47 protein-coding genes, 1 tRNA gene and 1 pseudogene (1 of these 49 only partly in view) are annotated in these 46,951 nt (G+C 64.3%); 28 read left to right on the top strand and 21 right to left on the bottom strand.

From position 1 onward, the window contains the following. The 6 genes from AC3WJU_RS05485 to dhaM all read left to right on the top strand — a co-directional run. On the top strand, positions 1–1,551 hold a 1,551-nt coding region (locus AC3WJU_RS05485), incomplete at its 5' end, for an ATP-dependent Clp protease ATP-binding subunit (protein ID WP_492259340.1). Between the two features lie 149 nt (positions 1,552–1,700). Beyond that, positions 1,701–3,803, top strand: coding sequence for a S9 family peptidase (locus AC3WJU_RS05480; protein ID WP_492259339.1), 2,103 nt, complete (start codon positions 1,701–1,703; stop codon positions 3,801–3,803). A gap of 28 nt (positions 3,804–3,831) precedes the next feature. Beyond that, a complete protein-coding gene (locus AC3WJU_RS05475; RefSeq protein ID WP_059388339.1) occupies positions 3,832–4,341 on the top strand; it encodes an amino-acid N-acetyltransferase in 510 nt (169 codons plus the stop codon). A gap of 489 nt (positions 4,342–4,830) precedes the next feature. Further along, positions 4,831–5,832: a dihydroxyacetone kinase subunit DhaK gene (dhaK, locus tag AC3WJU_RS05470; RefSeq protein ID WP_059388341.1), complete on the top strand. Its 1,002-nt coding sequence runs from the start codon at positions 4,831–4,833 to the stop codon at positions 5,830–5,832. A 2-nt stretch (positions 5,833–5,834) separates the two neighbouring features. Continuing rightward, complete coding sequence (gene dhaL, locus AC3WJU_RS05465; RefSeq protein WP_284990896.1) at positions 5,835–6,485, top strand: dihydroxyacetone kinase subunit DhaL; 651 nt, start codon at positions 5,835–5,837, stop codon at positions 6,483–6,485. Then, positions 6,482–7,177 carry a dihydroxyacetone kinase phosphoryl donor subunit DhaM gene (gene dhaM / locus AC3WJU_RS05460; RefSeq protein ID WP_492259338.1) on the top strand — a complete coding sequence of 232 codons (696 nt, stop codon included), beginning with the start codon at positions 6,482–6,484 and terminating at the stop codon, positions 7,175–7,177. Before dhaL ends, dhaM begins: the two co-directional genes overlap by 4 nt. 69 nt (positions 7,178–7,246) lie before the next feature. On the opposite strand, the gene AC3WJU_RS05455 is transcribed toward dhaM, so the two are convergent. Continuing rightward, positions 7,247–7,735 (bottom strand): hypothetical protein, encoded by a 489-nt coding sequence (locus tag AC3WJU_RS05455; protein WP_492259337.1) that lies wholly within the window; start codon positions 7,733–7,735, stop codon positions 7,247–7,249. Between the two features lie 270 nt (positions 7,736–8,005). Here AC3WJU_RS05455 and AC3WJU_RS05450 point away from each other — a divergent pair, with 270 nt between their 5' ends. Then, positions 8,006–8,386, top strand: a complete 381-nt coding sequence (locus AC3WJU_RS05450; RefSeq protein WP_492259336.1) for a class I SAM-dependent methyltransferase — start codon at positions 8,006–8,008, stop codon at positions 8,384–8,386. Between the two features lie 22 nt (positions 8,387–8,408). On the opposite strand, the gene AC3WJU_RS05445 is transcribed toward AC3WJU_RS05450, so the two are convergent. Continuing rightward, on the bottom strand, positions 8,409–9,395 hold the full coding sequence (locus AC3WJU_RS05445; RefSeq protein ID WP_492259335.1) for an HhH-GPD family protein: 987 nt from the start codon (positions 9,393–9,395) through the stop codon (positions 8,409–8,411). Between the two features lie 309 nt (positions 9,396–9,704). On the opposite strand from AC3WJU_RS05445, the gene AC3WJU_RS05440 reads away from it, so the two are divergent. Then, on the top strand, positions 9,705–10,277 hold the full coding sequence (locus AC3WJU_RS05440) for a hypothetical protein (RefSeq protein WP_476910747.1): 573 nt from the start codon (positions 9,705–9,707) through the stop codon (positions 10,275–10,277). On the opposite strand, the gene disA is transcribed toward AC3WJU_RS05440, so the two are convergent. Continuing rightward, the gene (gene disA / locus AC3WJU_RS05435; protein ID WP_059388344.1) at positions 10,274–11,350 is read right to left on the bottom strand and encodes a DNA integrity scanning diadenylate cyclase DisA; all 1,077 of its coding nucleotides are present in this window, start codon (positions 11,348–11,350) and stop codon (positions 10,274–10,276) included. The genes AC3WJU_RS05440 and disA overlap by 4 nt on opposite strands. 235 nt (positions 11,351–11,585) lie before the next feature. Next, positions 11,586–11,873: a hypothetical protein gene (locus AC3WJU_RS05430; protein WP_492259334.1), complete on the bottom strand. Its 288-nt coding sequence runs from the start codon at positions 11,871–11,873 to the stop codon at positions 11,586–11,588. Between the two features lie 334 nt (positions 11,874–12,207). Here AC3WJU_RS05430 and AC3WJU_RS05425 point away from each other — a divergent pair, with 334 nt between their 5' ends. Further along, a complete protein-coding gene (locus tag AC3WJU_RS05425; RefSeq protein ID WP_059388347.1) occupies positions 12,208–13,821 on the top strand; it encodes a peptide chain release factor 3 in 1,614 nt (537 codons plus the stop codon). A 1-nt stretch (position 13,822) separates the two neighbouring features. Here the strand turns inward: AC3WJU_RS05425 and AC3WJU_RS05420 are convergent, their stop codons facing one another. From AC3WJU_RS05420 to AC3WJU_RS05410, 3 genes are all read right to left on the bottom strand, one after another. Further along, positions 13,823–14,446 (bottom strand): Pr6Pr family membrane protein, encoded by a 624-nt coding sequence (locus AC3WJU_RS05420; RefSeq protein ID WP_492259333.1) that lies wholly within the window; start codon positions 14,444–14,446, stop codon positions 13,823–13,825. 64 nt (positions 14,447–14,510) lie between these two features. Further along, positions 14,511–15,884: a DNA repair protein RadA gene (gene radA, locus AC3WJU_RS05415; protein ID WP_492259332.1), complete on the bottom strand. Its 1,374-nt coding sequence runs from the start codon at positions 15,882–15,884 to the stop codon at positions 14,511–14,513. Positions 15,885–15,925: 41 nt separating this feature from the next. After that, entirely contained in the window at positions 15,926–17,056 is a 1,131-nt protein-coding gene (locus tag AC3WJU_RS05410) for an FUSC family protein (RefSeq protein WP_284990887.1), read from the bottom strand. Positions 17,057–17,338: 282 nt separating this feature from the next. Here AC3WJU_RS05410 and pstS point away from each other — a divergent pair, with 282 nt between their 5' ends. The 4 genes from pstS to pstB all read left to right on the top strand — a co-directional run bounded on the left by pstS (position 17,339) and on the right by pstB (position 21,467). Then, positions 17,339–18,457, top strand: coding sequence for a phosphate ABC transporter substrate-binding protein PstS (gene pstS / locus AC3WJU_RS05405; RefSeq protein WP_059388351.1), 1,119 nt, complete (start codon positions 17,339–17,341; stop codon positions 18,455–18,457). Positions 18,458–18,597: 140 nt separating this feature from the next. Further along, positions 18,598–19,530, top strand: coding sequence for a phosphate ABC transporter permease subunit PstC (gene pstC / locus AC3WJU_RS05400; protein ID WP_284990886.1), 933 nt, complete (start codon positions 18,598–18,600; stop codon positions 19,528–19,530). Then, entirely contained in the window at positions 19,530–20,639 is a 1,110-nt protein-coding gene (pstA, locus tag AC3WJU_RS05395; protein WP_059388352.1) for a phosphate ABC transporter permease PstA, read from the top strand. Before pstC ends, pstA begins: the two co-directional genes overlap by 1 nt. Before the next feature lie 48 nt (positions 20,640–20,687). Beyond that, complete coding sequence (gene pstB / locus AC3WJU_RS05390) at positions 20,688–21,467, top strand: phosphate ABC transporter ATP-binding protein PstB (RefSeq protein ID WP_059388353.1); 780 nt, start codon at positions 20,688–20,690, stop codon at positions 21,465–21,467. Between the two features lie 108 nt (positions 21,468–21,575). Here the strand turns inward: pstB and AC3WJU_RS05385 are convergent, their stop codons facing one another. From AC3WJU_RS05385 to AC3WJU_RS05375, 3 genes are all read right to left on the bottom strand, one after another. Beyond that, positions 21,576–22,589, bottom strand: coding sequence for an inorganic phosphate transporter (locus AC3WJU_RS05385; protein WP_441433756.1), 1,014 nt, complete (start codon positions 22,587–22,589; stop codon positions 21,576–21,578). Between the two features lies 1 nt (position 22,590). Then, on the bottom strand, positions 22,591–23,208 hold the full coding sequence (locus tag AC3WJU_RS05380) for a DUF47 domain-containing protein (protein ID WP_234753923.1): 618 nt from the start codon (positions 23,206–23,208) through the stop codon (positions 22,591–22,593). A 238-nt stretch (positions 23,209–23,446) separates the two neighbouring features. Beyond that, positions 23,447–24,106, bottom strand: a complete 660-nt coding sequence (locus AC3WJU_RS05375; RefSeq protein ID WP_078106945.1) for a hypothetical protein — start codon at positions 24,104–24,106, stop codon at positions 23,447–23,449. A 244-nt stretch (positions 24,107–24,350) separates the two neighbouring features. Here AC3WJU_RS05375 and AC3WJU_RS05370 point away from each other — a divergent pair. Further along, positions 24,351–24,423 (top strand) — tRNA-Lys (locus tag AC3WJU_RS05370). Positions 24,424–24,476: 53 nt separating this feature from the next. Here AC3WJU_RS05370 and AC3WJU_RS05365 read toward each other — a convergent pair. Beyond that, the gene (locus tag AC3WJU_RS05365; protein WP_492259331.1) at positions 24,477–25,868 is read right to left on the bottom strand and encodes a CoA transferase; all 1,392 of its coding nucleotides are present in this window, start codon (positions 25,866–25,868) and stop codon (positions 24,477–24,479) included. A 96-nt stretch (positions 25,869–25,964) separates the two neighbouring features. On the opposite strand from AC3WJU_RS05365, the gene AC3WJU_RS05360 reads away from it, so the two are divergent. From AC3WJU_RS05360 to AC3WJU_RS05320, 9 genes are all read left to right on the top strand, one after another. Further along, complete coding sequence (locus tag AC3WJU_RS05360) at positions 25,965–26,573, top strand: DedA family protein (RefSeq protein ID WP_059388356.1); 609 nt, start codon at positions 25,965–25,967, stop codon at positions 26,571–26,573. 204 nt (positions 26,574–26,777) lie between these two features. Beyond that, positions 26,778–27,080 carry an urease subunit gamma gene (locus AC3WJU_RS05355; RefSeq protein ID WP_284990846.1) on the top strand — a complete coding sequence of 101 codons (303 nt, stop codon included), beginning with the start codon at positions 26,778–26,780 and terminating at the stop codon, positions 27,078–27,080. Positions 27,081–27,089: 9 nt separating this feature from the next. Continuing rightward, positions 27,090–27,476, top strand: a complete 387-nt coding sequence (locus AC3WJU_RS05350; protein WP_307053818.1) for an urease subunit beta — start codon at positions 27,090–27,092, stop codon at positions 27,474–27,476. Next, positions 27,473–29,218, top strand: a complete 1,746-nt coding sequence (gene ureC, locus AC3WJU_RS05345; RefSeq protein ID WP_332602622.1) for an urease subunit alpha — start codon at positions 27,473–27,475, stop codon at positions 29,216–29,218. Before AC3WJU_RS05350 ends, ureC begins: the two co-directional genes overlap by 4 nt. 20 nt (positions 29,219–29,238) lie before the next feature. After that, on the top strand, positions 29,239–29,724 hold the full coding sequence (ureE, locus tag AC3WJU_RS05340) for an urease accessory protein UreE (protein ID WP_306964211.1): 486 nt from the start codon (positions 29,239–29,241) through the stop codon (positions 29,722–29,724). 42 nt (positions 29,725–29,766) lie between these two features. Beyond that, a complete protein-coding gene (locus tag AC3WJU_RS05335; RefSeq protein ID WP_492259330.1) occupies positions 29,767–30,435 on the top strand; it encodes an urease accessory protein UreF in 669 nt (222 codons plus the stop codon). Between the two features lie 16 nt (positions 30,436–30,451). Next, entirely contained in the window at positions 30,452–31,069 is a 618-nt protein-coding gene (ureG, locus tag AC3WJU_RS05330) for an urease accessory protein UreG (RefSeq protein ID WP_492259329.1), read from the top strand. After that, positions 31,066–32,106, top strand: coding sequence for an urease accessory protein UreD (locus tag AC3WJU_RS05325; RefSeq protein ID WP_492259328.1), 1,041 nt, complete (start codon positions 31,066–31,068; stop codon positions 32,104–32,106). The genes ureG and AC3WJU_RS05325 overlap by 4 nt, the downstream gene beginning before the upstream one ends. Continuing rightward, the gene (locus AC3WJU_RS05320; protein WP_059388361.1) at positions 32,106–33,149 is read left to right on the top strand and encodes a HoxN/HupN/NixA family nickel/cobalt transporter; all 1,044 of its coding nucleotides are present in this window, start codon (positions 32,106–32,108) and stop codon (positions 33,147–33,149) included. The genes AC3WJU_RS05325 and AC3WJU_RS05320 overlap by 1 nt, the downstream gene beginning before the upstream one ends. Here the strand turns inward: AC3WJU_RS05320 and AC3WJU_RS05315 are convergent. Continuing rightward, positions 33,146–34,171: a PHP domain-containing protein gene (locus tag AC3WJU_RS05315; protein WP_492259327.1), complete on the bottom strand. Its 1,026-nt coding sequence runs from the start codon at positions 34,169–34,171 to the stop codon at positions 33,146–33,148. The genes AC3WJU_RS05320 and AC3WJU_RS05315 overlap by 4 nt on opposite strands. Before the next feature lie 356 nt (positions 34,172–34,527). Between AC3WJU_RS05315 and malQ the strand changes: the two genes are divergently transcribed. After that, entirely contained in the window at positions 34,528–36,720 is a 2,193-nt protein-coding gene (malQ, locus tag AC3WJU_RS05310; protein WP_492259326.1) for a 4-alpha-glucanotransferase, read from the top strand. Positions 36,721–36,873: 153 nt separating this feature from the next. Here the strand turns inward: malQ and AC3WJU_RS05305 are convergent, their stop codons facing one another. Genes AC3WJU_RS05305 through AC3WJU_RS05285 form a run of 5 tightly spaced genes read right to left on the bottom strand, consistent with a single transcriptional unit; the run spans position 36,874 to position 41,673 of the window. After that, on the bottom strand, positions 36,874–37,944 hold the full coding sequence (locus AC3WJU_RS05305; RefSeq protein WP_492259325.1) for a lactonase family protein: 1,071 nt from the start codon (positions 37,942–37,944) through the stop codon (positions 36,874–36,876). 32 nt (positions 37,945–37,976) lie between these two features. Beyond that, entirely contained in the window at positions 37,977–38,807 is an 831-nt protein-coding gene (locus AC3WJU_RS05300) for an aldo/keto reductase (protein ID WP_059388362.1), read from the bottom strand. Between the two features lie 19 nt (positions 38,808–38,826). After that, on the bottom strand, positions 38,827–39,831 hold the full coding sequence (locus AC3WJU_RS05295) for an SDR family oxidoreductase (RefSeq protein WP_307053826.1): 1,005 nt from the start codon (positions 39,829–39,831) through the stop codon (positions 38,827–38,829). Further along, a complete protein-coding gene (locus tag AC3WJU_RS05290; RefSeq protein WP_284990833.1) occupies positions 39,828–40,799 on the bottom strand; it encodes an aldo/keto reductase in 972 nt (323 codons plus the stop codon). The genes AC3WJU_RS05295 and AC3WJU_RS05290 overlap by 4 nt, the downstream gene beginning before the upstream one ends. A 28-nt stretch (positions 40,800–40,827) precedes the next feature. Further along, on the bottom strand, positions 40,828–41,673 hold the full coding sequence (locus AC3WJU_RS05285; RefSeq protein WP_492259324.1) for an aldo/keto reductase: 846 nt from the start codon (positions 41,671–41,673) through the stop codon (positions 40,828–40,830). Between the two features lie 164 nt (positions 41,674–41,837). Here AC3WJU_RS05285 and AC3WJU_RS05280 point away from each other — a divergent pair, with 164 nt between their 5' ends. From AC3WJU_RS05280 to AC3WJU_RS05270, 3 genes are all read left to right on the top strand, one after another. Further along, the gene (locus AC3WJU_RS05280; RefSeq protein ID WP_284990830.1) at positions 41,838–42,758 is read left to right on the top strand and encodes a helix-turn-helix transcriptional regulator; all 921 of its coding nucleotides are present in this window, start codon (positions 41,838–41,840) and stop codon (positions 42,756–42,758) included. Positions 42,759–42,903: 145 nt separating this feature from the next. After that, the gene (locus AC3WJU_RS05275) at positions 42,904–43,110 is read left to right on the top strand and encodes a hypothetical protein (protein WP_492259323.1); all 207 of its coding nucleotides are present in this window, start codon (positions 42,904–42,906) and stop codon (positions 43,108–43,110) included. Further along, entirely contained in the window at positions 43,107–43,379 is a 273-nt protein-coding gene (locus AC3WJU_RS05270) for a hypothetical protein (protein WP_059388368.1), read from the top strand. Before AC3WJU_RS05275 ends, AC3WJU_RS05270 begins: the two co-directional genes overlap by 4 nt. Positions 43,380–43,384: 5 nt before the next feature. Here the strand turns inward: AC3WJU_RS05270 and AC3WJU_RS05265 are convergent. Beyond that, positions 43,385–43,540: pseudogene (locus AC3WJU_RS05265) on the bottom strand (dodecin); the annotation flags it as partial. A 178-nt stretch (positions 43,541–43,718) separates the two neighbouring features. Next, complete coding sequence (locus tag AC3WJU_RS05260) at positions 43,719–44,441, bottom strand: HAD hydrolase-like protein (RefSeq protein WP_492259322.1); 723 nt, start codon at positions 44,439–44,441, stop codon at positions 43,719–43,721. A 75-nt stretch (positions 44,442–44,516) separates the two neighbouring features. Between AC3WJU_RS05260 and AC3WJU_RS05255 the strand changes: the two genes are divergently transcribed. Next, positions 44,517–44,975, top strand: coding sequence for an Lrp/AsnC family transcriptional regulator (locus AC3WJU_RS05255; protein ID WP_059388371.1), 459 nt, complete (start codon positions 44,517–44,519; stop codon positions 44,973–44,975). An 11-nt stretch (positions 44,976–44,986) separates the two neighbouring features. On the opposite strand, the gene AC3WJU_RS05250 is transcribed toward AC3WJU_RS05255, so the two are convergent. Then, positions 44,987–46,396 (bottom strand): aspartate ammonia-lyase, encoded by a 1,410-nt coding sequence (locus AC3WJU_RS05250; RefSeq protein WP_059388372.1) that lies wholly within the window; start codon positions 46,394–46,396, stop codon positions 44,987–44,989. 4 nt (positions 46,397–46,400) lie between these two features. Continuing rightward, a protein-coding gene (locus AC3WJU_RS05245) for an aldehyde dehydrogenase family protein (RefSeq protein ID WP_492259321.1) crosses the window boundary here: on the bottom strand, positions 46,401–46,951 show its end. The gene runs 871 nt beyond the window's last position; the window shows 551 of its 1,422 coding nt (coding positions 872–1,422); its start codon lies off the right edge, out of view — the gene reads right to left on this strand; it ends in the stop codon at positions 46,401–46,403.

Raw genomic sequence — 46,951 nt, 5'->3', positions numbered from 1 at the left:
GAACTCCAGACCATCGGGGCCACCACCTTGGATGAGTACCGCAAGCACATTGAGAAGGACGCCGCCCTTGAGCGCCGGTTCCAGCCGATCCAGGTCAAGGAGCCTTCCGTCGCGCATGCGATCGAAATCCTCAAGGGCCTGCGTGACCGTTACGAGGCGCACCACCGGGTGACCATCACCGACGGCGCACTTGCCTCTGCGGCAACGCTGGCCGAACGCTACATCTCGGACCGCTTCCTGCCGGACAAGGCGATCGACCTGATCGATGAAGCCGGTGCACGTCTTCGCATCCGCCGCATGACGGCTCCGCCGGAGCTCAAGGCCATGGATGAGCGCATCGCCGAAGTGAAGATGGAGAAGGAATCCGCCATCGACGCCCAGGACTTCGAAGGCGCTGCCTCGCTGCGCGACAAAGAGCAGAAGCTCATTGCCGAGCGCGCCGAGAAGGAACGCAACTGGAAGTCCGGCGGCATGGACGATATCTCCGAGGTGGACGAGGAGCTGATTGCCGAAGTCCTCGCGAACTCCACCGGCATCCCGGTCTTCAAACTCACCGAGGAAGAATCCAGCCGCCTGCTCAAGATGGAGGAGGAGCTGCACAAGCGCGTCGTCGGCCAGGACGAGGCAATCCGTGCCCTCTCCCAGGCGATCCGTCGCACGCGTGCCGGCCTGAAGGACCCCAAGCGTCCGGGTGGCTCGTTCATCTTCGCCGGCCCCACCGGCGTCGGCAAGACCGAGCTCGCCAAGGCGCTGGCCGAATTCCTGTTCGGTGAAGAGGACGCCCTCATCACGCTGGACATGTCCGAGTACTCCGAGAAGCACACGGTCTCGCGTCTCTTCGGTGCCCCTCCGGGCTACGTCGGCTACGAAGAAGGCGGGCAGCTGACCGAGAAGGTCCGGCGTCGTCCGTTCTCCGTGGTGCTGTTCGACGAAGTGGAGAAGGCCCACGCCGATCTCTTCAACTCGCTGCTGCAGATCCTGGAAGACGGCCGCCTGACCGACTCCCAGGGCCGCGTGGTGGACTTCAAGAACACGGTGATCATCATGACCACCAACCTGGGCACCCGCGATATCTCCAAGAGCGTCGCAACGGGCTTCCAGTCCGGCACGGACACCACCACCGGGTACAACCGGATGCGGGCACGGGTCACCGAGGAGCTCAAGCAGCACTTCCGTCCCGAGTTCCTCAACCGCGTTGACGACGTCGTGGTGTTCCCGCAGCTCACGCAGGACGAGATCATCGAGATCGTTGACCTGTTCGTCACGCGCCTCGAGGGCCGCCTCAAGGACAAGGACATGGGCATCGAGCTCACCACGGCCGCCAAGGTCCTCCTGGCAACCCGGGGCTACGATCCCGCCATGGGTGCCCGGCCGCTGCGCCGCACCATCCAGCGTGAGATCGAGGACCAGCTCTCCGAGAAGATCCTCTTCGGCGAACTGCACCCGGGCGACATCGTGGTGGTCGACGTCGACGGCGAAGGCGACGAGGCCAAGTTCACCTTCGCAGGCAACGCCAAGCCGCGCATCCCGGAAATCGCTCCAAGCGCCTAGTTTCCGGCTCCGCCGACTCAAAGGCCCCGTCCGCTCCCGAAAGGAGCGGGCGGGGTTTTTGCGTTCCCCAGGCCGCAATATCTGAAATAAGTGTTTCACTCTCAGTGAACCTTCTGTGATCTGCGGCACATTGCGTGTTGAATCAGAGCATGGATTCGAATGCCCCAGAGGCCCCGAGCACACAACCCGAAACTCCTTTCCACGATCTCGACCACTACCTGGCCATCCCCCGGGTCGGGGGCCTGGCTCTCAGCACGGACGGAAGCCGCCTGGTCACTACGGTTTCCACCCTCAACGCCAAGGGCACTGAGTACGTCACTGCCCTCTGGGAGCTCGATCCTGCGGGAAAGAAGCACGCCCGCCGCATCACGCGCAGCGCCAAGGGAGAAACCGGCGCGGTGTTCGCCGCCAACGGCGACCTCTACTTCACCTCAGCCCGGCCCGATCCGGACAGCCCCGAAGCGGACCCCGTGAGCGCGTTGTGGCTCCTGCCCGCCGACGGCGGTGAGGCGCGGGTGGTCCATTCCCGCGCGGGCGGCGTCGGCGGCGTCATGGCCGCGTCAGCCGCGGATGCAACTTTCGTCACGGCCTCGGTCCTCGGCGGTTCCACGGATGAGGACAATGACGAGGAGAGGCGCAAGAGCCGCAAGGACAACAAGGTAGCGGCCATTTTGCACACCGGCTACCCGGTCCGCTACTGGGACGCGGATCTGGGGCCTGCCCAGCCCAGGCTGTTTGCCGTGGAAAACGGAGATACGGCCGGGTCCGGCAAGCCGGCGACCGTTGACGCTACGGCACCCCTGAAACTGCGCAATCTCACGCCCGACGTCGGCGGCAACCTCCGCAACACGCACGCGGTGGTCAGTCCGGACGGCAAGACGATCTATACGAGCATGGCCAAGCCGCTCGCGAAGGCTGACACGCGCTTTGTGCTCGCCGCCGTCGACGTCGCTTCCGGCTCGATCAAGGTGCTCCTCGACCATGACGGAATGAGCTATTTCCCCGGCCCCGTCAGCCCTGACGGCAAGATGCTCTCGGTAGTCAGTGAAAGCGACAGTACTCCCCGGCAGGCGCCCCAGGTCAAACTCCACCTCTTGAATGTCGGTGCTGGAGAAACCCTTGACCTTGAGCCGCTGGCGCCCTCTTGGGACCGCTGGGGCAGCCCCGCGGCCTGGCTTCCGGACGGGCGCTCGCTCCTCGTCACGGCCGACGACGACGGCGCGACGCCGGTCTTCCGGATCGCCGTCGCCGACGGTACGGTTACCCGGGTGACGCAGGACGCGGCAGCGTACACCGACGTCGTGGTTTCCCCCGATGGGCTGAGCGCGTTTGCGCTGCGCAGCTCGTATGAATTCCCGGCTGAAGCCGTCCGGATCGATCTCGCTTCGGGTGACGTCGAGCGGCTTCCCGCACCGGCTGAACGTCCCCGGATCAAAGGTTCGTTGGAACGGGTGGAAACGAGTGCGGCAGATGGTTCGAGGGTTCCGGCTTACCTCGCGCTCCCGGAGGGCGCGTCGGAGGCGAACCCGGCGCCCCTGCTGTTGTGGATCCACGGCGGGCCGTTGGGCTCGTGGAACGCCTGGACCTGGCGATGGAATCCATGGCTGCTCGTGTCGAAGGGATATGCCGTGTTGCTACCGGACCCGGCACTGTCCACCGGATATGGCCAGCAATTCATCCAGCGCGGCTGGGGTGAATGGGGCAAGGCGCCGTATACGGACCTCATGTCCATCACCGACGCGGTGGTCCAGCGGTCCGACATTGACCAGACGCGGACAGCCGCCATGGGCGGCTCCTTCGGCGGCTACATGGCCAACTGGGTGGCCGGGCACACGGACCGTTTCAAGGCGATCGTGACGCACGCCAGTCTGTGGGCCATGGACCAGTTCGGGCCCACTACGGACGCTTCGCAGTATTGGCTCAAGGAAATGACCCCGGAGATGGCGCTGGACAATTCGCCCCATCTCCATGTCGCCAAAATCAAGACGCCCATGCTGGTGATCCACGGTGACAAGGACTACCGGGTGCCGATCGGCGAGGGCCTGAGGCTTTGGTACGAACTTCTTTCCAGTTCCGGGCTGCCCGCAGATGAGAACGGCGAGACCCAGCACCGCTTCCTGTACTTCCCTGACGAGAACCATTGGATCCTGCAGCCGCAGCACGCCAAGGTCTGGTACGGCGTCGTGGAGCACTTCCTTGCCAGGCAGGTACTTGGACAGGAGGTTCCTGTTCCTGGGGACCTGGGGCTCTAGGCGCCTTTCGCCTCGTAAGATTGGGGCTGTGACTTCGACCTTCAGTATCCGTCCTGCCCGCACCGGCGATGTTGCCGCGATCAAGAGGCTTGTAGCGCCACTGGCAGAGCAGCGAATCCTGATGGCCAAGGAGACCGTTGCCTACTACGAGAGCCTCCAGGAGTTCCGGATTGCCGAATCGTCCGACGGCGAGGTGATCGGTTGCGGTGCGCTGCACGTCATGTGGGAGGACCTGGCAGAGGTGCGCACTTTGGCGGCGGACGACAATTGGCGGGGCAAGGGCGTGGGTCACGTCCTTGTCCAGCAACTCCTGGAGGACGCCCGGGCCTTGGGCGTTGCGCGGGTCTTCTGCCTGACCTTCGAAGTGGACTTCTTCAAGCGCCACGGCTTCGAAGTCATGGCGGACCAAACCGCCGTCGACCCCCAGGTCTACTCGGAATTGCTGCGCTCCCACGACGAAGGCGTGGCCGAGTTCCTCGATCTGGCCCGCGTGAAGCCCAATACCCTGGGCAACACCCGCATGATCAAGGTCCTTTAGCTCCGGGTTCTTCCCCCGTCCCTGAATGTGCCGGTCGCCAAAGTCTTTACGTATATCAACTTGATGGATAAACTAGTTGAGGCTCGGTTGCGGCGGGCCAACCATACTGTGGAGGCGAGAAATGAAGTACCACGTTATGTTTCCGGACTTTTCAGGTTTCCAAATCGACATGCCGCGTCCCGGCTCTACACCGGAGTCGCGCAAGCAGGGGACCGGGGGTTGCATGCGGTCCGCGTGCACCGATCTTTGGCCCGACTCGATGGCCAAGGACGCAACAGCCCAAGACTTCAGCATCGGCCGTCTGACGGTGGGCGGACCGCCCCACTAAGCAGGCGGATACCGGAAGGTTTTTCAGAAGGGACAACCATTGGGGGTTGTCCCTTCTTCGTTTCGGTTCCGGACTTTCCACATACGGACCGTTCCCCTACCGTGCCCGGGGCGCTGGTAGTAGGGTCAAATCACCTACCAGCAACGCCCCAGGAGCGCGCCATGAAAAAGCTCATCAACGATCCCCGCTCGGTGGTGGACGAGTCTGTCGAGGGTTTCGGCATGGCCCATGCCGATCTCGTGGATGTCCATACGGACCCCATCTTCGTCGTTCGAAAAGGAGCGCCCGTAGCCGGCAAGGTGGCGCTTGTGTCGGGAGGCGGGAGCGGCCATGAGCCGCTTCATGCCGGCTTTGTGGGGCACGGAATGCTCGACGCCGCTGTGCCGGGCGCCGTCTTCACCTCGCCCACGCCTGACCAAATCATTCCGGCCACGGCGGCCGTCGATTCCGGGGCCGGCGTCATTCACATCGTGAAGAACTACACCGGTGACGTGCTGAACTTCGAGACCGCGGCAGAGATGGCCCAGGCTGAAGGAATCAGCGTCCGCTCGGTTCTCGTCAACGACGACGTCGCGGTGGAGGATTCCCTGTATACGGCAGGCCGCCGCGGCGTGGGCGGCACCGTGCTGGTCGAAAAGATTGCCGGCGCAGCAGCGGAGCGTGGGGATTCGCTGGAAGCCGTCGCGGGCGTGGCGGAGGGAGTTGTCCGCAACGTGCGCACCATGGGCGTCGCCCTGTCCGGCTGCACCGTGCCGCATGCCGGGGTACCCAGCTTCGAGCTCGCCGAGGATGAAATCGAAATCGGCATAGGCATTCACGGTGAACCCGGCAGGCACCGGATCGCCATGGAGGGCGCCGACGCCATCACCAGCCGCCTCTTGGACCCTGTCCTGGAGGACCTTGGGATCAAGGCCGGTGAAGAAGTGCTGCTCTTCGTCAACGGCATGGGCGGTACGCCCCTTAGCGAGTTGTACATCGTCTACCGCCGGGCCGCCCAGATCCTCGCGGAAAGAGGAGCCAAAGTGGAACGCTCCCTCGTGGGCAACTACGTCACGTCGCTCGAGATGCAGGGCTGCTCCATCTCGGTACTGCGTCTTGATGACGAACTCACGGCCCTTTGGGACGCACCCGTCCATACTCCGGCCCTGCGTTGGGGGATGTGACAGTGGGCCTGGGGGTCGAATGGGCGGTCGAATGGTTGACGCTCTCCGCACGGCTCATGGCCGAGCACCGGGAAGAGTTGATTGCTCTGGACCGCGCGATCGGCGACTCCGACCACGGTGAAAACATGGACCGGGGATTCCAGGCCGTCATGGAGAAACTTGCCCAGACTCCACCCGAAACGCCCGGTGCAGCGCTGAAGCTGGCGGCGATGGCCTTGATGTCCAAGGTGGGCGGGGCAGCCGGACCGCTGTACGGAACCGCGTATCTTCGGGCGGCCACGGCGCTGGGAGAAAGCGCGGACGTTGATGCAGCGGCGCTTGCAGGAGCACTGACTGCGGCTCGGGACGGAATTGTTGCCCGCGGAAAAGCGGAGCTGGGCGACAAAACCATGGTGGATGCCTGGTCTCCCGCCGTCGAAGCGGCGGACGAGGTCCTCGTGGCTGGAGGAGATGCTGTGGCGGTGCTGGCCGCGGCGGCCGAGGCTGCCGAGGTCGGGGCCGTGACGACTGATCCGTTGGTAGCCCGCAAGGGGCGCGCAAGCTACCTCGGTGAACGCAGCGCCGGTCACCGAGATCCCGGGGCTGCGTCTTCTGCGCTGTTGTTGCGCGCCGCCGCGACTGCCGCCGGATTCCCCGAAGGGTCCGCTGAATGACGGTGGGCTTGGTGGTGGTTTCGCACAGCCGGAAGATCGCGGAGGGCGCGGTTGAACTGGCCGCGCAGATGGCCCCCGATGTGCGGTTCTACGCCGTCGGCGGGACGGAGGATGGCCGGATCGGCACCGACCTAGAGAAAGCGATCGCCGCATTCGAGGCAGGACTTGGGGAGGCTTCAGGGGATGGCGTGGTGGTTCTGACGGACCTTGGTTCCGCGGTCATGACGGCAGAATCAGCGGCCGAGTTCTGCAGCGAACCGGACAAAGTGCTCCTCGCCGACGCTCCCTTGGTGGAGGGCCTGGTCGCCGCAGCGGTGGCCACCCAGGGTGGTGCCCCGGCCGCCGCAGTGAAGGCCGCCGCGGAGTCGGTTCGATTCGGCCCGGAGCCTGTTTTTGAGTCCGCGGGGACAGCCGAATCCCAAGGAAGGGGCGAACCGGCGGAAAGCGGCGAGTTCGAGCTCATAAACCCCATGGGAATGCACGCCAGGCCTGCGGCGAAGATTGCGGGCGGACTGGCCGGGATGGATGTCGAGGCAACGGTAAACGGCGTCGATGGCACCTCCATCATGGAACTCATGAGCCTCGCCGTGGGCCAGGGCGGCAAACTCAGGGTCGAGGCTTGGGGCAAAGACTCATCGAAAGCCGTGGACTACGTCAGGCGGCTGGTGGAACAGGGATTCGGCGAGATCTGACGTCGTCCGATATGTGCCTGCACGCCGATATGTCGCCGCACGCCGAGATTTGCCGTGCCGCGGAGGTGTTCAGGACTGCCGCAGACCATGGGCATCGAGCAAGAGGCTCGCCGTAATGGCGGTCTGGCACTGCTCGCCCCACGGTTTGGTACTTTTCGGCGTGAAGTTGAGCGTCCTGGTGGGCAAGGTCCCGCCGTTTGTGTCCAGGCCAGTCACTTCGGCATCGATGGGCGAGGAGGTTAGCGTTCCCATGTTGAGGAAGCCGTAGCGGGTGCCATCCGGTGACGCGACGGCAGAGCATGACCCTTCAGGTTCCGGCCCGCAGGATTGAGGGAGCGACACGCTGCCCGGGCGCAGCTCCACATCGCCCTCGCGGCATTTCCCGTCCTGGCATGCCTTCAAATGGACGGTTTTGACCGTCGGCGCGTAGTCTGCCGTGATTGTCAGGGAGACCACGGGGGCCATCGCAATTGCCGGGCAAACGGTGACTTGGGGTTCGCATCCCGACCAGAGCGCGGCCGTCGTGGTCAATGCAATGGCGGCCCACAACCTGCGCATACTTGAGAATAATCCCGCGGCCGACGCCCGGGACGGGATGCCCGCAACTGGCAGGCACATCGTTACCGACATCTGCGGATCGTTGTGGCTCCGCGACCTCGGGCTAAGTAACGGCCGGGTTTTCCGTGGAGTCCAGGAGCAAGCCGGCCACAAAGAATAGGGTTCTTTCCATGACTGAACCCTCGGATGTGCATGCCACTCGCGCCGCATACAACACGGTAGCCGTCGATTACGCCGAACTCCTGCGCAACGAACTCCACACCAAACCTTATGACCGGGCCATCGATGGAGGCACTGGAGTTGGCGGACGGCACCCTGGACGGCATCGTCGCCTGGTATTCGATCATCCACACGCCGCCGGCCCGTTTGCCGCGGGTGTTCGGGGAATTCCACCGGACCCTCCTGGACGGCGGCTTGCTGCTGCTCGCGTTCCAAGCCGGTCACGAGCCCAGGCACTTGGGCTTCGCGTATGGCCACGAGATCGACCTCGATGCCTACCGCTTGCCGCCGGACCACATCTCGGAACTCCTCCTTCAGGCCGGCTTGGTCGTCGAGGCACAGCTTCTCCGCGAACCGGACGACAGGTACGAGAAGACCCCGCAGGCCTACCTTCTAGCCCGCAAGCCAGCCCGCAAGCCGGCCACGGCGTGAAGGACGCGGCGCAAACGGAAGCCTAGGCCGGGAGCCGCAGTCCGCCGTCGTGCATCTCGGCCAAACCGTCGCGCAGGAGCCCCTCAAGAGCGCGTTCCAACTGCTCCGGGGCCGAATTCAGGCGGTGCAGGGCAGCCAGCGGCACGGCCGTGCCCTCGGCGTCGAAGCCGAGGTCGGCTGCGGGGCGCTCGAACAGCTCAGGGGCTACCGGCGAATCGGCCACGCGCAACACGGCCATGACGGCACCCCGCAACTGCCGGTCCGTGCCGTGCCACGCCTGGCCCTTGGGGGTGTACGTCGGGGGCGGTTCACCTGCGGCAAGCCACGCGCAGGAGTCGCGGACGGGGCAGTCTGAGCACTTGGGGGAGCGGGCCGTGCACACCAGCGCTCCGAGTTCCATGACGGAAGCGTTCCAGCGGACGGAGAGCGTGACGTCGTCGGGCATGAGCGATTCGGCAAGGCGCATCTCCGACGCGGTGAGCGACGGCGCCGGCAGGGCGAGTCCTGAAACGAGCCGGGCGTGCACCCGCCGGATGTTCGTGTCCACCACGGTTTCGCGGCGCCCGAACGCAAAAGCAGCCACCGCCGCTGCCGTGTAGTCGCCGACGCCGGGAAGGCTCAACAGCGATGCGTGCGTGTCCGGCACCTTGCCGCCATGCTGTTCCACGATCGCGACGGCGGCCGCGTGGAGCCTGAGCGCGCGGCGGGGATAACCGAGCCTGCCCCAATGCCGCACGGCCTCACCCAAGGGCTGCTCCGCGAGGTCCGCAGGTTCCGGCCAGCGATCCATCCAGTCTTCCCACACCGGCAGGACGCGAACCACCGGAGTCTGCTGCAGCATCACCTCGCTGACCAGGATTCCCCATGGACTGCAGTCCGGGGCCCTCCACGGCAATACGCGGGCCACCTCGGAGAACCAACGGTCCATGGAGTGGTGCAAGTCCGTGAGGGGATGGGTGCCGGCAAGTTCAGCGGCGCTGGCAATCTCGGCGGAGCCGGGCAGTGACATGAAGATCCTTGCTGCGGTTCGTGGCGGGCCCTGTTGGCGGCCGATTCCTGCCATCCACTGTAGTGGAGCCGGCCCGGAATGACGTAGGTCATACTGGCCCCGATCAGGCCCCGGCGGCGTGGTGCGGTGCCATCCGGGCCTTGCGTTGCCTAGCCTAGAAGCATGGTCAACAAGGGCAAGCAATCGCCGAGGGCGCGCACGTCGCCGTCGGCAAAAAGCCCTGCCCGGACCGCAGGAGCAAGCCGTTCCGCGAATGGGGTCCGGCCCCAAAGGCGGCGGACAAGCCCTGCCGTTTACCGGCGTCGAAGGTTGGTTGTCTTCGGTGCCCTCCTGGTGGTCCTGGCGATGCTCGTTGCCGGGGTCGTCGCCATGAGTTCATCCCTTGCAGGCAAGGCTGATCCCGGCGCAGCCAAGACCCAAGCGGTGGGAGCCGCTCCTGCGAGCCAGACGCCTTCGACGGATTCCATCGCGCCCACCACGACACCCCCGGCCACCCCTGTGTGCGACCTCAACCTGGTGACGGTAACGGCGTCTACAGACCAGCCCGCTTATGCGGCCGGACAGAACCCCGTGTTGAGCATGAAGATCACCAACGGCGGAGCAGCGCCGTGCCAGGTCAACGTCGGCACGTCGCAGATGGAGTTCCTGGTAATGAGCGGCGAGGACCGGATCTTCTCCTCCAAGGACTGCCAAGCGAAGGGCGATGACCTCGTGAAGCAGATCGATCCGGGCAAGAGCGAGATCGCCAACTTCCCCTGGCAACGCAACCGGACGACGGAGGGTTGTGGCGTCATCTCGGCCAAGCCGGCCACCGGCACCTACACCTTCAAAGCCGTCTTGGGAAACAAGGCGAGCACGAAGGCGGTCTTCCAGCTGGGCTAGAGGAACCGGTCCAGCAAGCTGGCTTCGGCCATGCGGCTGAGCCCTTCACGGACGGTCCGGGCACGCTGGTCGCCGATGCCGTCCACGGTCATGAGATCGTCGATAGTGGCGGCCATGAGGTACTGGAGTCCGCCGAAGTGCTCCACCAAACGGTCGGCCACGGCTTTCGGAACCGACTTCAGCCCGGACAAGAGGCGGTAGCCGCGCGGCTGCACACCGGCGTCGAGCACGTCCATGCCTCCGGCGAAACCGATGATTCCGGCGATCTTGCCCAGGTCGATCAGCTCCGCCGGGCCAAGATCCAAAAGGGCCTGCACAGCGCCGTCGATGTCCTCGGGCGAAGCGTCGGCACCGGCGTAGTCCCGGATGATCACGTCGCTGCCCGGGCCGCGGCCGGTGGTGAGCTCTTCCAACTGCAGCGAGAGCAGCCTGCCGTCCTCACCCAGTTCCAGGACATACTGGGCGATTTCCTCGGCGATGCGCCGGACCATTTCCTGGCGCTGGAGGGTGACCGCCACATCCCGGACGGTGACCATGGCCTCGATTTCGAGGGCCGATAGGGCGCTGGTGACCTGATCCAATCGGGCGCTGTAGCGTTCGAGGGTTGCGAGAGCCTGGTTGGCGCGGGCCAGGACCTTCTCGGAGCCCTCCAGCACGTGCCGCAGGCCGTTGACGTAGAGGGCGATGATCTGCATGGACTGGCTGACCGAAATCACCGGAACACCTGTCTGGATGGCTACGCGCTCGGCCGTCCTGTGACGCGTTCCTGATTCCTGGGTCTCGATGCTGGAGTCCGGCACAAGCTGTACTGCTGCACGAAGGATATTCCCGGCGTCTTTGTCGCAGATGATGGCACCGTCCATCTTCGCGAGCTCACGCAGTCGCGTCGGGGAGAAATCGATGCCGATTTCAAAGCCGCCTGAACAGATGGATTCGATGGTCCGGTCCGTGCCCAACACAATCAGGGCACCGGTGCGCCCACGGAGGATGCGTTCCAGACCGTCGCGCAACGGTGTTCCGGGGGCCACCCTGCCCAGAGTCGCCTTGAGCGAATCTTCGGGGCTCCGAGCCATAGGTGTTCCCTTCAAAGGTGCACGCAGGCGCGCCCGCAAGTGTGCCGGTTTTCAGCAATAAGTCGGCGGGATCAAAATGCCATGTTTCCCGCAAGCTCAATGATAGAGGTATAGACCGGCAACAACCGCACGGGCAAGCCTTAAAGTGCCCCAAAAAAGGTTAGGTGACGAGGCCCCGGAAACGCGCTCGACGGCGGTCGCAGGACCGCCGCTTTGGGCTCGGTCCCCGGGACCGTCATGGAGCCGTCCGAAGGCGCGCGAGTCGCTCAAGGTCGCGCCGTACACTCTGCAGCGCGGCTTCCCTGGCCGCCGCCCTTCCGGTGTCCGGATGCGTTTGCCTCGCTGGAGAGTGGGTTCCGCCGCCCGTGCTCGCGTCCGGGCGGTGTCCTTGCTGGGGCCAGCTCCTGGCCGCGGCGGAGTTCGATTCCGTGAACCCTGTGGAGTTCGCCGGCGTGAACCCTGTGGAGTTCGCCGCGGGGGAGGGGCCGAGGGGATCGTAGAACAAGCCATTCCCTGGTTTCATTGATGCCCTGTTCCTTTCATGCCATCGTCGGCTGCTCAGTTTTTCCGGGCGGACGGCTCCAACGCGGGCCGGAGGCGTCCGCCATTGCTCCAAACTATCGGCCGGTGATTTCGGAGGTTTGTGCACCTCGTTTCGATCCTGTTAAGCGCTGGGTTGGGACGCTGCCTCCGGCGTGGTCCCGGGCTGCGATAAACTTGGTATCTTGGCTGGCGCGCAAATCGTGCCACTCCCTGAGTTGGCCCCGGCCCACGCGGGGCCCGTATCCAGCCTCCATTCCACGTTCGGCCCGTCGTTCCAGTGCGGGCAACGCCCAGATCGCAGCGAAAGTAGCACCGTGTCCCAAGAAGTCCTGAGCCCCGCCCGAGTCCAGGAAATTCACCATGAGGCCTCCCGGCGTCGGACTTTCGCGGTCATCTCGCACCCGGACGCCGGCAAGTCCACGCTCACGGAAGCCCTCGCCCTGCATGCCAAGGTCATCGGCACCGCCGGTGCGTCGAGCGGCAAGGCCAACCGCAAGGAAACTGTTTCCGACTGGATGCAGATGGAAAAGGACCGCGGTATTTCCATCAGCTCCGCGGCGTTGCAGTTCTCCTACCGGGACACCGTGATCAACCTGCTGGACACCCCGGGCCACGCCGACTTCTCCGAGGACACCTACCGCGTCCTGGCCGCCGTCGACTGCGCAGTGATGCTGGTGGACGCCGCCAAGGGCCTGGAAACACAGACCATGAAGCTCTTCGAGGTCTGCAAGCAGCGCAACCTGCCGATCATCACGGTCATCAACAAATGGGACCGCCCGGGCCTCGACGCGCTCGCACTGATGGACGAGATCACGGAACGCACCGGCCTCCAGCCCATGCCCTTGACGTGGGCCGTGGGCATTTCCGGCGACTTCCGTGGAGTCTGGGACCTGCGGAATGACCGCTTCGCACGGTTCGCTCGCAACAACGCCGGCGCCAACATCGCCATCACCGAGTACTTCACCCCGGAAGAAGCAGCCGAGACCCAGGGCGACAACTGGAGCGACGCCGTCGACGAAGCCGGACTCGTGATCGAATCAAACCTCGAGTTCAACGTGGAGAGCTTCCACGCCGGAACGGCAACGCCCATCCTCTTCAGCTCGGCGGCCTTGAACTTCGGGGTCAAGGAGATCCTGGATGCCCTGGTGGATTTCGCGCCCCCGGCAGCACCCCGCCCCGACGTTGACGGCGAGCCCCGTTCCGTTGACGCTCCCTTTGCCGGGTTTGTCTTCAAGGTCCAGGCCGGCATGAACAAGGCCCACCGCGACCACGTTGCCTTCATCCGGGTGTGCTCCGGCGTCTTTGAGCGCGGCATGGTGGTCACGCAGACCCGCACCGGGAAGTCCTTCGCCACCAAGTACGCCCAGCAGGTGTTCGGGCGCGAACGCGAAGTCATCGACGAGGCCTATCCCGGGGACGTTGTCGGCTTGGTGAACGCGTCCTCACTCCGCGTTGGAGACAGCCTTTTCCTGGAAGAACCCGTGGAATTCCCCGCCATTCCGCTCTTCGCCCCCGAGCATTTCCAAGTGGCCAGGTCCCAGGACCCCAGCCGCTTCAAGCAGTTCCGCCGCGGCATCGAACAGCTTGAGCATGAAGGCGTCATCCAGGTGCTCCGTTCCGACGTCCGAGGCGACCAGGCACCCGTGCTCGCCGCTGTGGGTCCCATGCAGTTCGAAGTGGTTGAAGACCGCATGGCCCACGACTTCAACGCCCCGATGCGCTTGGAGCGCCTCCCGTACTCAATGGCGAGGATCTCGACGGCGGAGGCCATGCCGGCGCTTGCCAACGTCCCGGGCGCTGAGGTGCTGTTGAGGTCCGACGGCGAATACCTCGCGTTGTTCAACGATGTCTGGGCTCTCCGCCGCATCGAGAAGAACCACCCGAAGCTCACGCTGGTCCCGATCGGCACGCACAACCCCGCGAAATAGTTCAGTAGCTCACTTGGCGTTCGAGCTTGTTTCCCAGCCCCAGCATGGCGAGGCTCACCGCGAGGAATCCTACGGCGATCGCTACCGCAAAAACCGCCACTCCGCCCCAACCGCCGGCGCGCACAGGGTCGATGAACCAGTAGGCGTACCAGTTGACGAATGAGCCCCGGACCAGGCTGTAGACGAGGTATGCAACCGGGTAGAGCAGCCAGTACCAGAGGTGCTTGACGGTCAGCCTGGAGCGCGGAGGCTGGAACAGCCAGTCGGCCACCATGACAACCGGCATGAGGTAGTGGACTACGAAGTTGACCCAGGGCAGCAGGGAGCCGAGGTCCTGTCCTGCGAGGAGCGCGCCGAAGACGAGTCCCACGACAGCCATGGCGATCGTGGCAGTGCCCCGGGTGGCGTCGTCGAGTTCGCTTGGCCGCTTGCCAGCCAGCACGCGGTAGCCGCTGATCAACAGCACCACCGACGCGAAGATGTTGGACAGGTTGGTGAAGTAGCTGAAGAAGTTCCACGGATCAAAGCCCAGGCCGATGTGGACCGTGAGCTGCGTCCCGACCGCTGCAAGGGTCAGGAGGGCAAAGAAGAGGCGTCCCCCAATGAGCACATTTCTTTTGGTCATGGAGACAATCTTCCGGTGGGCGCGGCCAAGCCATGCGCCCGACACTCCGAGACCAAGCCAGCCGCTAGGTGATCAGCAACTCCAAAGCCTCGGCCAGGTGTGCCACTTCGCGGACCGAGAAACCCTCCGGGATGGGCCCCGGTCCGTTGGGACTCGCGGGCACCACCGCGTGGGTGAACCCAAGCCGCTGCGCCTCGTGGATGCGCTGGTTGATCCCTGGAACGGGACGGACCTCGCCGGCCAGGCCAACCTCGCCGAAGGCAATGAGCCGCTGAGGCAGTGCCTTCCGCGCCTTCGCCGAGGCCACGGCAAGCGCTACCGCAAGGTCGGTGGCCGGCTCGCTCAGCTTCACTCCTCCGACTGTGGCCACGTAGGAGTCGTCCTTGTGCAGGATGCAACCGACCCGTTGTTGAAGGACAGCCAGGAGCATGGCGACGCGCGAGCTGTCCAGGCCGCTCGTGGCCCTGCGCGGCTGTGAGCTGGCGCTTTCGGCCAGGAGCGACTGCACTTCGGCCAACAGCGGGCGCCGGCCTTCCATGGTCACGGTGATGCAGGTGCCGGACACCGGCTCGCGTGTCCGGGACACAAAAAGGCCACTGGGATCGGCGAGGCCTTCGATTCCGGCTTCGTTCAGGTCGAAACAGCCGACGTCGTCCGTGGCCCCATAGCGGTTCTTGACGGCGCGCAACAAGCGCAATCGCGAATGGCGCTCGCCTTCGAACTGGCACACGACGTCCACCAGATGCTCCAGGAGACGCGGACCGGCAATGGAGCCGTCCTTCGTCACGTGGCCAACCAGGAGGGTGGTCATGTTGCGGCGCTTTGCGGCGGCGATGATGGACGCCGCGACTTCCCTGACCTGAGAGACTCCGCCCGCGCTACCTTCGACGTCGGCGCTGCTGAGGGTCTGTACCGAGTCCACGATCAGCAGCTTCGGCTCGAGCTTCTCCACTTGCCCCAGGGCCTGCCCGAGGTCCGTTTCCGCCGAGAGATAGAGGGTATGCGCGACCGCGTCAATCCGTTCCGCGCGGAGCTTGACCTGGGCCGCCGATTCCTCGCCCGTGACGTACAGGACGTCCTGGCCCGTGCGGGCGAACTTCGCCGCGACATCGAGCAGGAGGGTGGATTTCCCGACGCCGGGTTCCCCGGCAAGAAGGATCACCGCGCCGGGAACCAGCCCTCCGCCCAGGACGCGGTCCAGTTCGTCGACTCCGGTGGGCAGGAATGCGGCGGTGGTGCCGTCTACCTCGGCAATCCGGCGAGCCGGCTCCAAAACCGTTGTGGCCGCCGTCGTACGCGCTACTGTGGCGCCCGTTTCCTCCACAGTCCCCCACGCCTGGCACTCGCCGCAGCGCCCCACCCACTTGACAGTGGTCCACCCGCATTCGGCACATTTGTACGCGGGTGTCTTGGAGGTGCGTGAGGTCTTGGAAGCCATGCGTACAAGGCTAGTGGAGGGGTAGGACAGTCAAGCGCGCCTCACTGCAAGGGAGGAAGCACGTCCCGGGCTTCCCGGGGGTCCATGCCCGCGGCTTCGAGCAGGTCCACCATGAGCGGGCGGAAGAGCATCACCACTGTTTCGCCCTCGAGCTTCTGGACGTGAAGCATTTTGGGGTGCAGCCGGGTGGCAATGTCGGCCAAGTCCTGCCGTGCGCCGCGCAGGTGGGCCCGGCGGGCGCCGTCGTGCACTTCCGCGAGGCCGAGCGACAGTTCCTCGACGGCGGCGGACGTGTCCTGCAGGACCTCCGAAATGCTGTCCGTCGCCTCGTCGGTCAATGCTGCATGGTTGATGGCGCTCGTGAGCCGCCGCGCGAACACCCGGCTGTTGCGGAGGGCGAGGTCGATGGAATCCAACGACTCCTCCAGCATGGTCAGCTCGTCGCGGTGCCGCCGGTACGCCGGGGCGAGCGTGGCCACTTCACCGGATGCCTTGAGGGATTGGCGCATCCGGTCCACGAGCGGCTGGCAATTCCGCCCGCGGATGAGGGCATGCCAGGCCTGGGTGGAGTCGCTGTTGATCAATGCGTCGGCACATTCACGGAGGACCTCCGAGAGTTCGTGCAGGAGTTTGCGGACGTCCTGGCGCGGCTCCCTGCGCGGGTCCTTCGGGACCAGCATGGTAACCAGTAGCGCGAAAACCCCGCCCACAACGGCGTCGATGCTTCGGGTGAACGGCCCCCCGGCCGGCGCGGGCAGCAAGACCACGAGAAGCGATTGCAGGCCCAGTTGGGTGGTGAAGATGGTGCCACTGTCCAGGAACCGGGCCAGGAGGATGGAGAAAAGGAGCACGACGGCGGCTTGCCAGATTCCCGAACCCAGCCAGTGGAGCAGAAGATCGCCGATGACGATCCCGAGGGTGCAGCCAAGCCCGACCTCCACGACCCGGCGAAGCCGCGGATCCCGCGAGAAGCCGAGCGCGATCAGCGACGAAGTCGCGGCGAAAAGGGGTCCTGAGTGCCCAAGGATGTATTCAGCGAAAGCGTAGGCGCCCACGGCGCACACGGTCATCTGGACGGCCGGGACCAAGGAGTTCCGGCTGCGGACGAAGCCAGTTCGCAGCCGCGCCCGCAGGAATTTCTTGCTCGCTGAAAGTCCTTGGGGGGCGGTCATGGCTCAAGTCTATTCAGGAGCTGCCTAGTAAATGAGGCTCGCCGAAGGAACCGCAAAGTGAGGGGCGTCACTTAATCCCTTATGACTCGCCAAGCGCAAGGGTGACGCTGCACATGTAAGCCAATGGTCCACAGCCGTTCACCTCCCGTTCACTTTGGACCGCCGATCCCTTTACCTGCGACTCCTACCGTCGATAAAGGTACAAACACGTACGCAAATCTTTCGTATGCCGACTTTCTCCCTCGGTACGCATCAGAGAATCCCTGGAAGGGGTACATCCCAGTGAAGGCAACTCGCTTCGGCCGCAACGCGGCAATCGCGGTCCTCGCAGTCGGCGCCCTTGCGCTGACCGCTTGTGGTTCAGACAACGCAACCGGCGCCCCGGCAGCCACCCAGAGCGCCGCAGGCGTCAAGGTCACCGGCACCCTGACCGGCATCGGCTCTTCGGCGCAGGGCGCCGCAATGGACGCTTGGAAGACCAACTTCGCTTCCGCGAACCCGGGTGCCACGGTCCAGTACTCCCCGGACGGCTCGGGCGCAGGCCGCAAGGCCATCCTTGACGGCTCCGCGCAGTTCGCAGGCTCCGACGCCTACCTGAGCGACGCTGAACTGGCCACCTCCAAGACCAAGTGCGGCACCGACGGCGCCATCAACATCCCGGTGTACATCTCCCCGATCGCCGTTGCCTTCAACATCCCGAACGTCAAGGACTTGAAGCTCGACGCCGACACCGTTGCGAAGATCTTCCGCGGCCAGATCACCAACTGGAACGACCCGGCAATCGCCGCCCTGAACGCCGGAGTCACCCTTCCGGACCTCAAGGTCACCCCGGTCAACCGCTCTGACGACTCCGGCACCACCCAGAACTTCACGGACTACCTGGCATCCGCTGCTCCCTCGGTCTGGACCGACAAGGCTGCCGGCCTGTGGCCCGCGTCCCTGAAGGGCGAGAACGCCAAGGGCACCTCCGGCGTCGTCAAGACCGTCACCGACACCCCGGGTGCCGTGACCTACGCTGACGATTCCGCAGTCTCCGGCAAGCTCGGCACCGCACAGATCAAGGTTGGCTCGGACTTCGTCAAGATCTCCCCGGCCGCTGCCGCCAAGGCTGTTGAACTGGGCAAGCCCGTTGCAGGCCGCCCGACCGGAGACCTTTCCATCAAGCTTGACCGCACCACCACGGATTCCTCCGCCTACCCGGTAGTCCTGGTTTCCTACCACGTCGTCTGCACCACCTACGACAAGAAGGAAACCGCTGACCTGGTCAAGGCATTCGAGAGCTACGTAGTCTCCGACGCCGGCCAGCAGGCCGCTGCCGGCTCCGCCAAGTCCGCTCCGCTCTCCAAGGCGCTGCAGGACAAGGCAAAGGCCGCTGTTGACTCCATCAAGGCCAAGGCCTAAGGACCACAATGAAGTAGTGGTGCCGCGGACCGCGGCGCCACTACCCTTGAATATCAACGTTCCCCGTCCCGCGCTGGTGAAACATCACCGGACGGGGCGGGGAACTTGGCCATTTTTGAGTGAATCTGAAGGATCGTGAAGTGACCACCAACTCCTTGACCACTTCCCAAGGTGCCGGACGCGCCGGGGACAAGGTCTTCTCCGGAGCCACCCTGGCCGCGGGATGCCTGATCCTCGCGGTTCTCTTCGGCGTCGCACTTTTCCTTGTCATCCAGGCCATTCCGGCCCTTGTGGCTCCACCCGCGGACATCCAAGGCGGCCACGGCTTCTTCGCCTACATCGGGCCGATCGTCGTCGGGACCCTGATTGCCGCCGTCATCGCGCTGGTGATCGCTACTCCGGTAGCCATCGGCGTCGCGCTGTTCATCTCCCACTACGCTCCCCGCAGGCTTGCCTCGGGTCTCGGCTACGTGGTGGACCTCCTCGCGGCCATTCCCTCCGTGGTCTACGGCGCATGGGGCGCGGCGTTCCTTGCCCCCCAGATTTCGCCCGCCTACGGCTGGCTGGCCAGCAACATGGGCTGGTTGCCGATTTTCCAAGGCCCGGCCTCCGCTACCGGCAAGACCATCCTGACCGCGAGTATCGTCCTCTCCGTCATGGTTTTGCCGATCATCACTTCACTCTCGCGTGAAATCTTCCTGCAGACCCCGAAGCTCCACGAGGAAGCCGCACTGGCCCTCGGCGCGACCCGATGGGAAATGATCAAGATGGCTGTCTTGCCGTTCGGCCGCCCCGGTATCGTGAGCGCCATCATGCTGGGCCTGGGCCGCGCGCTTGGCGAGACCATGGCCGTCGCCCTGGTCCTGTCCTCCGGCGTCCTGACCGCAAGCCTGATCCAGACCGGAAACCAGACCATCGCCGCTGAAATCGCCTTGAACTTCCCTGAAGCCAGCGGGCTCAAGGTCAGCACGTTGATCGCGGCGGGCTTGGTATTGTTCGTCATCACCCTGGGTGTCAACATGATTGCACGCTGGATCATCTCCAGGCACAAAGAATTCTCGGGAGCCAACTAATGACTGTCACAGCCCCCGTGGCGCGCAAACGCTCCGCACTGACCAAGGGCCAGTTGCCGGCTTTCGCACCCTACGTCGTCCTGGCCGTCGCCCTGGTGCTCGGCGCAGCGATCCTTGCGTTGATCGGCTTCAACGCCTTCGGCTGGGGCCTCGTGTCCGCGATCCTGTTCGCGATCGGCCTGGTCGGCTGGAGCGCAGTTGTCGAAGGCGGCCGCAAGGCGAGCGACAAGCTTGCCACCTGCCTGATCGTCGGCTCGTTCCTTGTGGCGCTGCTGCCCCTGATTTCGGTGATCTGGACCGTCCTCGTGAACGGCATCCCGGGCATCATCACCCCAGGCTTCCTGACGACTTCCATGAACGGCGTCACCGGTTCCCTCGACAACAAGAGCGTCGATGAAGGCACGAAGGTCCTCGGCGGCATCTATCATGCGCTTCTGGGCACCGTGCAGATCACCCTGCTTGCAACGGTCATCTCGGTTCCTGTGGGCCTGCTGACCGCAATCTACCTGGTGGAATACGGCAACGACCGGGCCCTCGCCCGTGCCATCACCTTCTTCGTCGACGTTATGACCGGCATCCCGTCGATCGTCGCAGGTCTCTTTTCCGCAGCCTTCTTCTTCGCCGTGGTAGGCCCCGGCACCAAGACCGGTGCGGTTGCCGCCGTCGCGCTTTCGGTCCTGATGATCCCGGTGGTGGTCCGCTCGAGCGAGGAAATGCTCAAGATCGTCCCGAACGAGCTCCGTGAGGCGGCTTACGCACTGGGTGTCCGCAAGTGGCGCACCATCCTCAAGGTGGTCATCCCGACGGCGATTTCCGGCATCGCGTCTGGCGTCACCTTGGCGATCGCCCGGGTGATTGGCGAGACGGCTCCGATCCTGGTCACCGCAGGCTTCGCCACAACGATCAACAACAACGTGTTCGGCGGCTGGATGGCCTCCCTGCCTACGTTCATCTACACGCAGATCCTGAACCCGACCTCGCCGTCCAACCCGGACCCGTCGAGCCAGCGGGCATGGGGTGCCGCGCTGGTCCTGATCATCCTGGTGATGCTCCTGAACCTCGGCGCCAGGCTGATCGCCCGGATCTTCGCCCCCAAGGCCGGCCGTTGAGCCGCCAGGCCACACGCAAACTTCCAACCACAGCACCGAAGGAACACCATGTCTAAGCGGATCGACGTCAAGGATCTGAACGTCTACTACGGCAGCTTCCTGGCCGTTGAGGGCGTCAACATCAACATTGAAGCCAAATCGGTCACGGCATTCATCGGCCCGTCCGGTTGTGGCAAGTCCACCTTCCTGCGCACCCTGAACCGCATGCACGAAGTGCTTCCCGGTGCCCGCGTTGAGGGCGAAGTCCTGCTCGACGGCGACAATCTCTACGGCCCCGGCGTGGACCCCGTGACGGTCCGCACCCAGGTTGGCATGGTCTTCCAGCGGCCCAACCCGTTCCCCACGATGTCCATCCGCGACAACGTGCTGGCCGGCGTGAAGCTCAACAACAAGAGGATCAGCAAGGGCGCGGCCGACGCACTCGTGGAGAAGTCCCTGCGCGGCGCCAACCTGTGGAACGAGGTCAAGGACCGCCTCGAGAAGCCCGGCTCCGGACTCTCCGGCGGCCAGCAGCAGCGGCTCTGCATTGCCCGTGCCATCGCCGTGGAACCGCAGGTCATCCTCATGGACGAGCCCTGCTCTGCGCTTGACCCCATCTCCACCTTGGCCGTCGAAGACCTCATCAACGAGCTCAAGGACGAGTACACCGTGGTGATCGTGACCCACAACATGCAGCAGGCTGCACGCGTTTCCGACAAGACCGCGTTCTTCAACATCGCCGGCACCGGCAAGCCGGGCAAGCTCATCGAGTTCGCGGACACCACCACCATCTTCAACAACCCGTCCCAGAAGGCCACGGAAGACTACGTCTCCGGCCGGTTCGGATAGGCCCCAGCGGCTCCCTGGGAACCACGCGAAAAGCCCGACGGCGACCGTCACCTATCCAGGTGACTGCCGCCGTCGGGCTTTTCGCGTGCCTGGCGCGGCTCGCCGGACTCAGTGCGAAAGCGGTGAGAGCGCCAGTCCGAGGACGAACGCCACGGCGGCGGTAACGATCGGCGTCGCGACCCAGAACCCCAGGATCCGCAGCACCATCCGGCGGTTGGTGACGGAAAAGTTCTGGTTGGTTCCCGCACCAAGCACTGCCGACGTCACAGTGTGCGTGGTGGAAAGCGGCAAATGGAGGCCGATGGCACCGATGAACAACATCAGTGAGGTCAGGCTCTGGGCGATGAATCCCCGCATCGGGTCTACCCGCGTCAGCTTGTAACCCAAGGTGTACGAGATGCGCCAACCACCACAAAGCGTTCCCGCCGTGAGCATGACGGCCGTCAGCAGGATGACCCACAACGGGAGGTCGCTGGAGTCGGACACTCCGGCTGCCACGGCGCCCAACAGGATCACCGCTACGGTTCGTTGCCCGTCCTGCAGGCCGTGGCCGAGCGCGACCGCAGCGGCCGAGACGGACTGTGCGTGGCGGAAGCGGCCATGCACGACATCGGGCTGGGTGTAGCGGGCGGCCCATGTGACAGGCCACACGAGAAGATAGGCACCAAGGAAAGCAATCACGGGGGACAGCAGCAACGGCAGGACCACTTGCGCCAGCAAAATACCGTCTACCCCGTTGACGGAGCTGCCTCCCATCACTGCGCTTGCGGCTCCGGCGCCCACGAGGCCTCCTACCAAGGCATGGGTCGACGAGAGCGGCACACCGCGCCACCAAGCGTAGATTCCCCAAAGGATGGCACTGGACAGCCCCGCGGCGAGCATGGTCAGCCCGTTCATTCCGGAGGGGAGAACCACCCAGGACTGGCTGAAAACCAGCGCGAAACCGCCGCTGAGGAGCACGCCGGCAAAATTGAAGACCGCTGCCAACACAACGGCGACTGACGGAGTGAGGGCGCGGGTCCGCACGGAGAGCGCGACGGCGGTGGAGACGTCGCGGAAGCCATTCAGGAATGCGAAGCCAGCCGCCAGCACCACCACAAGGGCGAAGAACGCGACTGCCACCTCATGCTTCCTTGACGATGATGCTGCCTACCTGGGTGGCGACGCGCCGCATGTCCTTGGTGACTTCAACCAGTTGATTGGCCACGTCACGGTTCCGCGAAAACTGGGTGGACTTCATGTCGCGGAGCATCTCGGCCACCCAGGTCCGGTGGCTGCGTTCCGCACGCTTGGCCAGCCGCAGCACCTCGATCCAGTAATCCTCAAGTTCGTCCAGATCGTCCAGCTGGCGCATGGCATCAACCGTGAGCTCCGCCTGGCGGCTGATGATCTCCAGTTGGTCCGCCGCGCGCTTGGGCACCCGATCCAGTTTGTAGAGGGCCACGAGCTCACCCGCGGCATCCAGCTTTTCCATCGCCTCGTTGAGGAAGCGGGAGAGGGCGTACATGTCCTCGCGGGGGAGCGGGTTCACGAAGCTCGTGCGCATGTGGGTCAAGAGGGCGAAATGCAGATCCGTGGATTTCGCCTCGTGTTCGTGCATCTCCTCCACCAGCCGTTCGTGCTCCGCGACGGGAGCTCCGAAGATCTCAGAAAGCGTCCCGGTTGCCTCAAGAATCTGGCGGGCCATTTGCGACAACAATTGCAACCCGGCGGGTTCTTGGGGGAAGAGACGCAGCTTCATTTGGCTTCCGGTAGGCGGGAGGGATAGGGGTGGGGCGGCGTCTTCGCCGAAGGGCATAAAAATGGTGCCGAACCGGATACGCCTCTCGGCGGTAGGCCGCTCGAAGCGGCTATAAGTTGAAGCCCGGGGGTTTCGCGGTTCGACACCAGTTTCAGTTTTCTACGTCATCCGAGCTAAGTCAATCTTGACAGCTGGCGGCAGGGGTGGTTGTGACGGTCCCGCCCCCTTATATTTCACGTCAGTCCAGCTCGCCCAGGCGCCAAGCATTGGCCGCGTGCTCGAGATCTTCCGCGGTCTTCACGAGCTGGTGGGAGTTCCGGGTCAGCTTGCTTGCGTGGCCTTCGTTGGAATGCTCTGCACTGTCCGCCAGGGTGGCTTGGCCCAACGCGACGACGCGGCAAAACGCGGCTGAGCGTTCCAGCGCGACGTCGAAATCGCCGTCGAACGCTCCCGAAAGGATGGCATCCGCCATCTGTTTCATTTCGTCCGCTCCCGGCGGCTCGGCTGCCCCCGCCACAACATGGGAAACCTGGGCGGTGTCCCGGCCGGCCTTGAAGTACACGGAAATGCGCTCGGAGTTCTGCATGGTGGCCGCGCGCAATGCATAGAGCCGCCACAATGCGCCGGGCAAAGACCGGGCGGGGCTCTCTGCCCACATTTCGGCGATGGCCTCGAGGCCTTGCTCGTCAGCGAGCTTCACGAGGCGCCTGGTGATCTTGGGGTCATCGCTGTCCCGACCTCGCCGCACGAGCGCCTGGGCGGCAAGGTGAGCGGCTTCGGACACGCGCGCGGGGTCCGCTCCGCCGGCAAACGGCTCGAAGTCAACCGGCGCGAAGGGTTTCGGCTTGTGATGCCTGTTTGCTCCGCCGTACACAGGAGGTCCCGATTGTTCGCTCATGCCCCAACGCTACTCCTGTGTTTTCGCTCGTGCACTCTTGACTGGGCTTGTTGTGGTGGTGCCTGCTGCCGGGCGTTCCCTTCCTGACCCTCTTTGAATCCATGGGCGCCGCGACACGCCGCGGTTGCCGCGCGTCGTCGTCGGGGTTGGGGTCAAAAGAGGTCACGACGGCGTGGGGGCCGAGCGTGTCAAAACGGCCTTGAGCTTGAGGTACAGTATTTATGGCTGTTTCTACAGTCGGCAGGGGCCTTTAGCTCAGTTGGTAGAGCATCGGACTTTTAATCCGTGGGTCGTGGGTTCGATCCCCACAGGGCCCACCCAAAACCCCCGGAACCGCACGGTTCCGGGGGTTTACTTGTGCCAGGCGAAACTACGGCGTGGCCCACGCGGCCGGGTGACGGCCGAGCGGTCCGGCTTGCTGCGACCAATGCGCGGCGACGCCGTCGATTCGCCCCGGAAGTGGCACGCGTCGCGCCGGTCCCCAGTCGGTGCTGGTTTCCACCAAGGTGAAGTCATTCGGTGCAGCTACGGACAGGTGATCAGTCGGCGGGGTCAGCGAGTACAGCAAATTGGCCGTACCGATGAGTGAGCCCTGGATGCGGGCCGTCACCGAGTGGCTAAGGCGCCGGGTCAGGGCACGGGCGACGGCCGCGGCCAATAGCCAGCCGGTCGCGTGGTCGAGGGCCTGGACGGGAAGCGGGGTGGGCTCCGCTTGGCCCCTGGCCGTGGCTCCGGCGTCGGCGATTCCGCAGCTCATCTGGACCAGGCTGTCGAACCCGCGCCGATTGCGCCAGGGACCATCCCAGCCGTAGGCGTCCAAGCTGGCGATGATCAGGCCGGGGTTCATGGCGATCAGGGACCCGTCGTCGTAGCCCAGACGTTTCAGGGCGTCGGGCCGCAGTCCCGACACGAGCACATCGGCGCCCGCGAGCAGTTCCTCGAATATCGCGCGGTCGGTCGGGGCAGTGAGATCCAAAGCGGCGGTTCGTTTGCCCAGCGTCGTCTCAGGCAGCAGCGACGGCACCTCTTCAAAGCCCGGCGGGTCGATCCGCAGCACGTCGGCACCGTAACCGGCGAGGAACTTGGTGCACACGGGTCCTGCGATCACCCGCGTCAGGTCGAGCACACGCACCCCGTGGAAGGGCATTTCGCCGACAGTGTCCGGTGGGCCGGTGCCGGTTGAACGGCGTTCGACGACGGTCAGCGGCGGCGCGTCCGCCGTCGCCATCCCCGGAGCCGAGGCGAGCCATTGCCCGCGGTTGCGCATGACGGCGGCGCATCCGCCCGCCTCCACGATGGCTGTCTCCAATTCTTCGGCGGGAAACCCAGCCACTGCGGCCTGAACTGTTTCGCGGTCATGGGCGCCGAGCACCCGCACGACGGCGGCGCGGTGGCTGGCGTAGTTGGTGTGCAGCCGGATCCACGCGTCCGCCGCGCGATAGTTCCCGGCGATGGGGTCCCACAGTGGCGGCCGGGTCCAGCCGATCGGGGTGAACAGCCGCTCGGAGGCGAACGCGGCGCAGGACTCCCGGCTGTCTACCGTCACCGCTCGCGGCCCTGACTGGCGGCGGGCTGCGAGGAACTGCTCTGCGGCCACTGTCGCGACCACAACCGCCCCCGTCGCCAGTCCTGTCACGTCGAAAGCGGCCGGGAGAACGGCCCGCGGCCCTGTTGTCGTTAGCTGGGTGGCCGGCCAATCCGCATCATCGGCACCGAGCGCGTGCCACACTCGGGAAGTCACATCAGCGAAGCTGTCGTTCACACTCACCATTCTTGACGGGGCCACACGAAACGAGCAATGGCAGCCGGATCTAACGCCTCCTGCCCAAGTGGGCCTCCAACTGCCAGACTGTTCTTCATGCAAGCGCTTTTGGACGGACTCTTGAATACCAGCCCGCTTGTGATCGCGTGCATCGTTTTCGCCCTGGTGTTCGCTGAGGATGCAATTTTTGTGGGCTTTGTGATCCCCGGTGAAACGGCGGCAGTGGTCGGCGGGGTGATTTCGAGCCGCGGGCTCTTCGAATTGTGGGCCATGATCGCCATTGTGGTCACGGCCGCGATCACGGGGGACACCGTGGGTTACGAAATAGGCAAACACTTCGGTCCGCGGGTGATGGCCTTGAAAATCCTGGACAAGAGACGCGCCCAATTGCAGAGGGCCGAAGACTTCCTCAAGGACAAAGGCGGCGTCGCGGTGCTCCTGGGCAGGTTTACCGCCTTCTTCCGTGCCGTGATGCCTGCGCTCGCCGGACTAAGCCGCATGCCCTACCGGCGCTTCGCGTTCTGGAATTTCAGCGGCGGCATTATCTGGGGGTCCTTGTTCGTGACGCTCGGCTTTGTGGCCGGAAATTCGTACGAAGAAGTGGCCCGTGTGGTGGGCCGGGGGGCAGCGGCCGTGGTGGCAGTCATTGTAGTGGCGATTGTGCTTGTCTGGCAGGTCAGGAAGCACCGCGCCAAGAAGGCCTGATGCCGCGGGATCACGGAAATCCGACGGAAACTTAAAGGCTTTAGGCTGGTCACAATTCGTTCGGGAGGGGCGGTGAATGGTCCAACTGGATATGTCTGATGTTTGGCGTTATAACCGTAATAGCTGCCCCGACGTCCTCGGCTTATCTGAGCCTCGAGTGATCTGATGTCCGCTTCTGCAGCACAGAACTTTTAAGGAGAACCGATGCATCTTTTGCCCCGTGAGCAGGAAAAGCTCATGATCGTGGTCGCGGCCGACCTCGCCCGCCGTCGGCAATCCCGTGGCTTGAAGCTCAACTTTCCCGAAGCCGTGGCCGTCATCAGCTACGAACTGATCGAGGGCGCCCGTGACGGCAAAACCGTCGCAGAACTCATGAGCTACGGGACCACCTTGCTTCGCCGTGAAGACGTGATGGAGGGCGTGCCAGAGATGATCCATGACGTCCAGATCGAGGCCACTTTCCCCGACGGCACCAAGCTCGTCACCGTCCACGACCCGATCCGCTAGGAGGCCAACATGATTCCCGGTGAGTACCGTCTCCAAGCAGAGCCCATCGCCTGCAACAGCGGACGCGAGGCAATCGCCGTCGACGTCGTCAACCGTGGCGACCGCCCGGTCCAGGTGGGCTCGCATTACCACTTTGCCGAGTCGAATCCCGCGCTCGATTTTGACCGCGAAGCCGCTTTCGGCCGCCGGCTGGACATCCCTGCCGGAACGGCTGCGCGCTTCGAACCCGGCGATTCCAAGACCGTCAAACTCATTGCGCTTGCGGGACGCCGCGAAGTCTACGGCCTGCGGAACGCCGTCAACGGTCCCCTTGACGCCGACGCCGGAAAGAACGACGGCGGCGCTGCCGCTTACACCGACCGGCCCGGTGCCAGCACAGAAGGGACAGCCCAGTGAGCTTCGAAATTTCGCGCAAGCAGTACGCAGACCTTTACGGCCCGACGACGGGCGACTCCATCCGCTTGGCGGACACCGAACTTTTCCTTGAGATCGAGAAGGACTACACGGTCTACGGCGAAGAGGTCATGTTCGGCGGAGGCAAAGTGGTCCGCGACGGCATGGGGCAGAACGGCCAAGTGACCCGGGATGAGGACGTCCCGGACACCGTCATTTCGAACGTCGTGGTCCTCGACTACACCGGAATCTACAAGGCCGATGTGGCGCTCAAAGACGGCCACATCTTCAAGATCGGCAAGGCCGGCAACCCCCAGATCGCCGACGGCGTGGACATCGTGATCGGGGCCAGTACTGAGATGATCGCCGGGGAAGGCAAGATCCTCACTGCAGGCGGCGTCGACACCCACATCCACTACATTTCCCCGGACCAAGTCCCCACGGCCCTGTGCAGCGGCATCACCACTATGGTCGGCGGTGGCACGGGACCAGCCGAAGGTACCAAGGCCACCACCATCACGCCCGGCAAATGGCACATTTCGCGGATGCTGCAAGCCGCGGAAGGACTGCCGATCAATATAGGCCTCTTCGGCAAGGGCCACGCGTCCGCCATCGAGCCGCTCGCCGAACAGATCCGCGCAGGAGCAGTGGGCCTCAAAGTCCACGAGGACTGGGGCGCCACGACATCTTCGATCGACATGTCGCTGCGCGTAGCCGACGAATACGACGTACAGGTAGCCATCCACACGGACACCCTCAACGAGTGCGGATTCGTGGAGGACACCATCAAGGCCATCGACGGCCGAGTGATCCACACCTTCCACACCGAAGGCGCCGGCGGCGGCCACGCTCCGGACATCATCAAGATCGCCGGATTGCCCAACGTGCTCCCGGCATCCACCAACCCCACGCTCCCGTACACGCGCAACACCATCGAAGAGCACCTGGACATGCTCATGGTGTGCCACCACCTCAACCCGGACATCCCGGAAGACGTGGCGTTCGCTGATTCCCGCATCCGGGCCGAAACCATCGCCGCCGAAGACGTGCTCCAGGACTTGGGCATCTTCTCCATGACCTCATCGGATTCCCAGGCCATGGGCCGCGTGGGCGAAGTGGTCATCCGCACCTGGCAAGTGGCCGACGCAATGAAGCGGCAGCGGGGCGTCCTCAAGGATGCGTCAGGTGCAAGCCACGGCGCTCCGAACGGCTTGGGCGCGGAAAGCGACAACTTCCGGATCAAGCGCTACATCTCCAAATACACCATCAACCCCGCGATCGCGCAGGGAATGGCAGACTCCATCGGCTCCGTGGAAGTGGGAAAGTTCGCCGACCTCGTCCTCTGGAATCCGGCCTTCTTCGGTGTGAAGCCTGAACTGGTCCTCAAAGGCGGGCAGATCGCCTACGCGCTCATGGGCGATTCCAACGGCTCCATCCCCACACCGCAGCCACGTACCATGCGCCCGATGTTCGCCACCCACGGCAAAGCGCTGCAGCAGTCGTCCATTACCTTCCTGTCCAAGGCGGCCATCGACGCCGGCGTTCCGGAAGAGCTTGGCCTTGAACGCGTCATCCGGGCGGTCTCCGGTATCCGGAACTTGCGCAAGGCGGACCTCAAGTTCAACGGCGAAACTCCCGATATCGCCGTCGACCCCGAAACCTACAAAGTGACGGTCGACGGCGAGGACGTCACCTGTGAGCCTTCCGACGTGCTGCCCATGGCCCAGCGCTACTTCCTTTTCTAGATCGCCGGGAGGAGAACCACATGATCATCGAAAAGATCCTCGGCAACCTGCACGAACTGCCGCAGGCCGAGGCCGCGGCGCTGGCCAAACTCCACAAAGAGAAGGTCGTGCTGCCGAGCGCCCAGCTGGTCAAACGCATCCAACGCGTCACCACGGACCACGGGAAGGAGCTCGGCATCCGCCTCCCCGCCGGATCCGGGGACCTGCGCGACGGCGACATCCTCGCCGTCGAGGAGGCGAACCTCATCGTGGTCTCCGTGCTGCCGAGCGACGTCCTGGTCATCGCCGCGCGCAGCATCTACGAAATGGGCGTAGTGGCGCACTCCCTCGGCAACAGGCACCTGCAGGCCCAGTTCTTCGACGGCGACTCCGAATACGGGGCCGAAGTCATGGTGTGCCAGTACGACCACACGGTCGAGGACTACCTCAAACACGTCGGCGTGCCTTACGACCGCCAGGAACGCGTAATGCCGGTGCCTTTTCGCCATGCTGAACACACGCACTGAGCCTGCTTCGGCTGCTGTTAACGTCACCTTCCGGGGGCACCAGTGAGCTCCTACCAGCTTGCCCTCCAGCAGTTGTGCGACTCCGCTCTTCCTACCGGGGCGTTTGCTCATTCTTTGGGGTTTGAGACGTACATCGACCGGGGGGTCGTGGCTGATGAGGGGAGTTTTGGGGTTTGGCTGTCTGCGTTTGTGGGGCAGCAGTTGACTTATTCCGATGGGCTGGCCATCCGGTTCCTTTATGAAGGGGTGGATTTGGGGGAGTTGGATGCTCATTTGAGTGCTCAGCTCTTGCCTCGGCAGTTGCGGGAGGCGAGTACCAAGATGGGCGGGCGGCTGATCGAGATCGGGAGCGAAGTCTTTCCCTCGGCCGAGCTGGAAGCTTATCGGGCTATGGTGACCACGGGCCGGGCCGCCGGCCATCAGCCGTTGGCGTTCGCCGTCGTCGCGCGCTCGCTGGGCGTGCCCTTCGAAGAAGCGCTGGCCGCGTACCTTTTCGCGACCGTCACCTCGCTGACCCAGAACGCCGTGCGCGCCATCCCGCTCGGCCAGAACTCCGGGCAGCGGCTGCTGCGCAAAGCGCACGACGACGTCGCTGCCGCCGTCGAACATGTCCGGCACCTCAGCTGGGACGACTTCGGAGCCGTCAGCCCCGGCCTGGAAATTTCGCAGATGCGGCACGAATGGCAACGTGCACGCATGTTCATGAGCTAGAACCATAGGAGGACACATGTCTGAACCCATCAAGATCGGTATCGGCGGCCCGGTAGGTGCCGGCAAAACGCAGCTCGTTGAGCGCCTGACCCGCCACATGAGCCGGGAAGTCTCCATGGCCGCCATCACCAACGACATCTACACGATCGAAGACGCCAAAATCCTCGCGGCCAACGGCATCCTTCCCGAAGACCGCATCATCGGCGTCGAAACCGGCGGCTGCCCGCACACCGCCATCCGCGAAGACACCTCCATGAACACGGCGGCCATCGAGGAACTCAAGAGACGCCACCCCGACCTGCAGGTCATCTTCGTCGAATCCGGCGGCGACAACCTCTCCGCCACGTTCAGCCCCGAACTCGTGGACTTCTCGATCTACATCATCGACGTCGCCCAGGGCGAGAAAATCCCCCGCAAAGCCGGCCAAGGCATGATCAAGTCGGACCTGTTCATCATCAACAAGACCGACCTCGCCCCATTCGTCGGCGCAGACCTGTCCGTCATGGAACGGGACTCCAAGGAATTCCGCGGCGACAAGCCCTTCTGCTTCACCAACCTGAAGACCGACGAAGGGCTGGACAAGGTCATCGCATGGATGCGGCACGATGTCCTGATGCTCGACCTGGCGCAATGAGCACGACGGCGGCTGCGGCTGAGGCGCTGGACCCGCTTGCTGGCGCTGCTTGCGGCGCTTCGCCGGATATAGAGGGCCGTGCCCGTCCCCAGCCGCTCCCAACTCTCGCAAGCTCGAGTCGGGGCCCTCGCGGCAGTGGGCCCATCGCGGTGCCCGCCACGCCGCGGCCCTCTATATCCGGCTCCGCTGCTGCTGTCGTCTCACCTCGGGGGCGCCTCGACCTCGTTGTCGCCCTTCGTGGTCAGCGGTCCGTGGCCGTGCAGCAGTTTCATCAGGGTGCCTTGCGGGTTATGAGGCCGCACTACTTGGATGGGTCTGGGCAGGTTTGTTATGTCGTGGTCAATCCGGGCGGGGCGTATTTGGGGGCGGATCTCTATGTTGTGGATGTGGAGGTCGAGGCTGGGGCTTCGCTGCTTTTGACGACGCAGTCGGCCACGAAGATCTATCGGACTCCGGGATCGTTTGCTGAGCAGCGGATGAACATCCGGCTGGGGGAGGGGGCGGAACTGGAGTTGGCGCCCGACCAGCTCATCGCCTACCGGGAGGCCAGCTATCGGCAGGATACGCACATCAGTGTGCATCCGACGTCGAGCCTCATCATGGCGGAAGTCATCACTCCGGGCTGGTCCCCGGACGGCGCTTCCTTCAAGTACCGGGAACTCCGGCTCCGGAACGAGATCCAGGTGGAGGGCGACGACGGCGCCGTGCTGCTTGCGCTCGACAACCTCCTGATCCGGCCACCCCTGGGGGATGTGACCGGAATGGGCTTCATGGAGGGGTACAGCCACCTGGGTTCGCTCGTTGTGGTGGATCCGCGGGTTGACCAGGCGCTCGCCGATGAACTGCACCGGCTGACGGCGGGGTACGAGGCGTACTCGGGCTTGTCGTTGAGCCGAACCCTTGCAGGCACGACGGGCCTGGTCCTGCGGTCCCTCTCGAACAGCACCGAGGAACTGAATCGATTGCTCGGTGCATGTACAGGCCTTCTGCGCGGACGCTGGTTCGGCAGGGCACCGCTGAATCTCAGGAAGTACTGATGACGTCACTCGCGGAACTCGCCTCGATGTACCGGTGGCGTGAGCATCTCCCGATGAAGTCCCGCCTCGCGTTCATGTTCGGCTCCGTCGTCCTCCTGCACCTTGCCGCCGTCGTACTCCTGTTGGTGGGTGGCGCCAGTGGCGGGCAGCCGCTGGCGCTGGGTCTCGTGCTGACGGCTTATGTGGCCGGTATCAAACACAGCTACGACTGGGACCACATCGCGGCGATCGACAATTCCACACGGAAATTCGTGGCACAGCGCAAGGACCCCGTGAGTGTCGGCTTTGCCTTCAGCCTGGGCCACAGCTCCGTGGTGATCCTGGCCGGTGTGATGGTGGTTGGGGGCGCCAGCCTTGTGGGCCAGCTCATGGAGGACGGCACCACCGGACACCTCGTGCTGGGGCTGATCGGCAGCGGCGTGTCCGGGATGTTCCTGCTGGCCATGGGTATCTTCAACGGGTCGGCGTTCCTCCGTACGATTCAGCTGTACCGCGCCGCCCAGGCCGGCGGCGCGATCGCCGTCGACGACCTCGAAACCAAAGGGTTCATCGCGCGGCTCTTGGCCAAGCCGCTATCCAAGGTCCAGCGTCCGCGGAACATCTACGTGATCGGGTTCTTGTTCGGGCTTGGATTCGACACCGCCACCACCATCGGGCTGCTGGTGCTCACGACGGCGGCGTCGCTCGCGGGCGTGTCTGTTCTTGCCCTCCTGGCGCTGCCGCTGGCCTTCACCGCGGCGATGACCCTTTGCGATTCCATCAACGGCGTGGCCATGATGCGGATGTACAAATCCGCCATCCACGATCCCCAGCGCAAGCTTGGATTCAACGCCATTATCACCGGTATCTCGGCCTTTTCGGCGCTCTTCATCTCGGTCATCACACTGGGCGGTTTCCTCAATGCGGCCTTTGGACTGAGCGATCCGGTCACCACGTGGCTGGGCGAAATAGACCTCGGTGACGCCGGGCTGGTGCTGATTGGGCTGTTCGCCGTCGTGTGGGTGGTTGCGGCCCTGCGGTTCCGGGCGGCGCGGCGCCGCTAGCCGGGCTGGAGCCACTGCAGAAGGCGATCCAACGGCCACGTCGTGATGATGCGATCGGCGGGTACCCCGTTGGCTTCCGCCCGCTCCGCACCGTACTGCAGGAAGTCGAGCTGGCCGGGGGCATGTGCGTCACTGTCGATGCTGAAGAGGCAGCCGGCGTCGAGGGCAATTTGAATCAATTCGTCCGGCGGGTCCTGGCGTTCGGGCCGCGAATTGATCTCGACGGCGACCCTGTGTTCCGCGCACGAGGCGAACACCTCTTCGGCGTCGAACTCCGATGGGGGTCGCGTTCCTCGCGATCCCTTCACCAAGCGGCCGGTGCAGTGCCCGAGGACGTTCGTGTGCGGGTTTTCGACGGCAGTGAGCATCCGCCGGGTCATGGGCCGTTTGTCCGACCTGAGCTTCGAGTGGACACTGGCCACTACAACGTCCAGTTGGTTCAGCAGTTCCGCGGACTGGTCCAGCTCTCCGTCTTCAAGGATGTCCACTTCGATGCCGGCCAATAGCCGAAAGCCCGACTCTTGCCCGCACCGTTCGTTGATTCCATCCACAACGGTGAGCTGCTCCATCAAGCGCTCGGGGCTGAGCCCGTTGGCGATAGTGAGGTTGGGGGAGTGATCGGTCAATGCTATATATTCCCGGCCGAGTATACGAGCCGCGTCGGCCATAACCTCAATCGGCGAGCCGCCGTCCGACCAGTTGCTGTGGCTATGCAGATCGCCCCGGAGCTCGGCGTTCAGCTCGTGTCCACCGTTGACCAAAGGTTCGGCGCCGCGACGGCGGAGGTTCTCAAGGTAGTCGGGAACAGCGCCGCCCAGGGCCTGGCTGATCACCTCGAAGGTCCGGCTGCCGATTCCCTTGGTCCGCTTGAGGCGGCCATCCTTGAGCCGGGCAGTCAGTTCCTCGTGGCTCAGTCCGGCGATGACTCCCGCAGCCCGGCGGAAGGCCTGGACCTTGAAGCTGTCCGCGAGTTCCCGTTCCAGCCAGAAGGCGGTTTCATTGAGCGCGTCGATGGCGTCCATGGCTCAATCATGTACCACGCCGCGCCCATACGTATGTGAGCGAGGGTTCGGATTTTGGTGGTTGTTTGTGAGCGAGGGTTCGGGATTTCTGACGCCCGCTCGGATATGCGGGTGTTTCGACCGACGCTCGCTCACGTATGCGGGTGTTTCGACCGACGCTCGCTCACGTATGCGGGTGTTTCGACCGACGCTCGCTCAGATCATGTGAGCGAGGGTTTCGGAATGGGGGCGTCATGCTGCCGGAATAAGTGGGACGGCCATCACCGCCCTGCAATAATCGGAACCAGTTGCCTCGCTTGAGTTGCACGCGGGGCGGTATGCACCTTCGGACGAATCACATCGCAGACGAGGCGGACATGACCAACACTCCCATCCAGCAGGCCACCGACACCACGGCGATTCCACCCGCTACCAACCCCGCCATTGACGAGGACCTGCTCCACCGGCTCGCGGATGCTCACGGCGTCGGGACGTCGTTCCATGGCTGGGATGGGCTGCAGCACGACGTTTCGCCCACCACGTTGATCCAGGTGCTTGGTGCCCTGGGGGTCGCCGCCCATTCCGACGAGCAGATCGAAGCGGCCCTTGCGGACGCGGAAGTGGCGCCGTGGCGGCGGATGCTGCCACCCGCCGTCGTCGTCCAACAAGGAACGACGGCGGCTGTGCACGTGCACGTCCGCGACGGTTCGCCGGCCCGCCTGACGATCTCGCTCGAGGACGGAACGGAACTTGCCGCCGTTCAACAGGAGGACTGGGCGCCGCCGCGCGACGTTGATGGAGTGCCCACAGGCCGTGCAACGTTTGAGGTTCCGGCCGGTTTGCCGCTCGGCTGGCATTCGCTCGCGGCCGAGTCCGACGGCGTGACGGCCACCGCCGCGCTCGCCGTGGTTCCAGCCACGTTGCAGACGGCGGCAGGGCTTGAGGAACGACGGGGCTGGGGACTCGCCACGCAACTGTACTCGGTACGCTCGAAGCGCTCATGGGGTATCGGGGATTTCGCGGACCTTGCCGATTTGGCATCGTTGGCCGGCGCGCGCGGGGCCGACTACGTCCTGGTGAACCCACTGCATGCCGCAGATCCGGTGCCTCCCATTCAAGCATCGCCGTACTCTCCCTCCACCAGGCGATTCTTCAACCCCCTCTACATCCGGGTCGAATCCATTCCCGAATTGGCATACGTCAAGCCTCGCAAGCGCGCCACGGTGGACCGGCTGTTGGACCACGTCCACGCGCTCAACAAGGACGCCGAACGGCTGGACCGGGACCAGATCTTTGCCGCGAAGCTCGCTGCCTTGGAACTCCTTCACACGGTCAAGCTCTCTCCGGCCCGGCAACGGGCCTTTGAGGAGTTCTGCCGCGAGTCCGGCCCCGGCCTGGACGATTTCGCCCTTTGGTGCGCGATCCGTGAAGACCGGTCGCCGGACGACCCCTTCTGGCAGGACCCCGCGGCCACCCTCGGTTCGCCCAAGGTCGAGTCGATGCGCCAGGCTTTGGCCGACCGGATCGGTTTCCACCGCTGGCTTCAGTGGATCTGCGATGAGCAACTCGAGTCGGCCCAGGTCGCGGCGAAGCGATCCGGCATGCGGTTGGGAGTAGTGCACGATCTCGCCGTCGGGGCGGACTTGAGCAGCGCCGACGCCTGGACCCTGCGCAGCAGCTTCGCACCGGGCGTCAGCGTGGGCGCACCGCCGGACATGTACAACCAGCTGGGCCAGAACTGGAACCAGCCGCCGTGGCACCCGGTCCGTTTGGCAGAGGCGGGCTACGCGCCCTTGCGCGCGATGCTCTCCACCGTCCTTCGCCATGCCGGCGGAATCCGCGTGGACCACATCCTGGGGCTGTTCCGCCTGTGGTGGGTGCCCGCCGGCAACTCGGCCCGCGACGGCGCCTATGTCCGCTACGACCACGAGGCCCTCATCGGCATCCTCGCTTTGGAAGCGCATCGCGCGGGTGCCGTGGTCATCGGCGAAGACCTGGGCGTCTTCGAGCCGTGGGTGCGGGACTACCTTGCCGCCCGCGGCATCCTGGGCACCTCGATCCTCTGGTTCGAGTACGACGGCGACTCGCCGCTCCCGCCCGAACGCTACCGAACGCAGGCCCTCGCCAGCGTCAACACCCACGACCTCCCGCCGACTGCGGGGTACCTCGCCGGCGATCACGTGGAACTCCGCAGCCAACTGGGTTTGCTTGAACGGAGCGTGGCCGAGGAACGGGCCGAGCACGAGGCCAGCCTGGACAAGATGATGGGGTTGCTCCGGGAACGCGGCCTGCTGCCGGCCGACGGAAAGGTGCTTGGCGAGGAACAGGTCATTGAGGCGCTCCATCGCTTGCTGGCCCTCGCGCCATCGGTCCTGCTCGGCGTTGCGTTGGTGGATGCCGTGGGGGAGCGGCGTGTGCAGAACCAACCGGGAACGACGTCGGAGGTCTACCCCAATTGGCAAGTACCGCTGGCCGACGACCACGGCCGCGCGGTGCTGATCGATGACCTTGACGCGAACCCGCGGTTCAACTCCCTGCTGGCGGCAGTGGACGAGGCTGTGCGGGGATAGGCAACGCATCGAGACGTGAGTTCTCGCCTCTTTGGCCTTCCCCACGGCGCTCGCTCACCTTTGGGCCTTTTCCCTCGAACGCTCGCTCACCTTGGTGAGCGAGCGTTCCCGATTTTGGCCGCATTTGTGAGCGAGCGTCGCTGTTTTGGCCCGTCAGGGGGCGATGACCAAAACGGTAGGGGAACCCACGTCCACCTGCTCGAGGACATCCCCCGGTATACCCGTGGCAGGGTTCAGTGCAAAGGTTGTGACTTGGTTGGAACGCTCGTGCGCCACATGGAGCCAGCCGTCGCGGACCAGGTGATGGCGGGGCCAGTCTCCCCCGCTGGGCACGTCAGCCACGGGCCGGAGCCGGGTTCCGCTGCCTTCGACAGCCAATACCGAGATCCGGTTGGAACCGCGGATGCCCGTGTAGACGAAGCGATGGTCCGGGGAAAGCGCGATTTCCGCTGCCGCGTCGCCGTCGGCGGCTCCACCGGCTGTCGCAGGGCCGCGACGGTGGAGCGCAAAGCGGCCGTCCGCGCCCGGCAGGAGCACCACCACTTCGATGGAGTACTCGGTCACCACGAAGACTGCGTCGACGGAGGGGTGCTGGACCAAGTGTCGCGGGCCGCTGCCCATCGGGAGCGCGACTTCGTGGTCCTTGAGGAGGCCGGTGTCGGGGAAGTAATTCCACACCCGTAAGAGGTCGAAGCCGAGGTCGGTGGTCATGATCCGGCCGTCCTCGAGCATGAGGCTTGCATGGGCACGGCTCACCCGGGGTCCGCCCGTGGCGATGTCGATGCCGCCTTCGACGCCGGCGTGCGGGTCTTTCGCCGGCGGTGCGGCAAAGCGCGAGGTGATGCCGCCGTCGTCGTCGAGCCCGTACATCAGCACGTTGCCGTCGCCCCAACAGTTGACCACGATGAAACGTGCGGAAGGGTCGACGGCGACGTGGCAGGCCGCGGCCCCGGCTGGCCAGGCCTCGCCGAGCGGCTCGAGGCCGAAAAGCCCGGTCCGCCGATACGCCCGGACCGTCTGCGCGGCCTCGGCCACTGCATAGACCACCGGCAGCGTGGGATGAACGGCAAGGAACGACGGCGACGGCGCTTCGACGGCGGTGCCCAGCCAACTCAGACTGCCATCTTCGCGCGCGGCGACTGCCCCAATGCCCCATCCGTTCCCGTCGCTGTCCGCGGTGTACGCGCCCGTCCAGATGAGCGTTCCGTCGATGTTCTCTGCCATGCCGTCCTCAGTGTTGGTGAGTGAAACCTGTATCAGTGTCCCTGTACGTCAGAGTCGACACCGGCATCGGCGCCCGCGTCCAAAGTGGCGATCGCGGACAGGTCGTCATGATCCAAAGCGAAGCCGAAAACGTCCAGGTTTTCCTTCATGCGCGCGGGGTTGGCGGACTTCGGGATGGCGACGAGCCCCTCCTGGACGTGCCAGCGCAACACCACCTGACCGGGAGTCTTTCCGTGTTTCTTCCCGATGGCCGCCAGCACCGGGGCATTCAGGAGATCGCGGCCGGCCCCCAACGGACTGTACGATTCCGTGGCGATGCCATGGTTGCCGTTGAAGGCACGCTCATCGATCCGGGTGATGGACGGCGAAATCTGGATTTGGTTGACGGCCGGCACCACCGAGGTTTCCTCGAGGAGCCGCTCAAGGTGCGAGGGCTTGAAGTTGGACACGCCGATCGAACGCACCTTCCCCTCAGCCTGGAGCCGCTCGAAAGTCTCCCAAGTGGATACGAATTCATTCCGTTGGGGGAGCGGCCAATGGATCAACAAGAGGTCCACATAGTCCAGCCCGAGGCGCTTGAGGGATCCTTCAAGGCCCTCGACGGCGCGATCGCGGCCCTGGTGGGTGCCGTCCAGTTTGGTGGTGATGAACAGTTCCTCCCGCGGGACCCCGCAGTCCCGCACGCCTTGCCCGACGCCTGCCTCGTTACCGTAGCGGTACGCCGTGTCGACGTGCCGGTAGCCAAGCTCGACGGCGGACACCACCGCCGTGGCGACCTGGGCGTCGTCGAGGGGCCAGGTTCCGAGGCCGATCTGCGGAATGGCATTACCGTCGTTGAGCCTGACAGTCGGAGCAAGTGCCATGGTCCTGTCCTTTCAGTTGCTAGATCGGCCTCCGTGCCCATTGGACCAGTTGATCGCTGAGTTTCATGAAGTCCTGGTCCACGTGCTTGATGCCTGGATGTTCATCATGCCACCGGACGATCTCCCGTGCGCCTGCCGCGAACGGAATTTCTGCCCGATACCAGGGCACCAGCGTTTTGATCTTGGTGTTGTCGAAGACCACGGAGTGGGACCTGTCCCCGAGAAGCCCAGGGCCAAGCTCCGGGGAGTGCGCTGCAATGGTGTCCGAGGCGATGTGCACCAGCTCGGGTTCCGGCACCCCTGCCGCTGTGGCGAAGAGCCGGTATACCTGGTCCCACGGGAGTGCTTCGTCCGAGGTGATGGTGTAGCTTTCACCCACAGCCTGCGGCCGGCCGAGGAGGCCGACGAAAGCGACTGCAAAATCATCCGCGTGCGTGAGGGTCCACAGCGAGGTACCGTCGCCGTGGACTATCACGGGCAGGCCTTCCCGCATCCGATGGATGTCCGTCCAGCCGCCCAGGAGGGCGATCCGCGTGCGGTCGTAGGTGTGCGAAGGCCGGACGATGGTCACGGGGAATCCTTCGTCGCGGTAGGCGCGGACGAGAAAGTCCTCGCACGCGATCTTGTCCTGGGAGTACTTCCAGAACGGGTTCCTGAGCGGGGTCGATTCGAGGATCGGCAAGTGTGCGGGCGGCTTCTGGTAGGCCGAGGCCGAACTGATGAACACGTACTGCCCGGTCCGGCCGCGGAACAGCTCCACCGCTGCGGACACATGCTCCGGCGTGAAAGAGATGAAGTCCGCGACGACGTCGAACTCGCGGCCGTTCAGCACCTCCGCCACCTCGGCGGGGTTGCGGATATCCGCCTGCAGCAATTCCGTGCCCGGAGGGGCCGGCCTTTCCGAGCTCACTCCGCGATTGAGCACGGTGAGCCGATGACCCAGCGCGACGGCGCGCTCCGCCGCCGCCGCGCTGATGGTCCCGGTCCCGCCGATGAACAGCAGGCGCAACGGTGCCGACGTCACCACGCGTAGTCTTCCGGCGCGGTCCGGTGGCCCGGGAAGATGTCGTCGAGCCGCTTGAGGGCATCGGCGTCGAGGGTGACATCCAAAGCCCTGATGGCGGCGTCCAACTGCTCCTGCGTGCGCGGACCCACGATCGGCGCGGTTACAGCCGGCTGGTGGAGCAACCAGGCCAAGCCAACGTCGCCGGGCTCGTAGCCAAGGTCGTCGGCGAGGTCCTCGTACTGGCGGATCTGGTCTTCATGCTTCTTCAGGGTTTCGGCCGCGCGGCCCTCAAGGCGACGGACGCCGTCGCGCTCTTTCTTCAGCACCCCGCCCAAAAGCCCGCCGTGAAGCGGCGACCACGGGATGAGGCCGAGGCCGTACTGCTGGGCCGCCGGGATGACTTCCAGTTCGACGTTGCGGGTGAGCAGGTTGTAGATGGACTGCTCGCTCACGAGTCCGTTGTAGTTGCGCCGCGCAGCAGTCTCCTGGGCCTGGGCGATGTGCCAGCCAGCGAAGTTGCTGCTTCCGGAATACAGGATCTTGCCCTGCTGGACGGCAACCTCGATGGCCTGCCAGATCTCGTCCCACGGCGTGTTCCGGTCCACGTGGTGGAACTGGTAGACGTCGATGTAGTCGGTCTGCAGGCGCTTGAGGCTGGCGTCCAAGGCGCGCCGGATGTTGAGGGCGGAGAGCTTGGACTCGTTGGGGCGGTCAGTCATGGTTCCGTAGAGCTTGGTGGCCAGGACGACGCGCTCGCGGCGCTCGCCGCCCTTGGCGAACCAGCGGCCCAGGATTTCCTCGGTCCAGCCTCGGTTGTCGTGGCCGCCGTAGACGTTGGCGGTGTCGAAGAAGTTGATGCCCGAGTCCAGTGCGGAATCCATGATGGAGTGCGCTGCGGATTCCTCTGTCTGCGGGCCGAAGTTCATTGTTCCGAGGCACAAGCGGGAGACGCTGAGCCCTGAGCGGCCCAAGTGGGTGTACTGCATGGTTTTGGGTTCCTTACGCTGGTGGTTTCTACATTTGGCTGAAGGACGCGACGGCGGGATCGGCGCCGAGGCGCGTACCGGCGTCGAGCGCGCTGATGGCTGCCAGTTCGTCCGGGGTGAGCTGCAGCGCTGCCGCCGCGAGGTTCTGGCGGATCCGCTCGGGGTGGACGGACTTGGGGATGACGATGTTGCCGGTTCCGAGGTGCCACGCCAGCACGATCTGTGCGGGGGTGACACCGTGCGTTTCGGCAAGTTCGGCGACCGTTGGCGACGCCAGATCCGCTCCTTGCCCCAGCGGGCTATACGCCTCTACGGCGATTCCGTGCGAGCGGCTCTTCGCCGCCAGTTCCCGCTGTTGGAAGGTCGGGTGCAGTTCGATCTGGTTGACGGCGGGAACGACGTCGGCGAACTCGAGGAGGGTGTCGAGATGATCCTGCAGGAAGTTGGAGACGCCGATTGCCCTGGTGCCGCCGTCGGCATGGATCCTTTCGAGTGCCTTCCACGCATCCACGAACAAGCCTTGAGACGGGACAGGCCAGTGGATCAGGTAGAGATCGATGACGTCGAGGCCGAGTTCGCGGCAGCTGTTGTTGAATGCCGCCGCCGCCCGTCCCTGTTCGCCGTTGCGGAGTTTGGTGGTGATGAAGAGTTCTTCCCGGGCGATGCCGGAAGCCTTGATTGCGGCGCCGACACCGGATTCGTTCCGGTAGGCCGCGGCAGTGTCGATGTGCCGGTAACCGGCCTCCAGAGCGTCCTCCACGGCCTTCTGGGTCTCGGCAGGCGGGACCTGGAAGACGCCGAAGCCGAGCTGGGGGATGGTGACCGAGTTGTTCAGGACGAGCCCGGGAACGGTTGAATTCTGAGCGTTGGACATGTCTTGCCCTTTCGTCACTGGTGGGTGGATTGCCTGACTGGCTTTTTCGAGCCTATGCACTTTCGGCACAACAATCAGTAGTTTTGACGCCCCCTGTTTTTCCTAGGACTCGGAGTCCTACCTTGGCCGTAGAAACAAGCCCTGAGGGAAGGAAGAATAGGCACATGGGTCAAAGTGCCGAGTTCGGAAAGTTCCTCAAAGCCATGCGTGCCCGGATGTCGCCCGAGGACGCCGGTTTGCCGGAAGCGTCCGGCGCGCGCCGCGTTCCAGGACTGCGCAGGGAAGAGATTGCCCGCTTGGCCGATGTCAGCACGGACTACTACACCCGCCTCGAACAGGGCCGCCATATCCATCCTTCGCGGGCGGTCCTCGAATCGGTGTCGCGGGCTCTTCGCTTGGACTCAAGCGAGCACACCCACATGATGGACCTGCTTGAGCACTGCGCGTCGACTGCCAAGGCGCCGACTCCCGCACCACGGGTGCGGCCGGCCTTGCGCCAACTTCTGGACGCCGTGGGCGACGTTCCGGCGCTCCTGCTTGGCCGGCGCAGCGACGTGCTCGGAGCCAATCGCATGGCGGTCTTGCTGTTTGCCGACTTCCCGTCCATGCCTCCCGCCGAGCGGAACCTCACTCGCTGGCTGATCCTGGACCCGCAGGCACGCGAACTGTTCCGGGACTGGAAGACGGTTGCCGCGGAAGCCGCCGGCTCCCTGCGTGCGGATACCGGGCGGCACCCCGACGATCCCCAAGCGAACCAACTCGTGGGCGAACTCGCCGTGAACAGCGAACATTTCCGCCAATGGTGGGCAGGGCATCGAGTGGCCGCGCGCTCGGCCGGCACGGTCCGCTTGCACCACCCCACGGTGGGGGACGTGGAACTGAACTTCGAGAATTTGGCCCTGCCGGAGGACCCGGACCAGGTCCTGCGGGTCTATTCAGCGAAGGCGGGTTCGCCGTCGGACGATGCCTTGAAGTTGCTGGGCAGCTTTGGTGCGGGAACGGCGTTTGGTGCCGGAACGACGTTTGCTGCCGGAACGGCGCCGGGCGCGGAGTTGTCCGAGCGTCATGCGATGGACGAGAGCTGAGGGAGTTTCAGCCAAAAGTGCTCTACGTCACTGTGCGGCTGCATAGTGAATCAGCGTGATTCTGTCTATGTGCCCATTGGGCGGCTTTTGAATCGCGTTTACGCTGAATCCAGACCTTTTCGCATATCAAGGATGGAATTCAACGATGAAACGCATCGCGCTGCTGAGGGAACGGGCAACCACCGCCGGGTCCGCGGGATCCACGGGCTCGCATTGCCCGGCATCCGGTCAGTGGAGCCCCGAAAGTGAACCCCACGTGGTGCACACGTTCTTCGAAGGCCACGTCTTCCCGGCCCATAACGGTGCGGCAACGGTCTGGCACCGCCATTACCTGGTAGCCGAGTCCCGATGAGTCCCGAAACCTTGGGCGCGTGGGGACCAAGCCACTTCACGACGTCGGCGCAACGGCCCGCCGGAGCGGCACTTCGCTTGCCGCCGTCGAAATGGTCGGAGCTCAGCCGCGGCGAAACCGTCTGGATCCACGAGGACAAATGGGGCTTCGACGCCGGCCTTGTGGACGAAGTTTCGTCGGACCACGAATTCCTGTGGATCGAATTTGCCGGCCGTGGCCGGCGACTCCTCTGTGGCGGTGACCCCGTCCAAGTCTGGACCCGCGGGTGAGTCCAGCCTCGCAACTGATGGCCGCGGATTTCCTTGACCTCGAACCAGTCGAGGTTCCGGAGGGTCTGGCTCGCGGCCGCAATCCCGTTCCTGATGGCGGCGTCGACGCCCTCGGACGAAGTTCCAACAATTTCGGAAACGCTATATGTGTGGTCAGCCATTCTTGCTCCTCATGATCGTCCTTGATGCCTGAACTGCTGGCCTGGCAGGCCGTGAAAGCAGACTAGCCGACGCAGGGCCGGCGGACTAGGGGTCTGGTCCCCTCCGACCCTCGCTCACATATACGGCCCTTTCGGCGGACGCTCGCTCACCTGTACCGCCCTTTCGCCCGACGCTCGCTCACCTATGACGCCAAACGGCGGAACGCTCGCTCACTGATGTGGCCAGGATCATCGGCAGCAAAACTGTGGGTGAGATGGCAGTGGCAGCAGCGTGCAACGCCTCCTCATTTCCCCCGTACCCCCAGAGCGCGAAAAAGGTGGAAATTCCATGCTCAGCGGCTCCCGCGACGTCATAACTTCTGTCGCCGACCATTGCCGGGTTGGAGATATCGATGCCCAGGGAGGCAAGGCGGAGCAGCGCTTCACCGATGACTTCCGCCTTGGTCGCCCGTCTTTCAACGTCCGATGCCCCGCATATGGTGATGAAGTTGCTTTCGATTCCAAAGCGTCGTGCGAGTCGTAGTGCTTGATCTTCCACTTTGGACGTGGCAACAGCCATGGGGATACCGGCTGAGCGTAGTTGCTCCAGCAGTTCTATGACTCCTTCGTAGAGGCTCGATTGCTCAGCGCCGTGATCCGCGTATGCCTTGCGATAGTGTTGGAGGGCTCTCTGGGCTGTCGCTTCGTCAATCCCGGAGACTGCCCTGAACGATTCGACCATCGGTGGCCCGACAAACCTGAGTAGTTCGTCCGGCCTCGGGACCGGCGCTCCCACGGATTCCAAAGCCCGGGCAGCACTTGAGGTAACACCTGGGGCAGAGTCGATAAGTGTTCCGTCCATGTCGAACAGGACGCAGGTGATGGCGCCGAACGTTGGATGGCTGTGATGCGGAAGTATCATCTTTTCTGGAGCTTTCGGTTGTGGATCGGGTTCTGCTTGGGTTGTGCACAGGGATTTACTTTTTGAAGGGTGGGCATGGACCGCGTGAGTCTCGATCACATAGACCAGAGGATCCTTGCGGAGCTCACCAAGAACGCACGCATTAGTCATGCCGAACTGGCGAGCAAAGTCCTGCTTTCAAGGAATGCTGTGCGCCAGCGCGTCGACCGGATGGAACGGCAAGGATACATCCAGGGATATACGCTGGTTGCTGGCCTACCCGGGCAAGGGTCCGTCTCGGCTTTCCTTATGGTCTACCGGAAGGACCGGGTGCGTGGTTCGGATGTCATCGCTGTTTTGCGGTCCATTCCGGAAGTGGTTTTGTGCGACGTCGTCAGCGGGGACTTTGATCTTCTCGTGAGGCTTGAAGCCCGGTCCTTGGAGAGAATCCAAGAGATCTGGGAGCAGATCGCCGCACTTCCGGGCGTCACGGATACCGTGACGGCCATGACGCTTTCCAGTCTCATCCGGCGTGGCGCAGTGCCGACCGCGTGAGGAGTTGGCGATCAGACCGCTGATATGCGGGTACCCCTGACCGGAAGCGCAGCTGATTCAAGCATCGATTGAGCGGTGGCACGGTCCAGGAGGTTCTTGCCGGTAACGACGTCGAGAACGGGTGATCCGTCCCGCAGGGCTTCCTTGGCGACCGCCGCCGCGGCCGCGTAGCCGATGGCCGGAACCAGTGCCGTTGCAAGGCCCACCGAAGCTGCCGTCTGGCGGGCGAGGCGGTCGGTGTTCGCTTCGATGCCTTCCATGCAGTGTGTGCGGAGAACGCGAGCTCCTTGTTTGAGCCATGAAACGGCTTGAAGCAGGACGTGAGCGATGACAGGTTCGAAGGCATTGAGTTGGAGTTGGCCATTGTCTGCAGCCATCGTTACCGCGGTGTCCGCTCCGGCAACCGCGAAAGCGATCTGATTCATGGTCTCGGGGATGACAGGGTTCACCTTTCCGGGCATGATGGACGACCCCGCTTGACGGGGAGGCAAGGTGATCTCGCCAAAGCCATTCTGCGGTCCGCTGGACAGCAATCGGAGGTCACTGCTGATCTTGGATAGCTTGATTGCGGTCCGTTTGAGCATGCCCGACACGTGCATGAAAACTCCGACGTCGGACGTCGCCTCAACCAGATCGTTGGCAGGAAGGACGTCGACGCCGGAAACTTCGGAGAGTGCCCGCAGCACCAGTTGCTGATAACCCGGTTCGGCGGTAATGCCGGTGCCGATGGCGGTGGCCCCCAAGCTGCATTCGCGCATCAGATCGGTGGACTCCAGGAGCCGGGAGCGATCTTCCTCCAACGTGGCGGCAAAGGCATTGAACTCCTGCCCCAGGGTCATCGGGACAGCATCCTGAAGCTGGGTCCTACCCATCTTCACGACATCGGCAAATTCGGCACCCTTGTTTCTGGCGGTTTCGGCAAGCTTGCCCAATTCCTGGTTGAGTTCCGCGATGGCGAAAATGAGGGCCAGCTTGATGGCGGTTGGATAAGCGTCATTGGTGGATTGGCAACGATTGACATGGTCGATGGGGTGCAGGTGCTGGTAGTCGCCGAGGCGCTGGCCTAGTTTTTCCAGCCCGAGGTTCGCGATCACTTCATTCGCGTTCATATTCGTGCTGGTGCCGGCCCCTCCTTGGATGACGTCAACGCAGAACTGTTCGAGGTGATGCCCTTCCTGGATTTCCCGGCACGATTCGCGGATTGCTGCCGCCTGCCGGGGCGAGAGCACCCCAAGTTCGCAGTTGGCCTGCGCCGCGGCGTTCTTGATCATTGCCAGGGAGCGTACCAAGTGCGGATGCCTGGAGATCGGAATGCCGCTGATGGTGAAGTTTTCCAATGCCCGGGCAGTGTGTGCTCCCCAGTAGGCGTTGGCGGGTACGGGAATGTTCCCGAGCGAATCGGTCTCGATGCGGCTGGTCACGGCTCTATATCCCACGGTTCTTGATGCAGACGACTTTGGGCTGGGTCATCTCTTCGTAAGCAAAATGGACACCTTCCCTGCCGAGGCTTCCGTATTTGGAACCCCCGAACGGCATGCCGTCGAACCGATAGTCCGAGGAATCATTGATCATGACTCCGCCTGCGTCGATCCGGCGCGCGGCGTCCATGGCGTTGCTCAGGGAGTCCGTGAAAATGCCGGCGTGAAGGCTGAATTCGATGGCATTTGCTACTTCAATGGCTTCTTCGAACGTATTGAAAGCATGCAGCATGACAACAGGCCCGAACACTTCTTCCCTCCACAGCCTGCTGTCCGCCGGGACCGCTTCCAGCACAGTCGGCTCAAGCACATTGCCTACCGTCACGTTGCCTGCGAGAAGTGCAGCGCCGTCATGGATGGACTCATCGAGCTTGGCTTTGAGTTCGTCTAACGCAGCGGGGCTGATCATCGGCCCGACGTCCGTCCGCTCATCCGACGGATCTCCGGATACCAATCGGGCTGTCGCTTCCAGGAAGCGCTGGCGGAAATCGGCGTACA

This window comes from Arthrobacter sp. FW306-1B-F12A, from assembly GCF_058781865.1.
The sequence above is the reverse complement of the archived record's forward strand: the minus strand, read 5'-3'. Positions and strand labels throughout refer to the sequence as shown.

Bases quoted from the DNA above. Each gene is read 5' to 3' on its own strand.
- AC3WJU_RS05480 (WP_492259339.1), top strand. From the start codon at position 1,701: ATGGATTCGAATGCCCCAGAGGCCCCGAGCACACAACCCGAAACTCCT.
- dhaK (WP_059388341.1), top strand. From the start codon at position 4,831: ATGAAAAAGCTCATCAACGATCCCCGCTCGGTGGTGGACGAGTCTGTC.
- dhaM (WP_492259338.1), top strand. From the start codon at position 6,482: ATGACGGTGGGCTTGGTGGTGGTTTCGCACAGCCGGAAGATCGCGGAG.
- AC3WJU_RS05455 (WP_492259337.1), bottom strand. From the start codon at position 7,735: ATGCGCAGGTTGTGGGCCGCCATTGCATTGACCACGACGGCCGCGCTC.
- AC3WJU_RS05450 (WP_492259336.1), top strand. From the start codon at position 8,006: ATGACCGGGCCATCGATGGAGGCACTGGAGTTGGCGGACGGCACCCTG.
- AC3WJU_RS05445 (WP_492259335.1), bottom strand. From the start codon at position 9,395: ATGTCACTGCCCGGCTCCGCCGAGATTGCCAGCGCCGCTGAACTTGCC.
- disA (WP_059388344.1), bottom strand. From the start codon at position 11,350: ATGGCTCGGAGCCCCGAAGATTCGCTCAAGGCGACTCTGGGCAGGGTG.
- AC3WJU_RS05430 (WP_492259334.1), bottom strand. From the start codon at position 11,873: ATGAAACCAGGGAATGGCTTGTTCTACGATCCCCTCGGCCCCTCCCCC.
- AC3WJU_RS05420 (WP_492259333.1), bottom strand. From the start codon at position 14,446: ATGACCAAAAGAAATGTGCTCATTGGGGGACGCCTCTTCTTTGCCCTC.
- radA (WP_492259332.1), bottom strand. From the start codon at position 15,884: ATGGCTTCCAAGACCTCACGCACCTCCAAGACACCCGCGTACAAATGT.
- AC3WJU_RS05410 (WP_284990887.1), bottom strand. From the start codon at position 17,056: ATGACCGCCCCCCAAGGACTTTCAGCGAGCAAGAAATTCCTGCGGGCG.
- pstA (WP_059388352.1), top strand. From the start codon at position 19,530: ATGACTGTCACAGCCCCCGTGGCGCGCAAACGCTCCGCACTGACCAAG.
- pstB (WP_059388353.1), top strand. From the start codon at position 20,688: ATGTCTAAGCGGATCGACGTCAAGGATCTGAACGTCTACTACGGCAGC.
- AC3WJU_RS05380 (WP_234753923.1), bottom strand. From the start codon at position 23,208: ATGAAGCTGCGTCTCTTCCCCCAAGAACCCGCCGGGTTGCAATTGTTG.
- AC3WJU_RS05375 (WP_078106945.1), bottom strand. From the start codon at position 24,106: ATGAGCGAACAATCGGGACCTCCTGTGTACGGCGGAGCAAACAGGCAT.
- AC3WJU_RS05360 (WP_059388356.1), top strand. From the start codon at position 25,965: ATGCAAGCGCTTTTGGACGGACTCTTGAATACCAGCCCGCTTGTGATC.
- AC3WJU_RS05355 (WP_284990846.1), top strand. From the start codon at position 26,778: ATGCATCTTTTGCCCCGTGAGCAGGAAAAGCTCATGATCGTGGTCGCG.
- AC3WJU_RS05350 (WP_307053818.1), top strand. From the start codon at position 27,090: ATGATTCCCGGTGAGTACCGTCTCCAAGCAGAGCCCATCGCCTGCAAC.
- ureE (WP_306964211.1), top strand. From the start codon at position 29,239: ATGATCATCGAAAAGATCCTCGGCAACCTGCACGAACTGCCGCAGGCC.
- ureG (WP_492259329.1), top strand. From the start codon at position 30,452: ATGTCTGAACCCATCAAGATCGGTATCGGCGGCCCGGTAGGTGCCGGC.
- AC3WJU_RS05325 (WP_492259328.1), top strand. From the start codon at position 31,066: ATGAGCACGACGGCGGCTGCGGCTGAGGCGCTGGACCCGCTTGCTGGC.
- AC3WJU_RS05320 (WP_059388361.1), top strand. From the start codon at position 32,106: ATGACGTCACTCGCGGAACTCGCCTCGATGTACCGGTGGCGTGAGCAT.
- AC3WJU_RS05315 (WP_492259327.1), bottom strand. From the start codon at position 34,171: ATGGACGCCATCGACGCGCTCAATGAAACCGCCTTCTGGCTGGAACGG.
- malQ (WP_492259326.1), top strand. From the start codon at position 34,528: ATGACCAACACTCCCATCCAGCAGGCCACCGACACCACGGCGATTCCA.
- AC3WJU_RS05305 (WP_492259325.1), bottom strand. From the start codon at position 37,944: ATGGCAGAGAACATCGACGGAACGCTCATCTGGACGGGCGCGTACACC.
- AC3WJU_RS05300 (WP_059388362.1), bottom strand. From the start codon at position 38,807: ATGGCACTTGCTCCGACTGTCAGGCTCAACGACGGTAATGCCATTCCG.
- AC3WJU_RS05290 (WP_284990833.1), bottom strand. From the start codon at position 40,799: ATGCAGTACACCCACTTGGGCCGCTCAGGGCTCAGCGTCTCCCGCTTG.
- AC3WJU_RS05285 (WP_492259324.1), bottom strand. From the start codon at position 41,673: ATGTCCAACGCTCAGAATTCAACCGTTCCCGGGCTCGTCCTGAACAAC.
- AC3WJU_RS05280 (WP_284990830.1), top strand. From the start codon at position 41,838: ATGGGTCAAAGTGCCGAGTTCGGAAAGTTCCTCAAAGCCATGCGTGCC.
- AC3WJU_RS05275 (WP_492259323.1), top strand. From the start codon at position 42,904: ATGAAACGCATCGCGCTGCTGAGGGAACGGGCAACCACCGCCGGGTCC.
- AC3WJU_RS05270 (WP_059388368.1), top strand. From the start codon at position 43,107: ATGAGTCCCGAAACCTTGGGCGCGTGGGGACCAAGCCACTTCACGACG.
- AC3WJU_RS05260 (WP_492259322.1), bottom strand. From the start codon at position 44,441: ATGATACTTCCGCATCACAGCCATCCAACGTTCGGCGCCATCACCTGC.
- AC3WJU_RS05255 (WP_059388371.1), top strand. From the start codon at position 44,517: ATGGACCGCGTGAGTCTCGATCACATAGACCAGAGGATCCTTGCGGAG.